Source organism: Nocardioides coralli (genome assembly GCF_019880385.1).
In the GTDB taxonomy this organism is placed as follows: domain Bacteria; phylum Actinomycetota; class Actinomycetes; order Propionibacteriales; family Nocardioidaceae; genus Nocardioides; species Nocardioides coralli.
The window spans coordinates 1,068,278-1,124,195 of record NZ_CP082273.1 but is presented as its reverse complement, the minus strand read 5'-3'; the positions used below and the strand labels follow the sequence as shown (position 1 = coordinate 1,124,195).

Here is a 55,918-nt window from a genome sequence, read left to right as displayed (position 1 = left end):
GTGGCCTGGCTGCTGGCCGTCCGGGTGCTCGGGCTGGAGCAGGGTTTCCTCGCCGCGTGGGCCGCCCTGCTCACCATCCACGCCACCGTCTACCGCACGTTCTGGCGCGGCGCCCAGTCGGTGGTGGCGACGCTGCTCGGGATTGTCCTCTCCTACCTGGCCACGGCGGCCCTGGGCTTCGGCGCGGCCAGCCTCGGCGCGGCGGTGCTGGTGGGGCTGCTGCTCGCCCGGACGCCGCTCATCAAGGAGGAGGGCATCGCGGTGGCCACCACGGCGCTGTTCGTCATCACCTCCGGCGCCGGCACCCAGGAGGCCCTCCTGCTCGACCGGTTCCTCGACACCCTGATCGGTGTCGGCGTCGGCGTCGTGGTCAACGTGCTGCTGCTGCCCCCGCTCGACGACCGGATCGCCGAGCGCGCCCTGGATCGGGCGGTGCTCGACCTGGGGAGGCTGCTGGAACGGATGGCGGCCGAGCTGCGTCACGACATGGCGCGGGAGGGCACCCAGGCGTGGGTCGAGGAGACGCGGGACATCGACGCCCGCCTCGATCGTGCGCAGGAGCACCTGAGCTTCACCCAGGAGAGCCAGTGGGCCAACGTGCGTCGCCGCCGGTCCCGCCGTACGGCCGACGTGGACCAGGAGACCGAGCTGCTCATCCGCCTCGAGGAGGGTGTCGCCCAGGCGCGGGCGATCGCGCGCGTGGTCGACGAGTCCGTGGTCGAGGCCCGCGCCTGGGACGACGGGTTCCGCGACCGGTGGACCGACCTGCTGCGTCGCGTGGGACGCCGGGTCGCCGACCCGTACGCCGAGGTGGAGCAGGTCCGACCCGACCTCGACCGCCTCACCCGCGACCTGTCCGGCGAGGAGCTGCCCAGCCGGCACTGGCCGGTCTACGGCGCGCTGATCACGACCCTGCTCAACATCACGACGATCGTGGACGACGTCGCCTCCCACCGCGACGAGCTGCGACCCCGGCCCTGACACCCGGCCCGGGAACGGAACGGCAGGAGACCCTCACCCGGACTCCCCGGCCAGGACCACTCCGCCGGACTCCGCGTCGTCGACCGGCGGCTGCGCGGGGCGCCCGGTCGGGACGACCGCCACGGCCTGGATGGGGATGCGCAGCCCGACCAGGTCGCCCGGTCGCACGGGGTGACCGGGCGGTACCTCCGTGTGGAGCCGGAGGTCGGGCCGGTCCGGGCCCGACACCTCGACAGCGACGAGGGTGCGGGCGCCTGACGGCGTCGTGGCCGCAACCCGGCCGGTGACGAGGCCCGGCTCCGGCGCCACCAGGTCGACGGACTCGTGGCGCACCACGAGCACCCCGGCTCCCTCCGGCGGGCGCACGTCGGGCGGCAGCGCGACCCGACCGAGCACCGAGTGGTGGGCCCCTCCGCGGACCTCGCCGGGCACCTCGTTCCGGCCGCCCATGATCCGGGCCACGGTCAGGGACGCCGGCCGGCGGTAGAGCAGGTCGACCCCGGCGTGCTGCTCGACCCGCCCACCGTCGAGGACCGCCACCGTGTCCGCGAGCGCTGCGGCCTCGCCGGGGTCGTGGGTGACCAGCACGATGGTGGGCTCCAGCACCGAGCGGACGTGGCGCAGCAGGTCGTGCATCTCCGCACGGAGGGCGACGTCCAGGGCGCTGAAGGGCTCGTCGAGCAGCAGCACCCGGGGCCGGGCGGCGAGTGCCCGTGCCAGGGCCACCCGCTGCTCCTGCCCGCCGGACAGCTCACCGGCCCGGCGCCGGCCGTAGCCGTCGAGCCGCACCAGGTCGAGGTAGTCAGCGGCGCCGCGTCGGGCCTCCCGACGCGAGGCCCCGGCGACCCGGGCCGGGAACGCCACGTTGTCGAGCACGCTCAGGTGGGGGAAGAGCAACGGCCGCTGCAGCATCAGCGCGACCTGGCGCCGCTCCGCCGGCACCGCCAGCACGCTGCGGCCGTCGAGCAGCACGTCACCGGCATCGGGGCGGTCCAGCCCGCTGGCGATCCGCAGCACCGTCGACTTGCCCGAGCCGGAGGGGCCCACCACCGCGGCGCAGGCCCCGGCCCCCACGGTGAGGTCGACCTCGCAGAGCGCGGGCGGCGAGCCGTCACCGTGGTCCCGGGTGATGGCGTGCAGGGACAGCTCGGCGCTCATCTCACTCCTCCTACGCGGCGGCGCAGGAGCCCCACGCCGACCAGCACGAGCACGGGCGGCAGCACCGCTGCCAGGGACAGGACGGCCACCGTCGGCTCGTTGCCGGTGCCGGACGCGGTCGCGGCGACCAGCAGCGGCAGGGTGACCAGGCGCCCGCCGCCGACGAGCAACGTGACCAGGTAGTCGCTCCAGCCGACGAGGAAGGCGAGGAAGGCCGCCCCGGCCAGCCCGGGCGCCAGCAGTGGCCGGCGTACCCGCCAGCGCACGGCCCGGGGCGCCGCCCCCAGGGTGCGCGCCTCGTCCTCGAAGGCGGAGTCGTAGGCGCCGTAGGCGACCCGCATCAGGTAGGTCGTGTAGGGCAGCGCGACCACGACGAGGACCAGCACGATGCCGACCAGCCCGGGGACGCGCAACCGCAGCAGCGTGACGTCGATGCCCAGCACGACGGCGAAGAGCGGCAGGGCGACGGGGAGGAAGAGCAGGACGGAGACCAGCCGCGGCAGCGGCGCCGTGCGCAGGGCGAGCGCCCGGGCGGCGGCCGCCCCGAGCGGGGTCGCGATACCGGCCACGACCAGGCCCAGCAGGACCGAACGGCCGGAGGCGGCCACCCCTCCCTCGGCGAGCGCGAGCTCCAGCCCCCGCCCGCCCCAGTCCTGAGGCAGCCGCGCCGGCGCGTCCCAGGTGTCGGCGACGGCCCACAGCAGCAGCGGCACCAGCGGCAGCAGGAACCACACCGTCAGCGCCATTCCCGCCCCGGCACGCAGCACACGGATCCCACTCATCGCCACACCGCCGTCCGGCGCAGCCACGCCAGGGCGACCAGCACCGACGCCAACGACAGCGTCGTCGTGACCGCAGCGACCGCCATCGCCTCCGGGCGGGCCGAGAGGTCGGTCGAGGTGAAGACCCGGTAGGCCATCACCGGCAGCGGCTCGGGGTAGACCGGCCCCAGCAGCCAGGCGACCTCGTAGGACCCGAGCGTGTAGACGAACGTGATCGCGGACGCGGCGACGAGGGCCGGTGTTGCCAGCGGCAGGGTCACGTGCCGGAACCGCGCCCACCGGTCGGCGCCGAGGACGGCCGCGGTGTCGTGGTAGCCGGCGATCCGGGTGGCCAGCGCCGCCGTGACCACCAGCGCCACGAACGCGGACTCCTTCCAGGCGTACTCCACGACCACGGCGGTCGGCCAGTGACCCGCGACCAGGGCCGGCCACGCGTCGGGGGCGATGCCCAGCCACCGGGCGAGCAGACCGCCGTCCATGAGCAGCAGCCCGACCGACGCCGCACCCACGAGGTGCGGGACCGGGATCGGTGCGCTCCCGATCGCGGCCAGCAGCCGGCGACCACGCGGGGAGGCGACCAGGAGGATCGCTGCGCCCAGGCCGACGCCGGCAGCCACCAGCGTCGACGCGCCGGCGATGACGAGCGACAGCACCGTGGCGTCGAGCAGCTCGTCCGCCGCACCGGCGTACGCCGCCCCCGAGAGGCGCGGCTGCCCCACCAGCGGCATCAGCCCCGCGCTCTGCAGCACCACCGTGACCAGGCCGGTGCCCACGACCAGCACGACCACGAGCACGGCGGGGCCGACCGCCAGGATCCCGCGGAACCGGTCGCCGCGGTCATGGGCCGCTGCCGTCCCGACGCTCACCGGGTCGCGGCCAGGACGTCGCGCCGCCAGCCATCGTCGAGCGGACCCACCCAGTCGGCGGCCAGCTCGGGGTCGGCGCCCCGCGACAGCTCGGCGTAGGGCGGGACCACCGCTGACTCCGGCAGCTCCGCGAAGCGCCGTCGCTCCGGCGGCGACAGCCGCTCCAGGTCGAGCACCGTGAACTGACCCCACGTCGCCGGGTCGGCCTTGGCCGCCTGCTGCTCCGGGGAGAGCGCCAGGTCGGCCACGACCATCGCCCCAGCACTGTCAGCGGTGGTGGCGGGGATCGCGAGGAAGCTCGCGTTGCCGACGGTGCCCTCCTCGAGGGTGAGCACGCGGGTGCTCGGGGGGAAGGTGCCCTGCTCCACCAGCTCGGTGAGCGTTGCCGGGCCATAGGTCATGGTCATGTCGACCTGGCCCTGGGCGAAGAGGCGGTCGAGGGCGGCGACGTCGCGCGGGTAGGTGGCGCCACCGCGCCACAGGGAGGGCGCCAGGTCACGCAACCGCTGCCACAGCTGCGGCGCGAGCTCGTCGTAGGCGGCCTGGTCGTAGGTCGCCGGCACCTGTCCGGGCCCGCCGGCGACGCTGTAGAGGACCTGACGCACGAAGACCGAGCCGGTGAAGTCCGGCGGCGCCGGGTAGGTGAAGCGGCCGGGGTTGTCCTCGGCCCACTGGAGCACTCCCTCGAGGGTCGTCGGCGGGTCCGGCACCCGGCTGGCGTCGTAGACGAGCGTGAACTGCGCCTTGTGCCACGGGGCCTCGCACCCGTCGACCGGGACCCCGAAGTCGGAGAGCAGGAGCGGGTCCTCGGGATCGGTCAGGGCCAGGTTGGGGAGGGCGTCGGTCCACCCGCACAACCAGGCGTCGGCCTGCCGACCGGTGCGGAAGTTGTCGCCGTTGACCCACACCAGGTCCACGTCACCGTCGGTCCGGCCGGCCTGGCGCTCGGCCAGCACCCGGTTCACCGCGTCACCGGTGTCCGCGACCGGCACGCGGCGCAGCGTCACACCGAGCTCCGCAGCAGCGGGGGCGAGGACGTCGTCGACGTAGGCGTTGCCCTGGGGGTCGCCGCCCCACATCCACAGCGAGACCGTCTGCCCTCGAGCCTCCTCCGCGATCGCCGACCACGGCCGGTCGGTGTCGGCGGTGGTCGCGGCCGGTGCCGCGCACGCGGCCAGCACCGGCGCCGCCAGGGCCAGCAGCAGGCTCGCCCGCCGGGGGCGCGGGGGTCGGGGGGTGCGGGAGCGTGAGCGCAGGCGCACGCAGCCTCCTGGTGGTCGACGTGGTGGTTCTCGGCCCCGACCCGCCACGGCCAGGGGGCAGGTTGGACGGTCCGGGAACACGGTGGACCCCTCACCGCCTTCCCATCATGCAGACCGGTTCCACCCCCACCCCCCGAGGAGACACGGCCGTGACCCCCGAGCAGACCGCACGCAGCCGGAGATCGTCCTGGCTGCGGCTCGCGGCGTTCTCGCTCGTGGTCGCGGCCGCGGTCGCCGTGGCCCTCGTCGTGGACCTGCCATCGGCCGACCAGCTCCGCGACCGGGTCGAGTCGGCCGGGTGGGCTGCGCCCGTCCTCTTCGTCGCGGTGTACGTCGCCTCCACGATCGCCCCGGTGCCCAAGCACGTCATCTCCGCCGCCGCCGGGCTCGCCTTCGGGCTGGCCCTCGGCGTCGCGCTGGTCTGGCTCGGCGCCATGATCGGGGCCGTGGCGTCGTTCTGGCTCGGGCGGCTGCTCGGCCGCTCGGCCGTGGAGCGCATCTCCGGGGGGCGGGTCGCCCAGCTCGACGCCCTGCTGTCCCGGCACGGACTGGTGACGGTCCTGCTGCTCCGCCTCGTGGCCGTGGTGCCCTTCACGGCGATCAACTACGCGGCAGGGCTGACCGGGCTGCGCCACCGCGACTACGTGATCGGCACCGGGATCGGCATCCTGCCCGGCACGGCGGCCTTCGTGGCGCTCGGCAGCTACGGCACCTCGCCCACCTCGTGGCCCTTCCTCACCGCCGCGGCCGTGCTGGTCCTGCTCACGGTGCTGGGCACCGTCGCCGCCCGGCGCAACTGGGTCCGCGGGCGCGGGGAGGCTCGCTGATGCTGGATGCCCGTGTGCGGCGGCGGCTCGACCCGGTGCTGGCCGGAGCGGCAGCCGCGATCGACCGGCCGGGAATCACCCCCGACCGACTCACCGCGGCCGGACTGGTGCTGGGCCTCGGGAGCGCGGGGGCCGCCGCCGGCCGGTGGTGGGGAGTCGCCCTGGTGCTGTGGCTGGTCTCGCGGGTGGTCGACGGCCTCGACGGCGCCCTGGCGCGACACCGCGCCGCCAGGACGCCCGGAGGTGCGGATGCGGGAGGCTTCCTCGACATCACGGCGGACTTCGCGGTCTACGGGACGAGCGTGGTCGGCGTCGCGGTCGGCGTGACGGCGGCCTACGACGCGCCCTGGTGGCCGTTCCTGCTCGTCCTGCTCGCCTACTACGTCAACGGCACGGCCTTCCTCGCGTTCTCCTCGATCGCCGAGCGGACCGGCCGCACCCTCGACGACGGCCGCTCGCTGTCCTTCCTGGGCGGCCTCGCCGAGGGCACGGAGACCATCGCCGTGCACGCGTTGTGGCTGCTCCTGCCCTTCTGGGCCTGGCAGCTCGCCGTCGGCTGGGCCGCCGTCGTGCTGGCCAGCGCGGCCCAGCGGACGTGGGCGGGCTACCGCGCGCTGTCCTGACCGGCCGCGGCCGCGGCCCGGGAGCCGACCCACCGGCGGCGGGCCGCGACCAGGGCGCGGGTGACGCGCTCCGGCGCGCCCTGCCGCAGACGCGAGCGCACGTCGGCGACCGCCGCCCGCCACAGACCGTCGTTCCACGTCGGGTAGGGGTGGGTCGTCCCGGCCAGGTCGCGCGTGCGCATCCCGTGGCGTACGGCGAGGGTCAGCTCCCCCACCGTCTCCCCCGCCCTCGGGCCGACCACGGTGGCACCGAGGATCCGTCCTCGCCGGTCCAGGACCATCCGCGTGAAGCCACCGGTCTCGCCCTCGGCCACCGCACGGTCAACCTCGGCGTGCTCCCAGGTGACCACCGACAGGTCATCGGCACGCTCCGCCCGCTCGGTGGCGACGCCCACCGCGGCCACCTCGGGTTGGGTGTAGGTGACCCGCGGGTTGGTGGCGAGGTCGATGCTGCGCCGCAGTCCCAGCACGGCGTTGGAGGCGGCCAGGCTGCCGTGCACCCCGGCGAGGTGGGTGAACTGCGGGTGCCCCGTGACGTCACCGGCGGCCCAGATCCGCGGGTGGGAGGTGCGCAGGTGGTCGTCGACCTCGACGTGACCGCGCTCGTCGGCCCGCACGCCCGCGACCGCCAGCCCGAGGTCGTCGGTGCGTGGCGTCCTGCCGGTGGCGACCAGCAGCCGGTCGAAGGACACGCTGTCGCCGCCCTCGAGGAGCAGGTGGCCCGCGCCCGCGCGCTCGGCCTTCACCTCCTCGACCTTGCTGCCGGTGAGCACCCGCACGCCGTCACGCCCCAGCGCCGCCTCGACCACCCCCGAGGCGGCCGGGTCCTCCGTGGGCACGAGGCGGTCGGCGGCCTCGACCACGACCACCTCGGCGCCCAGTCGCGCGAAGGCCTGTCCGAGCTCGCAGCCGATGGCGCCCCCACCGAGCACCGCAAGTCGCCCCGGGAGCTGCTCGAGGTCCCAGACGGTGTCGCTGGTGAGCGGGTCGCAGGACTCCAGGCCCGGCACCGGCGGCAGCTGTGGGGCAGAGCCGGTGCAGACGAGCGCCTGGTCGAACCGGATCTCACGGTCCCCCACGCGGGCGGTCTGGCTCCCCGTGAAGGTCAGGTCGCCGGTCCACACGGTCACGCCGGCCTCCTCGAGCGCCTCAGGCGAGTCGACGGGGGCGATGGTGCGGATGGCGCCGCGGACGTGCTCCATGACGGCCGCGAAGTCGACCCGCGGCCGGCCGGCGTGCACGCCGTACCGCGCGCCGTCCCGCACCGTCGCCGCCACTCCTGCTGCCGCGAGCAGCGCCTTCGAGGGCACGCACCCGGTCCACAGGCAGTCGCCGCCGGTGCGCTCGCGCTCCACGAGGAGAACCCGCGCGCCGAAGCCGGCGGCGGTCTTGGCGCCGACGATCCCGGCAGTGCCACCGCCGACGACCAGGAGGTCCCAGGGCGCTCCGTGGGCCGGCCTCACCGGGTCCCGTCCCGGGTCAGCCGATCCAGGACCGCGTGCATGCGGGCCACCGACTGCTCGTCGGGCAGGTGCTGCTGCGACCAGCGGTGCAGTGCCCGCCGCAGCGCCTTGTGCTCCACGGTGACCCGGGAGCACTTCTCGCACACCGCGAGGTGCTCCTCGAGCCGCCGCACCTCGGCGGGCGTCAGCGGCGCGGCCGGATCGGCGTCGAGGTAGCGGCCGATGCGTCGGGCGGACCAGTGGCAGGTGATCATGCGGCGCACGGTGCCGATCACGGGGTCCTCCTGGGGGTCGTGGCCTCGCGGATGTGGTCGCGGACCTTGGAGCGGGCCCGGCTCAGCCGGGACATGACGGTGCCGATGGGGATGTCGAGGGCCTCGGCGGTCTCGGCGTAGGAGAGCTCGTCGACGTCGACGAGCAGCAGCACGGTCCGGAACCGTGGGTCGAGGTCCCGCAGCGCGTCGACGAGGTGTTCGTCCATGATCGCGTCGAGGACCTGCTCCTCGGGACCGGGCGGCCGGTGCGCGCCGAACGCGGGACGGGGGTCACCGAGGCTCGCCCAGTCCTCGACGAGGTCGGGCCGTTTGCGGCGCAGCAGGTTGAGGTGCGTCCGGCGCAGGATCGTCAGCAACCACGACCGTGGGTGGCGTCCGTCGAAGCGGTCGACGGCACGGAACGCCCGGATCAGGGTCTCCTGCACGAGGTCCTCGGCGTTGGCCGTGCTGCCCGTCAGGGTGCGGGCCACGCGCAGCAGCACCTGGATCTCGGGCTCGACGTAGCGCGCGAAGGCCGCGGTCGCCCCGTCGGGCGCGGTCGACTCCCCGCTCGTCGGTGGCTGGGCTGGCTGCACGCCGGGTGAACCCGCCGCCCTGCCCGCGGTGTTCCCGGCCCGGTCCGGGTCCGGCCTCGTCGGCGCCGTCACCCGCTCCGCACCTCCACCAGTGGCAGCAGCCGACGCAGGCCGCGGTTCTCCGCCGGGTCGAGCACGGAGTGCTGCACGCAGGCCGGGACGACGCGTCCCTGCTCCGGGTGCGCCATCGCATAGACGCAGGACCGCAGTCGTTCCTGCGTCGCCCGCACCTCGGGATCGGTCGCCACCTCGTTGCGCTCCATCAGCTCCCAGGCGGGCCGGACCTGGGCGGCGTCCATGAACATGTGCATGACGAAGGTCATGGGTCGGACGCTACGCGCGTGCCGCAGCAGGTGGAGTGCGCCGCCGGAGCGGCGGACCGAGCGGCGCACCCAGCCGACGGCGGCGGGGAGCGCGCCGAGGTTGCCGACGGCCACCCGGGCGAGACGGACCAGCAGCACCAGGGGCGGGGTGCCGGACACCCGCACCCCGCCCGCCCGGCGCAGCACCTGGTCGCGGAAGGCGAGGTCGCGGGGATCGTCCTCGTCGAGCAGCGGCACGAAACGGTCGGCGACCAACCAGCCCCACGCGGAGCGGTTGCAGCGCGGGTCCCCCATCTGCAGCGCCCGCCAGGGCAGCGGCCCGCCGGCTCCTCGCTCGATCTCCGCCCACACCGCGTCGGGGTCGATCGACCGGAAGTCCTCCACCCACCGCCGTTCGTCGCCGACGTACGCCGCCGGCTGGAAGGACAGCATGTCGTAGCCCATCGGCACCGTGGTCCGCACCACCTCGGCGACCTGGCCGACGTTGGCGGGCGTGACCGTCATGTTGTGTGCCACGTAGGAGCGCACACCGTGGTCGCGGCGCAGCCCTCTCACCAGCTCGAGGAACCGGCGCCGGTAGGGCTCGAGCGCCCGCTCGTCGCGAGGCCGCGGTATGCCTCGGCGGCCGCGCATCAGCGAGTCCATGTGGGCGGCGAAGGACACGCGGGGCAGGCGCACCTCGCCCTCGTCGTCGAGGACGAGCCGGCGCAGGTAGTCGGCGTCCACGTCGCCGTGGGTCATGCTCATGGGCTCGCGGCCGTGGGCGCGCATGGCCAGCAGGGCCGCCGCGTGGTCGTCGGGGTCGAGCAGCGTGACCTCGCCACCGATCAGCTGCGCATGGCCGTGCGGTGCCCGGTGGGCCTGCAGCCAGGCCATCTGTGCCTCGACCTGGTCGACGGTGTGGGGGCCGTCGACCCGCACCTTGTTGGCGTCCGCCGAGTGGTAGCACGGCTTGCACGTGAGGTTGCAGCGTGGGAAGACACCGTGCGTCCCCTCGCAGCCGACGGCGTGCCGCCCCACGAGCTGGTTCTCGGTGCGAACGACGTCGGGCAGCTCCCGCCAGCGACGCCGCAACGCCGCAGCCATCGCCGGGTCGACCGGCGCCGTCCTGACCCACCACGCGGACATCCGGTCGAACGGGCGCACGGCGGGGCCTCCCGGGGTCGAGGGCGAGGGCTGTGTGGGAACACGGTGGCACGCGGCGGGGATTCCGCGCGGGGAATGGCGCGCCCGCCCGGCCGGGTTGCCCGAGGACACCCGGGTGCGTCACGCGACCGGGGGGACGATGTGCCGACGAGTGAGAGGTGGGACCAGTGAGCTCTTTCGACGTGATCGTGATCGGCCTGGGTCCTGGTGGGGAGCATGTCGCCGGCAGCCTCGCCGACGCGGGGTTGAGCGTGCTCGGCGTGGACCACGGGCTGGTCGGCGGCGAGTGTCCCTACTGGGGCTGCGTGCCCTCGAAGATGATGATCCGGGCGGCCGACGCACTCGCCGAGGCACGCCGCGTGCCCGGGCTGGGCGGTGACACCGGTGCCGTGCGGCCGGACTGGACGACGGTCGCCACCCGCATCCGCGAGGAGGCCACCGACCGCTGGGACGACTCCGTCGCGGTCCAGCGCTTCGAGGACAAGGGCGGCACCTTCGTCCGCGGTACCGGCAGGGTCGTCGGTCAGGGCCGCGTGGAGGTGGACGGGGTGACCTACTCCGCCGGACGTGGCGTCGTGCTGGCGACCGGCACCCAGCCCGCCGTACCACCCATCGAGGGACTCGAGGACGTGCCCTACTGGACCAACCACGAGGCGATCGAGGCCAAGGAGCTGCCGGAGTCGCTGGTGGTCCTCGGTGGCGGCGCGATCGGCTGCGAGCTGGCGCAGGTCTTCGCCCGGTTCGGTGTGGCGGTCACGGTCGTGGAGATGGCACCCCACCTGGTGGCCGGCGACGAGCCCGAGGTCGGGGAGGCGCTGGCGGAGGTGTTCGCCGAGGAGGGCATCCGCGTGCTGACCGGGGCAGAGGTGCAGCGCGCCGGCCGTGACGGCGACCAGGTGGTCCTCACGACCGCGGACGGGACCGTCACCGCCGAGCGGCTGCTGGTGGCCACCGGTCGCCGCGTCGACCTCGCCGGCCTCGGCGTTGCCGCACTCGGCCTCGACGACCAGGCGGGCTCCCTGCCCGTCGACGGCCGTTGCCGCGTCACGGACGGCGTCTGGGGCGTCGGTGACGTCACCGGCGAGGGCGCCTTCACCCACGTCGCGATGTACCAGGCGGAGATCGTCATCGCCGACCTGCTGGGCCGCGACCACCCCGAGGCCGACTACCGCGGGCTCCCCCGGGTCACGTTCACCGACCCCGAGGTCGGTGCCGTCGGGATGACCGAGCAGCAGGCTCGCGACGCGGGGATCACCGTCCGCACCGGCAGCGCGCAGGTGCCGAGCACCGCCCGAGGATGGATCCACAAGGCCGGCAACGAGGGGCTCATCAAGCTGGTCGAGGACACCGAGCGGGGTGTCCTGGTCGGCGCCACCGCGATGTCGCCCGCCGGCGGCGAGGTGCTGGGCGCCCTGGCCGTGGCGGTCTCCGCCCAGGTGCCGACGGCGGCGCTCCGGAGCATGATCTACGCGTACCCGACGTTCCACCGGGGCATCGAGGACGCGCTGCGGGACCTGGGCTGACCCCCAGCTGGTCCCGGGAGAGGAGCACACGATGGGCGACAAGGGAGCCAGGGCCAACGCCGCGGCCGACGATGCCGCCGAGGCACTCGTCGCGGACCTGCAGGAGCTGGGTCCGGTCACGTCGAAGCGCATGTTCGGTGGCCAGGGGGTGTTCTGCGACGGGGTGATGTTCGCCCTCGTCGACACCCGCGGCGACTGCTACCTGCGCGTGGACGACGAGACGCGAGGCGCCTACGAGGCGGCGGGGTCCGCGGCCCACGGCCGGATGCCCTACTGGACGGTGCCGCCCCACGTCCGGGAGGACCCGCCGGTGCTCGTCGACTGGGCCGGTACCGCCCTCGAGGTCGCTCGCCGCGCCAAGAAGTGACTCAGGTCGCCCGTCGGGCGGCGAGCGCGGCCAGGCCGGTGGTGACGGGGACCGCGGCGATCAGGCCGAGGGTGGCGACGGCGCTGCGCACGATCTCCTGGGTGATCACCTGGCTGGTGACCACGCCCGCGAGCGGGGCCTCGCTCGCGACGACCAGGATGAGCAACGGCAGCGAGGCTCCGGCGTACGCCAGGACGATGGTGTTGATGACCGAGGCGATGTGTGATCGGCCAACGCGCGTGCCGGCGCGGTAGAGCTGCCCCAGGCCGTACGCCGGGTTGGCCCGCGCCACCTCGTGCACCGTGGCCGCCTGGGTGATGGCGACGTCGTCCAGCACGCCCAGGGAGCCGATCACGATGCCGGCCAGCAGCAGCCCCTGCATGTTGACGCTGTAGCTGGTGCCGACCGAGGTGGCCAGGTCGTCGGTGAACCCCGTCAGGTGCAGCCCGGCCACCGCGACGGCGGACAGCAGCCCGGTCAGACCCAGGCTGATGAGCGTCCCCATCAGGGCGACCGTCGTGGACATGGTGAAGCCGTGGGTCAGGTAGAGGACGGTCAGCATGATCGCCGCCGACCCGACGAGCGCCACCAGCACCGGCGGCTCGCCCGCGAGGATCGCCGGGACCACGAAGAGCACCAGCACACCGAAGGTGACCGCGAGCCCGGCCAACGCGCTGACCCCCCGCCAGCGACCGAAGGCGATGACCGCGAGTGCGAAGGCAGCCCCCACGACCAGCAGGCCGGTGCTGCGCTGGTGGTCGACGACGGCGTAGACGGGCCCGTCCGGACCCGTGGAGCGGACCACCTGCACGGCGTCACCCTCGGCGATCAGCGGGGCGCCCGGCCCGTTGGGCAGCGGCGCCGTGACGTCCTCGCCCTGGTCCGCGCCTTCGGCGATCCGGACCCGGGTGGTGCCGCACCCGTTCACCTCGTCGTCCAGCTCCTCCGGGCAGGGCTCACGCTCGAGGGCCACGACCTCCCCGTCCAGCTCGGTCGGCGCGTCGGCCGGCACAGGTTGGCTCACGTCCCGATCCGGCCACAACCAGACCATCGCGACCAGCGTCAACACGGCGACGGGGGCGATGAGCAGCACGGCGACGCGGCGCAGCGGACCCCGGTCGGACGTCGCGACGTGGCGCGGGTGGTGCGCTCCCATGCGCTGCTTCCTCACGGGGTCGTGGACCGGGACGGCCTCGGGTGATGGCGTCGGTCGATGCTAGCGGCGCGGTCCCCGGGACCCCGGACCCCCGCTCGAGATTGAGAATGGTTATCGTTAGAACCACCAGCGCTTCCTGCCCCGAAAGGCTCCTCCTCGATGCGATCGTCCACCCGCACCCGACTCCTGCTCCCACTGCTGGCGAGCGTCGTGCTCGGCGCCAGCGCCTGTTCGGCCGGCGCCGACCGCGCGGGCTCCGCCGAGCCGCTCCGGATCGTCGGCCCCTTCGAGGTGCACAGCCTCGACCCGGCGCTGGACGGCGAGGTGTTCACCCGCCTGCAGGTCAGCGAGACCCTCGTGACCAGCGACCTGGAGGGCGAGCTGACGGCCGGGCTCGCCACCACCTGGTCGTCCTCGCGCGGCGACCGGGCCTGGACGTTCACACTCCCCCGTGACGCGACGTTCCACGACGGCACCCCCGTCACCCCTGGCGCCGTCGTCGCGGCCCTCGAGAAGGCCGCGCAGGAGGCGGCAAGCCCGCTCGCAGCGGCCCCGATCCGGCAGATCCGCACCGCGGGAGCGTCGGTCGTCGTGGAGCTGTCACGGCCCTACCTCACGCTGCCAGCCGTGCTGACGCACTACAGCACCGCCATCCTGGCGCCGGCGTCGTACGGCGCGGACGGACACGTCACCGAGGTCATCGGCACCGGGCCCTACCGGGTGACCTCGGCCGAGCTGCCGGCCTCGATCCAGACCACCCGCTTCGACAACTGGCGCGGCGAGGCGCCCGCGGTCGAGGACGTGACCTTCCAGGCCGTGGGACGTCCGGAGTCGCGGGCCCTCATGGCGGTCAGCGACCAGGCCGACGTCGTGTTCGGGCTCGAGCCCGCCGGTCGGGAGCGGGTGTCGGCCTCCGACGACGTGCAGATGGCCTCGAGCCTGCAGCCGCGCACCATCCTGCTCAAGGTCAACGCGGGCCACCCGGTGCTCCGCGACGTCCGGGTCCGCCGGGCGCTCAGCATGGCGCTGGACCGGGAGGCGATGGCCGAGGCGGTGCTCCGCGAGGAGGAGCTGGCCGCCACCCGCCTGCTGCCACCCTCGCTGGCCGGCTGGCAGTCCGACGGCACCGAGGAGCTGACCCACGACGTGGAGCAGGCCGAGAGCCTCCTCGAGGAGGCCGGCTGGACCGAGGGCGCCGACGGCATCCGCGTCCGGGACGGCGAGCCGCTGCGGCTGACCCTGCTCACCTATCCCGACCGCGCCGAGCTGCCGGCCCTCGCCACCGCGATCCAGGCCGCGCTGCGCGAGGTCGGCGTGGAGCTGTCGGTCACCGTGAGCAACTCCAGCGAGATCCCGTCCGGGCAGGCGGACGGCAGCCTCGAGCTCGCCCTCATCGCCAAGCACTTCGCCCTGGTCTCCGACCCGCTCATCGACGTCGCCGACGTCTTCGCCCCCGAGGGCTCCGACTGGGGTGTCATGAGCTGGAGCGACCCTGCCGTCGACCGCGCGGTGGAGGGCCTGCTGGCCGGGGCGACGGGCGCCGAGGCCACCCGGCACCGCGAGACGATCGTGGACACCGCCCAGGAGGAGCTGCCGCTGATCCCCGTGTCCTGGTACCGGATGAACGCCGCGGTCAGCGACCGGGTCGAGGGCTTCCGGATGGACCCGCTGGAGACCAGCTGGCGGCTCACCGACCTCACCTGGTCCTCGTGAGCAGCCGCGCCACCGCCCTCGGGCGGATCCTGGTGCACCGCGCCGCCCAGGGCCTCGGCGTCGCGGTGCTCGTGTCGGTGCTCTGCTTCCTGGTGGTGAGGAACCTGCCCGGAGACGCGGCCTTCCGGATCGCCGCCGGCCGGTACGGCTACGACCTCGTCGACCAGGAGACGGCTGCCGACGTCCGCGCGGAGCTGGGCCTGGACCAGCCGGCCTGGCGCCAGCTCCTGGCCTGGCTCGGCGACCTCGCGCAGCTCGACCTCGGGCGCTCGCTGGTCACCTCGCGCCCCGTGGTCGAGGAGGTGGGCTACTTCCTGCTCGGCACCCTGCAGCTCACCGCCGCCGCGCTGGTGGTGGCGACCCTGCTGGGCGGGACGATCGGCGTCCTGGCCGCGCGCCGGCCCGGTGGCACCCTGGACCGGCTGGCGACCGCCTGGGTGGCCGCCGTGCGCGCCGCGCCCCCCTTCCTCCTCGGCCTGCTGCTGGTGGTGGTCCTGAGCGCGCAGCTGGGTCTGCTGCCGGCGGTCGGGCACGGCGACGCCGCGAGCCTGGTGCTGCCCGCCCTGACCCTGGGCATCGGCCTGTCCGGGCTGGTGGCGCGGGTGACCCGCGACGCCGTCGTGGAGGTGCGCGCGGCGGACTTCGTGAGGTTCGCGCAGACGAAGGGGATGGCCGACCGCTGGGTGCTGCTGCGCCACGTCGTCCGCAACGCCGCCGTGGTGCTGGTCCCCTACCTCGGCATCCAGGCCGTCATCCTCGTGGAGGGCGTGGTGGTCGTGGAGAGCCTCTTCGCCTGGCAGGGACTGGGCCACGCGCTCGTGCACGCCGTCTTCTGGCGTGACGTCCCGGTCCTGCAGGCCAGCGCCCTGGTCCTGGCCCTCCTCATCGTCACCGTCAACACCGTGGTCGACCTGCTCGTGCTCTGGCTCGACCCGCGGCCGCGCCGACTGGAGGCACGCGCATGACCGCCACCCCGCTGCTCGAGGCGACAGCCACCCCCGCGGCGCCTGCACGACGACGGCCCGCGGTCCGCCGGGTGGCGGCGGCCGGCCTGGTGGGCCTGGCCGCGCTCGCCCTGGTCGGGCCGCTCGTCCTCCCGGACCCCACAGCACAGGACCTGGCTCGCTACCTCGAACCACCCAGCCTCGACGAGCCGCTGGGGCGCGACGACTACGGGAGGAGCGTGCTCGCCCGCCTGGCCCACGCGACCCGGCTCTCGCTGCTGCTGGCCGCGGGCTGCGTGGCCACGGCGCTGGTCCTGGGCACGGTCACCGGGATCGCGTCGGCGTGGTTCGGCGGCTGGGTCGACGGCGTGCTGCGGGCCCTCTCGGAGACCCTCGTGGCGATCCCGGGGCTGCTCGTGGTCCTGCTGGTCGCCGCGCTGGCGACGGGAGGCAGCCTGTGGCCGCTCTACCTGGGGCTCGCGCTCGCCCAGTGGGTGGAGTACTTCCGGGTGGTCAGGGCCCGCAGCGGGCTGGTGCTCGGCTCCCCCGCCGTGGAGGCGGCAGGCCTGCTGCGGCTCGGCGCCCCCCACGTCGTACGCCGCCACCTGTGGCCCGACCTGCGTCCGCTGCTGACCACGCTCGCCTCGCTCGGGATGGTCACCTCGGTGCTCGCGATGTCGACTCTCGGCTTCGTCAAGGTCGGCCTGCGGCCCCCGCGGGCGGAGCTCGGCCTGATGATCACCGAGTCGTTCCCGTTCTACGACGTCGCACCCTGGCTGACGCTCGCCCCGATCGGGGTGCTCTTCCTGCTCACGCTCTGCTTCCTGGGCCTGCGCTCGACCGAAGGAGCCCGATGAACCACGCCGTCCTCGCCCGCCACGACTCCCGGCTGGTCGTCCCGCGGGCCGTCGTGCGGCACGGCGACACCGTCCTCGCCGACGCCACCGACCTGCGGATCGCCCCCGGGGAGCCGCTGACCGTCATCGGCGAGAGCGGCTCGGGCAAGTCCGTGCTCGCCCACGCGCTGCTGGGGACCCTGCCGCCCGAGCTCGCGGCGGAGGGCTCGGTCACCATCGGCGACGCCACCTTCGACCTCGCTGACCGCGACGGCCGCCGGCACCTGTGGGGGCGGCGGCTGGCCCTGTTGCCCCAGGAGCCCTCACAGGCGCTCGACCCGACCATGCGGGTCCGTGGTCAGGTCGCCGAGGGCGCCGCCGGGTGGCGGCCCCGCAGCGCGGCCGCCCTCGAGCTCGCCGACCGGAGGCTCGGCCAGCTGGGCCTGGGCGAGGTCGGCGCGTCGTACCCCCACACGCTCTCGGGGGGCATGGCCCAGCGCGTCGCATTCGCCGCCGCCACCATCGGGGGCGCGGAGGTCCTCGTCGTCGACGAGCCCTCGAAGGGCCTCGACCCGGACTCGCTCGACCAGCTCGCCGACCTGCTCCTCGCCCACGTCGCCGCGGGGGGCCTGCTGCTGACGATCACCCACGACCTGCGGCTGGCTCGGCGGCTGGGCGGCCAGGTCGCGGTGATGCGTCGGGCCACGATCGTCGAGACCGGCCCCACCGAGCAGGTGCTCAGCTCGCCGGCCGACCCCTACACCCGTCGACTGCTGGGCACCGAGCCCGCCCGCTGGGCCTTCCCCTGGCTCCGACCCGGCCGCCAGGTCGCACCGACGGGCGAGCCGGTCGTGCTCGCCGACCGGATCAGCAAGGCCTACGGCGCCGTCCGGCTGTTCGAGGACCTCTCGGTCGAGCTGCGGCCGGGCGAACGCCTCGCGCTCACGGGGCCGAGCGGGGTCGGCAAGACCACGCTCGGCAACGCGTTGCTGCGGCTCACCCGGGTCGACAGCGGCACCGTGCGCCACAGCCCGGCCACGGCGAGCGGCCGGCTCCAGAAGCTCTACCAGGACCCGGGGCTCTCCTTCCCGCCTCGCGTTCCGCTCCGGGTCGCGCTGCAGGACGTGGTGCGCCGCCACCGGGTCGACGGCCGGCGTACGGCCGACCTGTTGGAGCGCGTCGACCTGCCCCCCACGATCCTGGGGCGGCGCCCGGGGCAGGTGTCCGGCGGTGAGCTGCAACGGATCGCGGTCGTCCGCGCCATGCTCCCGCAGCCGGCACTGGTCATGGCCGACGAGGCGACCTCACGGCTCGACCTCGCCACCCAGGCCGACACGATGGACCTGCTGATGAGCGAGGTCGACGCCAGCGGGTGCGCGGTGCTGCTGGTCACCCACGACCAGCAGCTGGCCACGGCGGTCGCCGACCGCGACCTCCGGCTGGAGCCACCCCGCGCTGGCTAGGCTGGGGCCCCGGACGAGGAGGTGTCGTGGCCGCTGGCACCAACGGGCAGCGCCCGGGTCGGCCCGCCCCGCGCGAACGGTCGACCCGGCAGTTCCAGGCGGTCCTCCAGGAGCTGGGTGGTGCCGACGACTTCCGCAGCGCCCAGGAGATCCACGCCGCGCTGCGGGGACGTGGCGCCTCCGTGGGGCTCGCGACGGTCTACCGCGCCCTCCAGACGCTGGCCGACGCCGGGCGCGCGGACGTGCTCCGCACCGACACCGGGGAGTCGCTCTACCGCGAGTGCGGCGAGGCCCACCACCACCACCTCGTGTGCCGCAGCTGCGGCCGTGCCGTGGAGATCCGCGGGCCCGCCGTGGAGCGGTGGGCCGACCAGATGGCCGCCGAGCACGGCTACACCGAGGTCAGCCACACCGTGGAGCTCTTCGGCACCTGCACCGACTGCCAGCAGGCCGTCGACCGCACCTGACCACGCTCAGACCCCGGCCGACCGGGAGCGCTCGGGCACGGCGTAGCGGGCCATCCAGCGCCGGTCGATCCGGCGTTTGAGCCGCAGCGCCGACCCGCCGGCCCACCAGAGCCGGCCCCGCACGGCCAGGCCGTGGCCGTCGCCGAGGTCCAGCACCGCGAGCGCCCGCCGCTGCGGACGGTAGACCGGTGCCGGTCCGCCGCGGGCCCGGCTGAGCAGGCTGTCGACCAGCACCGGCGCCTGGCGCACGCCGTGGACGCCGATCTTGGGCAGGGGTCCCGGCAGGAAGTGGGCGCAGTCGCCGACGGCGTGGACGTGGTCGTGCTCCGGGTGCCGCAGCGTCGGGCCCACCGGGACTCCCCGGTGGTCGCCGAGCCCGAGCCGGCCCAGCCAGGGAGGGGCGACCAGGCCCGTGGCCAGCAGCGCCACGTCGTGGGGGACCGTCGAGCCGTCGGCGAGGGTGCTCCGGTCACGGCCGATCGAACGGACCGGGGTCCGCTCCCGCACCTGCACCCCCCGCCGCCTCAGCAGGGACAGCACGTGGCGGCGGGCCCCGCGCGGCAGGTCGGACCCGATGCGGGCTCCCTCGAGGAGGACCAGCGTGCCGACCTCGGGGCGCGAGGCGAGGTGGGCGGCCAGCTCGAGGCCGGTCGACCCGCCCCCGACGACGGTGACCCGCAGTCCGTCGACTGGCGCGCCCGCCAGTCGCGCGGCGAGTCGACCCAGGCCGGCCAGCGGCTTGACCCGCACCACCGAGTCGTCGACCTCCAGCCCTTCCTCGCCGACCACGCTGCCGACGTTGAGGGACACGACGTCGTGGCCGAGGGTGACCCCGTCGTCGGTGGTGGCGGTGCGGAGGTGCGGGTCGAGGGCGGTCAGCAACCCGTGGTGGTGGCGTACGCCGTGCGCGCGGGCCAGCCCGGCGACGTCGATGCTGGCCTGCCGGGCGGGCACCGCGCCGGCCGCCGTGGCCGAGGCCAGGCCGCTGTAGTGGAACGTGTCCGGCGCCAGCAGCGTGACCTCGTAGCCGGCGGCGATCAGCTCGCCCGCCCGGCGTACCACCTCGAGGTGGGCGTGCCCGGCACCCACGAGGAGAAGCCGGGTCGTCGTCACCACCTCATCGTGGCAGGCCGGGGCAGATCAGCCCTCGGCCACCGCCTGCTTGAAGGCCGACGCCGGCTTGAACGCGGGCGCCACGGTCGCGGCGATCTCGAGCGCCTCGCCCGTCTGCGGGTTGCGCCCCGAGCGGGCAGCACGGTGGCGCGGCTCGAAGGTGCCGAAGCCGGACAGGGACACCTTGTCCCCCGCCGCCACAGCACCGACGACGCCGTCGATGACGGCGCCCACGGCCGCCTCCGCCTGGGTCGCGGTCAGCTCGGCCTGGCGGGCGACGTTCTCGACGAGGTCCTTGCGGTTCATGCGGTTGCTCCTAGCTCTCGAGGTACCGGGTCCTGTCGTGACCCGACGGGCAGACTATGCCATAGTGAGAACCGTTCTCGTTGTTGAGCCACCGACGCGACCGAGGACGACCGGGACCGCATCATCCTCGGCGCACCCACCGCCGGACCGAGCGCCGCGCGCTGGTCACCACGAGCCGGGCGTCCACGGAGAACAGGATCGGCAGGGTCACCCCGCCCCGCCAGTGGGGGTTCAGCTCCTCGTAGTGGTCGAGGAGCCGACGCGCCTCGGCCGACCCGGCGAGCGCCTCGCTGTCGGCGACGTTCCCGCCCCGCACGACCCCTTCCACCCGGTCGAACGTGGTCGGGTAGAAGGTCTCCGCGAACGCCACGAGTGCCTCCCGCGCCCAGCCCGGCGCGTCGGGGTCCCTCAGCGACCAGGTGCGCCCCGACGTACGGGTCAGTGAGACATAGCTCTGGGGGTACGCCGTGGTGACGAAGTGCAGGCTCCGCGGCCCGAACCTGCGGAACGCGATGGGGAGCAGCCGCCACGGCGCCAGGATCGTCTTGGGGTGGCCGCGGTAGGCGCGGCGGAAGTAGAAGTACTTGGAGAACATCAGCAGCAGCCGCCGGCGCCCGACCTCCACGGGCAGCATCGCGATGCTGAAGAAGCCCTGGGCGACGTTGTCGGGGTCGACGAAGACGAAGACGAAGCGATCCGGGCCCACCACCGCCGACCGGAACTCCTGCCAGTCCTGCTCCTCGGATCGGGTGAGGGTCAGCATCTCCAGCCGCAGCCGCCAGATCTCACGCAGGCGGTCCTCGCCCAGCTCGTGGCTCGGGACCAGCAGGGCGCGCAGCGGTCGGCTCATGTCGGTGCTCCTGGGGCGGGCGGCGGGTCGGGGATCCGGGTGTTCGGGGCCTCGGGGACGAGGCGGGTCGAGGATCCTAGTCCGCGGTGCAGAGCTCACCGTCACTCGGCACCGTGCCTAGGCTGCGAGCGTGGATCCTGACGTGCTGCTCGTCGGCTGTGGCGACCTCGGCTCGAGGATCGGGCTGCGGCTGGTCGAGCGCGGGCACCACGTGCTCGCGCTGCGTCGCCGCGCGGAGCTCGTGCCCGACCCCCTGCGCGGCCTGTCGGTCGATCTCACCCGCGAGGTGCCGCAGCTCCCGGCGCTCGACCTGCGCTTCCTGGTCGTCGCGCTGACCGCCCGTCCGCGTAGCGAGCGGGCCTACCGGGCGACGTACGTCGAGGGCATGCGGCGCGCCCTCGACGCGCTCGACGCGCTCGACCAGGAGCTGGAGCGCGCCGTCCTGGTCTCCTCCACGGGCGTGCACGGCGACGTCCCGGACGGCACGCTCGTCGACGAGATCCTTCCGCCCTCCCCCGCGGACGGTCCGGCCCGGGTGCTCCTGGAGGCCGAGGAGCTCTTCGCCTCACGGGTCCCCGCCGGCACGGTGGTGCGGTGCTCGGGTCTGTACGGCGGCGACCGGCAACGGCTGGTCGAGCGGGTGCGCGCGGGCGACGTCGGCGACCCTCACCGCTGGACCAACCGGATCCACCGCGACGACGCCGCGGCGGCCGTGGTGCACCTGCTCACCCGATCCGAGTCGCCGGAGCCCGTCTATCTGGCCACCGACGACGAGCCGGCGCTGATGGGCGACGTCGCTGCGCATCTCGCCGAGGTGCTGGGGGTGTCCGCACCACCTTCGGGCGACCGGACCCGGGCATACGGCAAGCAGATCTCGAACGCCCGGCTGCGCGCGACCGGGTGGGTACCGGCGTACCCGACCTACCGCGAGGGGTACGCCGCGTCGCTCACCGACCGGTAACGGCGTCCGTCGAGGCGTGACCGAGACGGCGCATCACGAGGGTCGTCGCGCCGCAGACGGTGGCCGACAGCACCGCACCCCAGGCCAGGTCGATCGGCACCAGCGCGGCCGGGAAGCCCTCGATCACGGCCAGGCTGGTGAGGTCCCACGTGGCGTAGGTGACCAGGCCGAAGAACGCACCCGCCGACACCGCCCACCGCACGCTGTCCCGCGCGAGCGCGGGCAGCACCACGAAATAGACCAGCCCTGCGACAAACAGCGCGTAGAAGAGCACCGCCGCCCCGACGCGCACCGACTCGGCCTGCAGCGGCCCCAGCTGGTCGACGTAGAGGTCGGTCGCCACGACCGTCAGCCACACCAGGTCGACGACGAGGAAGACGACCGCGGCGACGGCGTACGACAGGAGCGCGCGGCGCAGCTGGAAGCCCATGTCGACGAGCCTACGGAGTCGGTGTCCTGGCGACGCCGCGGCGGCCCGTTCACGATGCTGCGTCCCGGACGACGACGAAGGCCCGGACCTGGTGGTCCGGGCCTTCGTCATCTGGTAGCGGGGGCAGGATTTGAACCTGCGACCTCTGGGTTATGAGCCCAGCGAGCTACCGAACTGCTCCACCCCGCGTCGGTGACCAGAACCTTACGGGATGGGTGTGGAGGGGCCAAATCGAGGGGGTCTGGTTGTCAGACCCTGCTGCTTGGGTGGGGACATGGAAGCCGGCGTCGACACCACTCCCACCACGCTGGTGGCGCGGGTGCGCGAGGTGGACGCCGTGCGCCGCGCGGCCGACCTCGAGCTGCTGCAGCTGGCGGCCGCCTGGGCGGACGCCCACCCCGACCTCTCCGCCGCCGACGCCGCCACCTCCGTCGCGACCGGGGCCGTCGACCCGATGACCATCGGCGGGCTGGGCGAGGAGGTCGTCGATTTCGACGACTGGCGCGGCATCCCGACCGTCGCCTGGGACGCCGCAGCCGGGCTGGCGACCGCGCTGGGCCGTTCCACCCCGGCAGCAGACCGCCTGATCCGCCAGGCGCTGACGCTGCGCCACCGGCTGCCGCGCCTCTGGGGCCGCGTGCTCGACGGCTCTGTCGAGTCCTTCCGCGCCCGACGTGTCGCCGACGCCGTCGTCGGGCGCCCCGACGACGTCTGCGCCGACGTCGACGCGCACGTCGCCCGCGTTGTCGACACGGTCGGGATCACCACCCTCGACCGTCTGGTCGAAGAGGCGATGCTCCGCCTCCACCCCGAGGAGGTCGAGCTCGAGCGCCTCGCCCAGCTGGACGCCCGCTTCGTGAAGATCGACGAGCTCTCCATCAACCACACCGGCGTCGCCGACCTGACCGCCCGGGCCGAGTGGGCCGATCTCGCCGCTTTCGACGAGGCCGTCTCCGCGGTGGCGAAGGCGCTCGCCCAGCAGGACGCCGCCGCCGACCTTCCTGCCGACACCCTCGACGTACGCCGCTCACGTGCTCTCGGCGTCCTGGCGGACCCGGCCTCGGCGCTCGCGCTGCTCGAAGCAGGCCCCGCGCCCTCACCGAGGCGTCGTACGCAGCTGGTCCTCCACCTCACGCTCGACGCCATGGCGCGCCACGGCCTGCTCGGTCGCGACGGCCGACTCGACCGGCCGTTGCTCGGCCAGGCGGTGCGTGACTGGTGTGGTCGCCGCGACACCCACCTCACGGTGACGCCAGTCCACGACCTCGAGGAGCACGTCCAGGTCGGCGCCTACGAGATCGAGGGCCGGATGCGCGAGCGCGTCGAGCTGGCCCACCCGACCTGCGTGTTCCCCTGGTGCGCCCTGCCCGCCCGCCGCTGCGACGTCGACCACCGGGTGGCGTGGGGTGACGACGGCGCATCGTGCGACTACAACCTCGCGCCGCTGTGCCGGCGGCACCATCGGCTCAAGACGCACCGGGGCTACCGCTACACGCTGATCGAGCCCGGAACCTGGCTGTGGCGCACGCCCCACGGCCTGCAGCTCCTGCGCGACCGCCACGGCTCCCACGACGTCACCCCGGATCAGCCGCCAGCCGGCCGACCCGGGGCGTCGTGCCTCGTGGCTAGCCCTGGTCGCCCGACTGCTGCCCGTCCGCGAGCCGGACCGCCCGCTCGATGAGGTTCTGCGCCCGCTCCGTCTGCTCGGCTGCCCTGACGAGGTCGCCCTCGCCGTAGGCCTCGTCGGCCGCGTCGAAGGCCGCCTGCGCCTGACGCAGCAGCGAGGCGATCTGCTCCTCCACCGAGCCTTGGGTCGGCGGCTCCGTCGGTTCCTCGCCCGCAGGCTCCTCCGGGTCCGGCGGTGCCGGCTCGTCCACCTGGTCCGGGTCGACGCCGAGCGCGTCGGCCAGGGCCTGCACCAGCGAGGTACCGATGCCGACCCGGTTGCCGTAGGAGACGATCACGAACTGCAGGATCGGGTAGCTCGCCTCCGACAGCTCGCGGACGGCGTACACCGGCTGCACGTACATCAGCCCGTCACCCACCGGAAGCGTCAGCAGGTTGCCGAACGTCGGGTCGATCTCACCGAGGTTGAACGCCTGCAGCTCCCGCCGCACGTCGTCGCTGTTGGCCATCTCGTTGGCGATCAGGCCTGGGCCCGGCGTCTGCTCGTTGGGCAGCTGCAGCACGCTGATCCGCCCGTAGTCCGGGCTGGTCGCGTCGGAGTTCACCGACACGAACGACGCGAGGTTGTTCTTGTTGCGCGGCACGAACACCGACGTCAGCGACCAGACCTCTTCCTCCTCCGAGGTCGGGTCGTCGATGAACAGCCGGTACGGCGGCTGGTAGCTGCCCGAGGCGTACGGGTCCTCCGGGACCTCCCACCGGTCGTTGCCCTGGTAGAAGTCGCCCGCCTCGGTCACGTGGTAGCGCGCGAACTGGTAGCGCTGCGCCTTGAACATGTCCTCGGGGTAGCGCAGGTGCGGGACGATCGCCTCGGGGATCTCCGAGCGGTCCTGCACCACGTCGGGGAACGCGCCCCGCCACGCCTGCAGGATCGGGTCGTCCTCGTCCCAGGCGTAGAGGTTGACCGTGCCGTCGTAGGCGTCGACGGTCGCCTTCACGGCGTTGCGGATGTAGTTGACCTCGTCGGTCGGCAGCGTCCCGAAGGTGGCGTCCTGCGTGAGGGAGTCGTCGATCATCGTGTCGAAGGACTCGCGCTCCGCGTTGGGGTAGCGGTCGGTCGTCGTGTAGCCGTCGAGGATCCACACGATCCGCCCCTCGACCACGGCCGGGTAGGGGTCGGCGTCGACCGTCAACCACGGCGCCACCCGCTCCACCCGCTCACGCGGGGTGCGGTTGTAGAGCACCTTGCTGTTCTCGTGGACGCGCCCCGACAGCAGGAAGTTGGGCTCACCGAACCGCACGGCGTACATCAGCTTGGCGAAGAGGTTGCCCACCGGCACGCCGCCCGCCCCGTCGTAGGTCGTGGTGCGGCTCTCGTCGTCGCTCGCCGACTTGCCGAGGTCGAGCTCCACGGAGGGGGCGTCGTCGCTCGGCTTGCCGACGACCGAGTAGGTGGGGCTCAGCTCGCCGAAGTAGACCCGGTCCTCGTAGCCGTCGGGGAACAGGTTGGTCAACGCGTCCTGGCCCGGCTGCTGGCCCTCGGCCCACGGGATCTCGGCGCTGTCGCTCGCGTCGTCCTCGCCGCGCTGGTTCGCGAACGCGGCGATCACCCCGTTGCCGTGGGTGTAGACCGTGTGCAGGTTGTTCCAGTTCTGGTCGGCCTCCGAGATGCCGGTCTGGTCGAGCTCCCGCACCCCGAGCACCAGGGCCCGGTCGGTGCCGTCGATCTCGTAGTGGTCGACGTCGAGCACGTCGGCGACCGAGTAGTAGGCACGCACCTGCTGCACCTGCTCGAAGGTGCGGTTGACGACCTGCGGGTCGACCAGCGGCACCGAGGCCGTCTCCCCCGCCAGCATCGCCAGCCGCCGCTCCGCGGTCTGCCCCGTGTAGGGCGCGACCTCGATGCCCTCGAGGGCATAGGCCTCCCTCGTCGCGTCGATGTTGACCTCGAGGTACGGCGCCTCCCGGTCCGCCTCGGTCGGCTTGACCCGGAACTGCTGCACGACGGCCGGCCAGATCATCCCGATCAGCACTGCGCTGAGGGCCAGCAGGGCCAGGCCCACCGACGGCAGCAGCCAGGTCCGGCGCCAGGTGTTGAGGAAGAACAGCACCGCGCAGATCACGGCGATCCCCATGAGGATGCTCTTGGCCGGCAGCACGGCGTTCTCGCCCGTGTAGGTCATGCCGGTGATGAGCGACCCCTGGTTGGTCACCAGGTCGAACCGGTCGAGCCAGTAGTCGGCACCCTTCGCGAGCACGAACACCCCGAGCAGCGCGGAGAGCTGCACCTGCGCGGCCCCCGAGAGCCGGTCGGTCTTGGTCTGCAGCTGGATGCCGCCGTAGAGGTAGTGCACGAGCCCGGCCACGAGCAGCGCCACGATCGCGAAGGCCATCACCGAGTCGGTGAGGTAGTGCAGCCAGGGCAGGTCGAAGAGGTAGAAGCCCTTGTCGCGCTCGAAGTAGGGGTCCACGTCGCCGACGTCGACGCTGTTGCGCCACAGCATGTACTCGCGCCACTGCCCCGACGCCGAGGTGCCGGCGAAGAGACCCATCAGCAGCGAGACCCCGACGACCAGCCAGGTCCGGATCGGGGTGACGACCTCGCGGTAGCGGTCCAGCCCGGTCTGCTCGGGCGAGGGCATCCGGAACATCGGTCGGAACCGGTAGGCGAGGTACATGTTGGCGCCCACGAACGCCGCCATCACGGCCCCGAAGACGAGGAACAGACCGATGCGGGTCCAGAGCAGGGTGCTGAACACGCTGCTGAAGCCGATGGAGGCGAACCAGGACCGGTCGGTCCAGAAGGTGGCGAACGTGGTCAGGGCGAAGAAGCCGAGGACCAGCACGACCGCCGTGATGACGAGCGCGCGTGACCGCCGCGGCGGCTCCTGCGTCGGTGGCCGTGTCGGCCGCTGCGGGCTCCCTTCGTCGAACAGGTCGCTCACCGCTCGTCCTCCATCTGCACGTCGTCGTTCTCCAGGGTCGTGGTCAGCAGCTCGAGCAGTCCCGGCACCAGGTCGGTGCCGGTGACCACCGACTGCGCGTCGTCGTGCGCCCTCAGTCGCAGGGCGCAGTACGTCGCACCGGCCCGGGTCGCACCGGCGATGATCCGCACCTCTTGCCGGTCGGGGTGCTCGCGCGCGAACTGCTCCGCCTCGGCGCGGTCGGCGGGGATGTCGTCGACGTCGGGCGGCAGCACCAGTCGCTCCACGACCGCCGCGCACCCGCTGACCCCGTCGGGCCAGCTGATCTGCTCGAGCACGGACTCCAGCGGCCGGTCGGGTGGCAGCTGGTCCTGCTCGACCGGGGTCAGGGAGCCTGCGACCGGCTGGTCACCCAGCCCGGTGCTGGCGGCGAGAGTCGGTTCGCGGTCGAGCAGCCGCGTGGTGTCGACCAGGGCGTAGAGCCGCGCCGGCTGGTCCCAGCCGGAGTCGGCGACGTGGCCCTCGATCTCGAGGACGGCGGCCGCGAGCGCCGGGTCGACGTCGGTCAGGTCATTCACTGGCAACCCCTGTGTCGGTGCAGGACGGCAGGTCGGCGTCGCGGTCAGCCGTCCAGGCCTCCAGCGCCGCCACGGCGTCCCCGATGGTCTCCACGCGCACCAGCCGCATGTCGCCGTGGGGCGACTCAGCCGCGTCGTTGCAGTTGTCGGCGGGCACGAGGAAGAGCTCGGCGTCGTCCTGCCGGGCCCCCGCGATCTTCTGGTCGATCCCTCCGATGGGCCCCACCTCGCCCTCCGGCGTGATGGTCCCGGTGCCGGCGATGTTCTCGCCGTCGGTGAGGGAGCCCTCGGTGAGGGCCTCGTAGATGGCCAGGGAGAACACCAGACCCGCGCTGGGCCCCCCGATGTTGGGATCGACGTCGAGGGAGACGTCGATCGGGAACTCGAAGCTGCTGCGCGAGATGATGCCGACGCGGGGCTGCCCGTCGATCTCCTCCCGGCTGGCGGAGAGGTCGAGCCGCTCCCCGTCGCGCGCCACCCGGAACCGGATCGGTTCGCCCTCGTCGAAGGGCTCGACGGCCGCGGCGACCTCCTCGGGCGAGGACACCCGTTCGTCGTCGATGGTCAGGATGCGGTCACCCACCTCGAAGACACCGTCGGCCGGGCTGTCCTCGACCACCTCGTAGATGACCGGCGCCTCCTCGAAGTCGTAGTCGAGCTCGCGGAGCGCCGCGGCGATGGCGCTGTCCTGGGAGGAGGCCATCTGGAAGGCGCCCTCGGCGTCCTTGGTCTCGTCGGTGTCCTCGGGGGTGTAGATCGCGTCGTAGGGGTAGATGGCGGAGTCCGGGTCGATCCAGGCCCCGAGGAGCTGGAAGAGATTGACCTCGGACTGCGGCGGTGTCACGAGCACGGTGGTCAGCCGCAGCTCACCCTCGTCGCGGTAGGTCTCGGCACCCTCGATCTCCAGGATCGGATCGCTGCTGTCGTCCTCGACGGTGCCCAGCACGTCGACCGTGAGGCCCGGCGAGTAGGTCACGTAGGGCAGCGGCTCACGGAGTGCCAGCAGCCACAGCGCCACCAGCAACGGCACGGCCAACAGGCCGGCGAGGGTGCGCTGCGTCATGCGGCCAAGCCTCTCACCCGGGCGAAGCAGATCGGCGGCGTGGTGCGCTCAGGCGGTACGCCGCGGGTCCTCGGCGGGGGACGGTGCCGTGCGCGAGGGGCGGACCGCGATGCCGGTGCTGCGCTCGCGCGCCGCCAGCGGCCGGGTGGTCCCGGCAGCGGGGTGCTCGCGCTGCATCGCGGCCGCGAGACGGCGTACGGCGACCTCGCGATCCACCTCGCCGCGGCCCTCGCGCCCGAACCACGACACCCAGGCCATGGCGAGGGTGGTGACGACGCCGGCGGGCACCAGCCAGAGCAGGATCTCCACGTCACGAGGGTAGGTCCCGGGCCGGGCGGCACCCTCACGGCGCGCCGACCCACTCCTCGGTGCCGTCCCCGAACCGCTGGTGCTTCCAGATGGGCACCTCGGCCTTCAGGGTGTCGATGAGCGCCCGCGAGGCGTCGAAGGCCTCGCCCCGGTGGGCGGCGGTCGTGGCGACCACCACGGCGATGTCGCCGATCGCCAGCGTGCCGACGCGGTGCACCGCGGCGACCCCGTGCACCTGGTGCTCGCGGGCCACCCGCGCACACACCTCGCGCAGCCGCTCGAGGGCGCTCGGGTGCGCGGAGTAGTCCAGACCGGCCACCGACCTCCCCCCGTCGTGGTCACGCACCCGGCCCACGAAGAGCGTCAGCCCGCCGGCGGCGTCACCCTCGAGCGCGGCCACCACCTCGGCCACGTCGAGCGGTGTCTCCCGCAGGTCCACGAGGCGGACGGCGGGCGGCAGCACGTGATCGGGCACGTCCCGACTCTAACCACTTCCGGCGTAGGCTCGACGCCATGAGCGACGACGCCGACGAGGGCCAGAACCCGTTCAAGGGCACCCCCTTCGAGCAGTTCTTCAGCGGCGCCATGGGTGGTGGTGGCATCCCCGACCTCGGAGCGCTGTTCAGCCAGATCCAGGCCATGATGCAGCCCTACGACGGCCCCCTGAACTGGGACCTCGCGCTCGACATCGCGCGCAAGCAGGTCGCCCAGGGCCAGGACCCCTCGACCACCCAACGCCAGCAGGACCGCGTCGCCGACGCCGTCCGGCTCGCCGACCACTGGCTCGACGAGACCACCGACTTCCCCTCCGGCGTCACCGCCACCGCCGCGTGGAGCCGCGCCGAGTGGATCGTCGGGACGACCGAGGTGTGGAAGGGGCTCGTCGAGCCGATCGCCGCGTCGTCGGTCAACGCCCTCGGGTCCGCCATGCCCGAGCAGGCACAGGCGATGGGGGGCCAGCTCCTCGGCATGCTGCAGCGTGCCGTCGGAGCGATGCTGGCCCAGCAGATCGGGTCCGGGCTCGGCGGCCTGGCCGGGGAGGTCCTCACGGCCTCCGACATCGGCCTGCCCCTCGGCGCCCACGGCAAGGCCGCGCTGGTGCCGGCCAACATCGCCGAGTTCGCCGCGGGCCTGGAGGCGTCCGAGGACGACGTGCTGCTCTACCTCGCGCTGCGCGAAGCGGCCCACCAGCGGCTGTTCGCGCACGTCCCGTGGCTGCGCGACCACCTGATCGGCGCCGTCACCGACTACGCCCACGGTCTCGAGGTCAACACCGCCAACCTCCAGTCCCGCATGGAGGAGCAGCTGCGCGGCATGGACCTCTCCAACCTCGAGTCGCTGCAGCAGCTGACCGAGGGTGGCCTCTTCGACCTCTCCCAGAGCCCCGAGCAGGACGCGGCCCTGCAGCGGCTCGAGGTCACGCTGGCGCTGGTGGAGGGCTGGGTCGACGAGGTCGTCGGCCAGGCGACCGCCGAGCGGATGCCGAGCGCGGGCGCGCTGCAGGAGGCGGTCCGGCGGCGCCGGGCCTCCGGCGGACCGGCCGAGCAGACCTTCGCCTCCCTGGTGGGGCTGGAGCTGCGGCCGCGCCGGCTGCGCGACGCCTCGGTGCTGTGGGGCTCGCTGCGCACCCGGCAGGGCACCGAGGCGCGTGACGGCGTCTGGATGAGCCCCCACCTCCTGCCGACCGCGGCCGACCTCGACGACCCGCTCGGCTTCCGGGAGGGTGCCGACTCCCCCGACCAGCTCAGCGACGAGGACTTCGAGGCCGGTCTGCGTGACCTCCTCGACGGCGGGCCCGGGGACGACCGCCCCCGCGAGTGAGCCTCCACGCCGACGCGCTGACGACCCTGTCGGCGTGGCACCCACCCACGCCTGCACAGGCGGAGCTGCGCGACCGGTACGTCGAGCACCTGCGTGCCCACTCCGACGGCATGGAGCGCGCGTGCTACCCGGACCACCTCACGGCCAGCACGCTGGTGCTCGCCGCCGACGGCAGCCGGGTGCTGCTGACCCTGCACGCCAAGGCGGGCCGGTGGTTCCAGCTCGGGGGCCACTGCGAGTCGGGTGACCGGACGCTGGCGGGGGCCGCGACCCGCGAGGCCGTCGAGGAGTCCGGCGTGGTGGGCCTCGACGTGGACCCGGTGCCGGTGCAGCTGAGCGAGCACGCGGTGCCGTTCTGCGACGAGCGCGGCAACGTCCACCACCTCGACGTCCGGTTCGTCGCCGTCGTCGACGACGCCCTCCTCCCCGTCGTCAGCGACGAGTCGCTGGACGTGCGCTGGTGGCCCGTCGACGCGTTGCCCGACGCGCAGCCGGACCTCGTCGAGCTGGTGGCCCTCGGGGTGGCGCGTGCTCAGTCGACGTCGTCGGGCGGGGGATCGACCTTGGCCGCCGCCGACCAGCCCAGCAGGTAGCCCTTCGCCTTCTCGGCGTGGGGGTAGCGGTCCACCCACGCCCAGAAGGCCGCGTCGTGGCCGGGCTCGAGCAGGTGGGCGAGCTCGTGGACCAGCACGTAGTCGATGACCCACTCGGGCATCCCCTGCAGCCGCGACGACAGCCGGATCGTGCGGTCACCCGGGGTGCAGGAGCCCCAACGCGAGCCCTGGTTGGTCACCCACCGGACCGACTCCGGCGCCGCCATGGCGCCGAGGTAGCGGGAGGAGAGCCGGTTGGCACGGGCCAGGAGCTCCTGGTCGCTCGGGCGGGTGCGGCGCTCGGCGCGCTCGAGCCGCTCGATCATCGACTCCACCCACTCGGCCTCCTCGGCCCGGGTGAGCGTGGCCGGCACCATCACCACGATGCGGTCCCCGTCGCGATAGGCGGAGACCGTACGTCGCCGGCGCTTGGACCGGCGTACCTCGACCTCGGGCCGCACCGTCATGAGGGCAACCTAGCGCCGGCCCATGACAGCAGTCGCTCCCGTGGCCACGTGTTGACGATCCGGTCCGGGTCGATCCCCGCCGCCTCGGCCCGCTCGCAGCCGTAGTCGAGCATGTCGAGCTGCCCCGGCGCGTGGGCGTCGCTGTCGATCGAGAACAGGCAGCCGATGTCGCGGGCGAGCTCGATCAGCCGGGTCGGCGGGTCGCGGCGCTCGGGCCGCGAGTTGATCTCCACCGCCGTGTCGTGCTCGGCGCACGCCTCGAAGACGGCCCGGGCGTCGAAGTCGCTGCCGGGACGGGTACCCCGGTTGCCGGTGACGAGGCGACCCGTGCAGTGGCCGAGCACGTTGACGAAGGGGTTGCCGACCGCGGTGACCATGCGCCGGGTCATCTGGTCCTTCTCCATCCGCAGCTTGGAGTGGACGCTGGCCACGCGCACCTGGAGCTGCGCGAGCATCTCCTCGCTCTGGTCGAGCGAGCCGTCGTCGAGGATGTCGACCTCGATCCCCTTGAGCAGGGTGAAGGAGCCGTCGAGGTGGTCGTTGATGGCGTTCACGACCTCGAGCTGCCGGGCCAGCCGCTCCGCGCTGAGCCCGCGGGCGACCGTGAGCCGGGGTGAGTGGTCGGTGAGCACGAGGTAGTCGTGGCCGACCTCGATGGCACTGAACACCATCTCCTCGATCGGCGACCCGCCGTCGGACCAGTCGGAGTGCGAGTGCAGGTCGCCCCGGAGGGCGGCCCGCAGCTCGCGACCACCCGCGGCCAGCGGGCCCTGGTGCTCACCCTCGAGGCGGGCGAGCCGATCGGGGACCACCCCCCGGACCGCGTCCGCGATCACGGCGCCGGTGCTCGGCCCGATGCCGGGGAGCTCGGTGAGGGTCCCGGCCGCGGCCCGTTCGGCGACCTCCCCCGGCGACAGCGGCAGGATCGTGCGGGCCGCGGTCCGGAAGGCCTCGATGCGCCGGCTCTCCTCCCGGCCCCGCTCCATGAGGAACGCGATCCGCCGCAGTGCGGCCACCGGCCCGTCGTCGTAGGTCTCGCTCACCCGCGCCACGCTTCCTGTCCGAGAACTTTCTGTCCACACCCTGTGCACGTCCATGGTGGCTGGTCAGCGGGGCGGTCCGCGCGCCGCGACCGGCGTCCTCCACACCCCGGTCCCGAGTCCCTCCACCGCCTTGCGTGCCCTACCCACAGGTTCGTCCACAGGCTGTCCACAGGGTTTCGCCCGGGATCCCGGACCCACCGTTGACCCCGCGGGACCCGGGCTCCTAGCGTGGGCGACAGATGAGGCCCCGGGCCCGTCGAGGCGACCTTCGCAAGGGGAAGGCAAGGGTCGTGGAGGCGGGCCAGGGGCCTCTTCTCATGCCCGTTCTCATTCCTGCCGTGCCCGGTCGCGTGGCCGCATCCCACCTCACCGGCCCGTGAACCGCGGCGGCCGCTTCTCGCGGGCCGCGGCGATCCCCTCCTGGAGGTCCTCGGTCGCGAGCGTCACCGGCTGCGCCAGCGCCTCCCACTGCAGGCAGGTCTCCAGGTCGGCGTGGCCGCCGTCGCGCAGCGCGAGCGTCGTGAGCCGGCTCGCGACCGGCGCGGTCGCGGCCACCTCGCGCGCGGTCGCGAGCACGTCGTCGAGGAACGTCGTCGGCTCCAGGACCCGCGAGACCAGACCCATCCGGTACGCCTCGTCAGCCTCCACCACGCGGCCGGTCAGCAGCAGGTCACGGGCGTGGGCGCTGCCGACCGCCTCCGGCAGCAGGTAGGTGCCGGCCATCCCGGGATGCATGCCGAGCCGGACGAAGGGTGCCCCGAGGCGGGCGCCCGAGGCCGCGTAGCGCAGGTCGCAGGCCAACGCGAGGCAGAGACCGGCGCCGATCGCCGCGCCGTTGACCGCGGCGATGGTGGGCACCTCGAGCCGCCGGACCGAGAGCCAGGCCCGGTAGAACGGCAGCATCCGGTCGCGCAGCCGGTCGACGCCGGCATCGGGCTCGCTGGCGATCCACGAGGTGTCGCCCCCGGAGCAGAAGGCACTGCCGGCCCCGGTGACCACGACCGCCCGCACGGTCCGGTCCTCGGAGAGCTCGTCGATCGCAGCCACCCAGGACTCAGTCATCTGGTCCGACATCGCGTTGCGCTGGTCGGGGTTGTCGAGGGTCAGCAGGACGACGCCGTCAGAGGGGCGCTCGACGCGGAGGTGCGGGTAGTCAGGCATGGCTCGCAGGGTAGTGACCGGCCCCCGACAGCCCGGCGACGGCTCCCACCCCCTGTGAGCGCGAAATCACGCTCAGGGCGAGCCTCACCCACGCTCAGCGCTGCGTGTCGTAGGGTCGAGACCGGTTCTGGGGCCTCGGCCACGGAACCTCCGGCGGGCTTCCCCACCCGATCCCGCCGCGACGACCGAACAACGAAACAGCAAGGAGGCCGTCATGGCGGAGACCTGGAGCGGCGAGTTCTACTGCGTCAAGTGCAAGGAGAAGCGCGAGGCGGAGGGTGAGGTCAAGGTCAACGACAAGGGCACCCGCATGGCCAAGGCCGTGTGCCCCGTCTGCGGCACCAACCTCAACCGCATCCTCGGCAAGGCCTGAGAGCCGGCCGACCCACAACGTTGCGGCGGCACCCGCCCGGTGAGTCCGGGCGGGTGCCGCCGCTGTCGTCGTGGGCTGTGGACGAGCCGCCCGAGGCGCCGTCCCGCCGTGGCAGGGTGACGCGATGCCGGCACCACTCCTCCCCCGTGTCCGCCTCCGTCCCGGGATCCGCGTCGCCGCCCGGGGGCCCGGCTCCCTGCAGGTCGGCGCCCACCACGACCAGAGGTTGCTGCTCGCCGACACCCCCGACGTACGCCGGCTGCTGGCCCTGCTGCGACACGGTGTCGACCCCGGCGGCCTCCCGCCGCGTGACCGCAGCCTGTGTGCCGAGCTCTCGGAGGCCGGTCTGCTGACCAGCCCCGACGAGGACACCGTCCGCGAGCGCGCCCGGGCCGCAGCCCAGGTCCGGCTCGACTGCCCGGCCCCGGTGCGACCGGTCCTCGGCCGCCTGCTGGCCGCGGCCGGGTTGCCGGAGGCGGGGCCGGGGCGACTGGGGACCGTGCTGCTGGTCGTCTCGTGGGGTGCCGAGCCGGACCGCGAACGCCTCGCGGAGTCGGTGCGCGCGGACGTCCCCCACCTGCTGCTCACCGCCGTGGCCGGTCGGCTGCGGCTGGGCCCGTGCGTCGTCCCGGGACTGACCGCGTGCCTGCGTTGCGTCGACGAGCACCTCGCGGACGTCGACCCGCGCCACCCGCTGGTCGTCGAGCAGCACCGCACACCCGACGCGGAGGACCGGGTGCCCACGGCGGACCTGCAGCTGGCGCTCGCCTGGGCGGTCCGCGACCTCGTGAGCCTGGTGGAGGGCGACCGGCCGGCGACCTGGTCGACGACGGTGGAGCTGCTGCGGGACGGCGCGGTCATCCGCAGCTGGCGGCGCCATCCCCGCTGCGGCTGCGCCTGGGGTGACCGGCTGGCGGGCTGAGGACTACCACCACTCGCTGTCGAGCTTGCTCTCCATGGCCCGGAGGTTGGCCCGGGAGCATTCCTCGCAGAAGGTGCGGCGCCGACCGTTCTCGACCGCCACCGTCCACGTCAGGGTCTTCGCCTCGTCCGGTTCCTGACGCCCGCAGAAGTCACAGGTGGTCACGTCTCGACCCTACTCCGCCGGGACACAGCAGGAGCCGGGTACGACGTGGTCGTCGTACCCGGCTCCTGTCTCTTCGCACCCAGCGATCAGGGGTGGAGGGCCCGGAAGGGCCGCCTGCCTCAGAGCGCTCGGGCGAGGGCGAGGCGTGCCTGCTGCGCGGCCTGCTCGGCCTTGCGGCTGATGCGGCGGGCCCGGGCCAGCTGGTGGCCACGCCGCTGCTGCTGCGCCTCTCCCAGGCGCGCGGACATCTGTGCCCGCGCGAGGTCTTCGTGCATGAGTTCCATCTCGTTGCTCCGGATCGTCGTGTTGGTCATGTGGTCTTGGTTGCTGCTCTCTGGTGGAGGGACGGTGGTCACGCGGCGTTCTTGCGCGGACGGCCTCGAGGCCGCTTCCGCGGGATCACCACGCCCTGGGCGAAGAGCTCGCCGCCCCACACCCCCCACGGCTCCTGGCGCTGCAACGCGCCGGAGAGGCAGAGGTCGCGCACGGGGCAGTCCGTGCACAGGAGCTTGGCGAACTCCACGTCCGCGGGAGACTCCGCGAACCACAGCTCCGGGTTGTTCACCCGGCACGGCAGCCGCTCCTGGTCCACCTGCGCGGCGGCGTCGTGCAGGCCGCCGAGCGTGGCATCGGTCGTCCCATCAGTGCGGTCGAGAACGCTGATGGTCAATCTGGTCACCTCCTCCTGACTCTGATCGCTGGGTGCTGCGGAAACAGAAAGGCCGCGGATCCCGGGTTCGGGTTCCGCGGCCTGGAGGCGCCGATGCTGAGGTCAGGTCATCAGATCGGTGGACTCCAGGCAGTGGTACCCGGGACGGCGTCCTGCGCGAGGGTCGCGCCGGCCACGTGGCGATCGCGAACGATGTCGCCGAACGTGACGCCGTCGACGCCCCACTCCGTGGCGGCGAGCATGCTCGCGCCCATGCCGAAGGTGGCGCCGGACGCAGGCAGGACGAAGCCGGACGGGATCTGGGTCGTCGTCGGGAGCTTGATGCTGATCACTGATGCCACCTCCTCACGGTGAGTCGTGCGCGGGTCGTGCCAAGACCTGGATGCGCGTGTCGTGTGCGTTCCCGAGAACGGTAGCGGGTCGGTCTTGTCATGGGCAATCTATTTATTGGCTCATTTCACGAGACCTCTAGACCACCCTCGATCGCGGCGCGATCGGCCCCGTTCCCCGGCGCCCGGGGACCGCTCAACCGAGCAGGCCGAGCAGGTCCTCTCCGTAGCGGTCGAGCTTGGAGCGACCCACCCCGCTGATGCGGAGCAGCGCCTGCTCGTCGGCGGGTCGGTGCTCGGCGATCAGCTGCAGCGTGGCGTCGGTGAAGACCACGAACGCCGGCACGCCGTCGTCGGTCGCCCGCTCGCGCCGCCAGGAGCGCAGTCGCTCGTAGAGCTCCTCGTCGTAGGAGGCCGGGCAGTCGGCGCACCGGCCGAGCTTCTTCTGCGCTGCCGTGGCCAGCGGTGAGCCGCACTCACGGCAGTGGACGGCCCGGCGGCGCGAGGCCGGGGGCCGCGGTTGCTGCTCCTCGGGGAGGAGCGGGCGCAGGAACGGCGAGGGCTGGCGGGACTGGCGGCCGCCGGGGTTGCGCGCCCGGCTCCAGGAGACCCCGAGGTGCCGCCGCGCCCGCGTCATGCCGACGTAGAGGAGCCGACGCTCCTCCTCGAGCTCGGCGGGGCTCTCGGCATAGGTGATGGGCAGGGTGCCGTCCTGGATCCCCGTCAGCAGCACCGCGTCCCACTCCAGCCCCTTGGCGGCGTGCAGGGTGGTCAGGGTGACCCCGTCGGCCACCGGGGCGTGCTGCTCGGCGGCCCGACGGTCGAGCTCGTCGACGAACCCGCCCAGGTCGCCGCCCGAGCGGGCGAACTCGACGGCCTGGTCGACCAGCGCCTGCCACGACTCCCAGCGGTCGCGCACCTGGCCGCGGGAGCCGGGGGCCTCGGCGGTCCAGCCGAGGCCGGCCAGGGTGGCCCGGACCGTCTCGACCAGGTCGCCGGGCTGGGCGCCGGAGCGCGCGGTCCCGCGGAGCAGGGTCACGGCCTGCTTCACCTCGGGTCGGTCGAAGAACCGGGCCGCGCCCCGGACGACGTAGGGGACGGCCTTGGCCGCCAGCGCCTCCTCGTGGTTCTCCGACTGGGCGTTGATCCGGAAGAGGACGGCGATCTCGCCGTAGGGCGTCCCGGCGTCGGCCAGCCGACGGACCCGCTCGGCCACCGCCTCCGCCTCGGCCACCTCGTCGGGGTGACCGGAGAGCTCCACGGCCGGGCCGGCCGGCTGCTGCGCCACGAGCTCCACGCCCTTGCTCGCCGTGCCGTCGAGCAGCGTGTTGGCGGCGGCGACCACCTCGGGCGTCGAGCGGTAGTTGCGGACCAGCTCGATGGAGGTGGTGGCGGGGTACTTGGCGGGGAAGTCACGGAGGAAGTCGGCGCGGGCACCGGCGAAGGAGTAGATCGTCTGGGACGGGTCGCCGACCACGCAGAGCTCGTCGCGCCCCCCCAGCCACAGGTCGAGCAGCGCCGACTGCAACGGCGAGACGTCCTGGAACTCGTCGACGACGAAGCGTTTGTACTGGCGGCGGACGTGGGCGGCGACGCGCTCGTCGTCGGCGAGCATCCCGGCGGTGAAGAGCAGCACGTCCTCCATGTCCATGCGGCCCTGGCTGCGCTTGCCGTCCTCGTAGGCCGAGAAGACCTGGCCGACGGCCTCCGCGGACTGCCCGCTGACCGAGCGGCCACGCGCGGAGGCGATCCGGGGGTAGTCGTCGGGGTGGACGTTGCTCACCTTGGCCCACTCGACCTCGGAGGCGATGTCGCGCAGCAGCGCCTGGTCGGCGTCGACCCGGCACCGGCGGGCCGCTGAGGCGAGCAGGGCGAGCTTGGACTCGGTCAGCGTGGGGAGCTCGGTGCCGTGCACCAGCGGCCAGAAGTAGCGCAGCTGGCGCAGCGCCGCGGAGTGGAAGGTGCGGGCCTGGACGCCGCTCGCGCCGAGCGCCCGCAGCCGCGTCCGCATCTCCCCCGCGGCCCGGGTGGTGAAGGTGACCGCCAGCACCTCGGTCGGCTCGTAGACACCGGTCGCGACCCCGTAGGCGATCCGGTGGGTGATCGCCCGCGTCTTGCCGGTGCCGGCACCGGCCAGCACCCGCACCGGTCCACGCAGGGTCTCGGCGACCCGGCGCTGCTCGGGGTCGAGCGCCTCCAGCAGGGCGTCGGCGTGGGGCATCGGCGGGAACAACTCCGGGACGGATGGGGTTGACTAAGGCAAGGCCCCAACCCTAGACGCGACCGGAGACACACCCCCCATGACCTTCACCATGTTCACGACCCCCTGGTGCGGCTACTGCCACCGCCTGAAGGGCCAGCTGGATCGCGAGGGCATTCCGTTTGAGATCGTCGACATCGAGCGCGAGCCGGACGCCGCCCTCACCGTCGAGCAGGCCAACGGTGGCAATCAGACCGTGCCGACGCTGCTGTTCGCGGACGGGTCCACCCAGACCAACCCGTCGCTGGCCCAGGTCAAGGACAAGCTGGCGGCCCTGGCCTCCTGAGGCTCACCAGCCCTCGCCGGGCAGCGGTCCGCCGAACCAGTGGGCCACGAGCGAGGAGGAGATCGACACCCCGCGCGGGACATGGATCAGGCCCCGTTCGGCCTCGTCCCGGAACTGCTCGCGCGTGAACCAGCGCGCCGACTCGATCTCGGCACCGTCGACGTCGATCTGCTTGGACTCGGCACGGGCGACGAAGCCGAGCATCAGGCTCGCCGGCAGCGGCCACGGCTGGTTGCCGAACCAGGTGACCTCCCCGACGGGGATCCCGACCTCCTCCATCACCTCCCGGCGTACGGCGTCCTCGAGGGTCTCGCCCGGCTCGCAGAAGCCCGCCAACGTGGACCAGCGTCCCTCCGGCCAGCTGGGCTGCCGGCCCAGCAGGATCGAGGCGTCGTCGTGCACGACCGCCATGATCACCGCGGGGTCCGTGCGGGGGAACTGCGGCCGGTCGCACCCCGTGCACCGCAGCTCGTGCCCGGCGGCGCGCGGCTCCAGCCCCGCGCCGCAGCGCGGGCAGAACCGCGTGGAGTGGTGCCACTCGGCCAGCCCGACGGCGTGGAAGAGCAGCGGCGCCAGGTCGGTCCGGTCGGGCAGCATCGGCAGCAGTGCCCGCAGCGGCAGCCAGTCCTCGCGGGCACCGGGCGCCGCCTCGGGTGCCACGAGCGTCGCGAAGTAGGTGACCCCTGCCTCGGAGCCGAGCAGCACCCGGACGCCGTCGGCCGGCGCCTCGGACGTCGGGACGAACGGCACGTCGCCGTCGACGGGCCGGACCCGCGTGCCGGAGACGACCAGAACCCGGGAGGCGGGGTCGGCCCAGCGCTCGTCGAGCCAGGCCCGGTCGGTCCGCTGGTTGCCCAGCCGGTTGTGGGCGTGCCGCGAGAGCGCCACGTGGGGCAGGATCCGCCGTTGGTCGGGCTGGGTCACGACGATGAGGCTAGTCCGCGGACCCGGCGGTACGTTCACCCCCGTGAGCACGCACATCGCAGCCGAGCCCGGCGAGATCGCCCCCACCGTCCTGATGCCCGGCGACCCGATGCGCGCCCGGTGGATCGCCGAGACGTTCCTCGACGGGGCACAGTGCTACAGCGAGGTGCGCGGCATGTACGGCTACACCGGGACCTGGCAGGGCCGTCCGGTGTCGGTCCAGGGCTCCGGCATGGGCCAGCCGTCCCTGGCCATCTACGCCAACGAGCTGTTCCGGGAGTACGACGTGCAGTCGATCATCCGGGTGGGCTCCTGTGGCGCGCTCACGCAGAAGCTCGCGATCCGCGACCTGGTGATCGCCTCCGGCGCCTGCACCGACTCCGCGATGAACCGGATCGCGTTCGAGGGCCTCGACTACGCCCCCGTCGCCGACTTCGCGCTGCTCCGCGAGGCCGCGGCCGCCGCTCCCGAGGCACACGTCGGCCTGATCTTCTCCAGCGACTCCTTCTACGCTGCTCGCCCGGAGCTGGTCTCACGGATGGTCGACTACGGCGTGCTCGCGGTCGAGATGGAGGCGAGCGCGCTCTACACGCTCGCCGCGAAGTACGACCGGCGGGCACTGGCGATCTGCACCGTGTCCGACCACATCGTCACCGGCGAGGAGACCAGCGCCCAGGAGCGGGAGCAGACCTTCAGCCGGATGGTCGAGGTCGCCCTCACCGCGGCGGCGCAGGCGGGCTGACCAGCCGCTCCAGCTCCTCACGTCCCGGCAGGTCGGGCGGCTCGACCAGCGCGCCGTGGCGGACGTAGAAGAACCCGGCGCGCACCCGATCCAGGGGCGTCCCGGTGAGCTCGGCCCAGGCGAGGCGGTAGATCGCCAGCTGCAACGGGTCGGCGGACTGCTGCCGACTCGTCTTCCAGTCGACCACGAGGTAGCCGGGCTGCCCGTCCACCTGCTCGGCGTAGACCGCGTCGATCCGCCCGCGCACCACCTGTCCACCCAGCACGAGGGCGAAGGCCGCCTCGACGCGGTGGGGTGGGCGGTCGGCGAAGGGCCCCTTCTCGAAGGCCTCGACCACCTCGGCGAGGTCGTCGGGGCCGTCGATCCCGACGTCGGCGCGGCCGGGGAGCTCGTCGGGGTCGATGAGGTCCTGCTGCCCGAACCGGGCCTCGACCCAGGCGTGGAAGCGGGTGCCGAACCGGGCTGCCGGCGCGGGCGGCCGCGGCATCGGACGGCGCAGGTCGCGCGCGAACCCGTCGGGGTCGTCGCGCAACCGTGCCAGCGCGGTGGCCGAGAGGCTCGCCGGGAGCGGCACGTCGACGGTGTCGCCCCCCTCGGCGCGGGCCTCGGCCAGCAGCCGCTCGAGCTCCTCGTCCCACTCCCCCACCCGCGAGGCCTCCGCCAGGTCGAGCTCGGGATCCTCGAGCCGGCCCGCCAGCGCGTCGGCGACCAGCTCGCTCGCCGAGAGCCGACGCAGCGCCTCCGCCGTGTGGTCGGTCACCGGCCACGGCACCTCCCGGACCGTGGCGTGGAGCGGGTTGGGCGTGCCCGGGGGCGGCTTGTCGAGCCAGGCGACGGGCTTCTCGCCCCAGGCGGCGAGCTGGTCGCGCACCACCTGCTGGAAGGGCGAAGGGCCCAGGGGTGTCTTGCGGGTGTCCGTCCACAGGTAGGAGGACACGTGGAGCTCGTGGCGGGCCCGGGTGAAGGCGACGTAGCCGAGCCGCAGCTCCTCGGTGAACTCGTGGGCCTTGCAGTCCGCCTTGTAGGCGGCGATCGCGTCCTTGTCGTGCCCGCCCAGGGCGGGCAGGTCGCGCCGATCGCCCCGCAGCGGCGTGGGCAGCAGCTCGACCCGGGTCGGCCAGAGCCCCCGGCTCGTGGTGTGGGGGAACTTCTCCTCGCAGACCCCGGCGAGGAACACCACGTCCCACTCCAGACCCTTGGCGCGGTGGACCGTCAGCAGCTTGACGGAGTCGGCCGCCGACGGGGTCGCCACGTCGAGGCCCTCGCCGTCGAGCTCGGCATCGAGCCAAGCCAGCAGGGCCGGCAACGTCACCGCTCCGTCGATGGCCTGGAACTCCGCCACGGCTTTGACGAAGAGGTCGAGGTTCTCGCGCCGGGCGCGGGCGGCCTCGCTCACCGAGGCCGCCAGCTCCACGTCGATGCCGCAGACATCGATGATGCGACGCACCAGCTCCAGCAGCGGCTCCGCCGCGTGTCCACGCAGGTGGCGGAGCTCGGCCGCGAGCAGCGCGAACCGCTCGCGGGCCACGGTCGAGTAGGGGAGGTCGCCCGGGTCGGCGAGCGCGTCTGACAGCGCGGTGACCTCGGTGGGCTCGGCACCGGTCACCGCGTGGGCGAGCTCCTCGGCGAGCGTGCCACCGGTGGCCCTGCCCTGCCGCGCATCGGCCAGCTCGCGCGCCCGACGGCCCAGCAGGGCCAGGTCGCGCGGACCGATGGCCCAGCGTGGCCCGGTCAGGAGGGCGAGCAGCTCGCTGTTGGCGGTGAGGTCGTGGACCAGCGTCAGGGTGGCGAGCACCTCGGCGACCTCCGGGAGCCGGAGCAGACCCTTGAGGCCCACGATCTCGACGGGTACGTCGGCGGCGGTGAGCGCGTCGAAGACGTCGGCGGCATGGGCGTTGTCGCGCACGAGCACCCCGATCTCGCGCCACGACCCGGCCCGGCCCTCGCCATGGGCGAGCCGGACCTGGTCGGTGAGCCACGCGAGCTCCTCGGCGTAGGACTCGTGGACGACGGTCTGCACCACGCCGGCCTCGGCGCCGCCGGGCTCGAGCGGCCGCACCTGCTCGAACTGTTCGTGGAGCGGCGCCGCCAGCCGGTTGGCGACCTCGAGGATCCGGGCGTCGCTACGACGGTTGACCGTCAGCGGGTGGACCGTGACCGCGCTGCCCGGGGCAGGCGGGAAGTCCTCCGCGAAGCGCAGGATGTTGGAGACCGAGGCCCCACGCCAGCCGTAGATCGCCTGGTTGGGGTCGCCGACGGCGGTGACCGCGTGGCCGAGACCCGCGTCGGGGTCGGGGCCGCTGAAGAGCCGGCTGAGCATCAGCGCCTGCGCGACCGAGGTGTCCTGGTACTCGTCGAGCAGCACCACGCGGTGGATGTCGCGCTCCAGGACGCCGACGCCGGGGTGGGCCTCGGCCAGCCGGGCGGCCAGGGAGATCTGGTCGGAGAAGTCCATGAGCCCGAGCCGCTGCTTGAGCCGGCGGTAGTCCTCGACCAGCCCCAGCGCCTCGCCGCGCCGCGTGAACGCCGAGCGGACGTCGCGGAGCAGGGCGCCGGACAGCTCCGCCTCGAAGCGCGGCAGGGCCTGGGCGTCGAAGTCGCGCAGCTCCGCCGGCTCGCGCAGGTGCTCCGCCAGGGCGCCGTCGAGCTTGAGCAGGTAGTCGATGACGTGGGGCGGGCTGTCGGAGAGCTCGCGGACCTCGCCGGTGTGCTGCTCGATCACCCGGGCGGCGAGCTGGTAGCGGGCCGCGTCGGCGATCACCCGGGTCTCGGGCTCGTGACCGATCCGGAGACCGTGCTCGGTGAGCAGCGAGGCGGCGTAGGCGTTGTAGGTCGCCACCACCGGTTCGAGGACCTCCTCCTCGCCGTCGCCCACCGAACCCCGGCCGAAGCCGGCGTCGTCGAGGGCCTCCCGGATGCGGGTGCGCAGCTCGGCGGCGGCCTTGGTGGTGAAGGTCAGACCGAGCACCTGGTCGGGCCGGACCTGACCGGTGACCACGAGGTGGACGACACGCGCTGCCATCAGCGAGGTCTTGCCGGACCCCGCGCCCGCGATGACCACCCCCGGCTCGAGCGGCGCGCTGATGGCCGCCCACTGCTGGTCACTGACCTGGTAGGGGGTGCCCATGACCTCCTGGAGCTCGGCCGGCGTCCGGATCTCGCGCGTGGTCACGACAGCACCGTGCCGGAGGTCTGGGCAGGGCAGAACCGCTCGAACGCGCAGTAGCTGCACTGGGGGCCCGGGCGGGCGGGGAACTCCTCGTCGCGCAGCCGGCCGACGGCCTCGCTCAGCTGCCGCTCGATGGGGCGCACCCCGTCCTCGTCGGGCACCTGGGGCGCCTGCTGCTGCACGCGCATCCCCGAGGTCGCGAGCTGCTGCCGCAGGTGCCACAGCTCGGCACCACCCGGCACGTCGTGGCCGGGCACCGCGCCGTGCTCGACCGCGAGCTGGTAGAGGCCGAGCTGGGGGTGGACGCGCAGCTCCTCCTTGGTCGGCGCGGTCTTGCCGGTCTTGAGGTCCACGACCACCACCCGGCCCTCGGTGTCGAGCTCGATCCGGTCGGCGTAGCCGTGGAGGAGCACCCGCTGGCCGTCGGCGAGCTCGACCTCTGCCCGGAGCGGCTGCTCGGTGCCGACCAGCTCGCGCGCCTCGGCGCTGCGGTGTCGGGACAGGAACCCCACCAGCGCCTCGCGGACCTTGCTCCGCTCCGACTCCGCCGACCACGGCGTGCGGAACGGGATCTGGGACCACACCGTGTCGACCTGGGCCATCAGCTCCTCGACGACCGACTCGGAGGTACGGCCGGCGAGCTCGACCTCGCCGCGACCGATGCGGTCGGCCAGCGCGTGCACGACGTTGCCGAAGCCCTGCGCCTGACCAGCGGGCCGCTCGCCCCCGCCCTCGCGCTCCAGGAACCACTTGGCCGGGCACTGGTCGACGCTGGTCAGGGTGCTGGCCGAGATCACCACCGGCTGGTCGAGGGGTCGCAACGGCTCGTCGCCGACGCTCCAGGCGCGGGTGCCCCACCAGGAGGCCGGGTCGGCCCACGGCACGCGCACCTCGCCTGCGCGGTGGGCAGCGGTGAGCCGCGCCAGCCGGAGTGCGGCCGCCCGACGCAGCGGTTCGGGCTGGTCGGGGTCGGCGACCGTACGTCGCAGCTCGGCGACCAGGCCGGGCAGCGAGAGCGGCCGCCGAGGTCGTCCCGGCACGTGGCTGATCCGGCGCCCGGGCTCGTCGGGGAAGAGCTCCTCGAGGAAGCGCGAGGGCTGCTCGCCCTCGTCGTCGGTCGAGCGCACCGCCGTCACCACGAGGCGGCGGGTGGCGCGGGTGACGGCGACGTAGAACAGGCGTCGCTCGTCGGCCAGGAGCTCGCGGGCGGTGGTGGGAGGCACCAGCCCCGAGACACCGATCCGGTCGGCGCGCAGCAGGGTCGCGCGTCGGCGCAGGTCTGGCCAGGCGTCCTCCTGGACGTGGGCCACGACCACGAGGGGCCACTCGAGGCCCTTGGCCCGGTGTGCGGTCAGCAGCCGCACCGCGTGGTCCCGCACACCGGTCTCGGCGAGGGTGTCGCCCGGGATCTGCTGGGCGCGCAGGGTGTCCAGGAACGCTCCGGCCGAGGTGTGCTCCCGCTGCTCCTCGGCCCGGACGGCCGCGTCGAAGAGGGCCACGACGGCATCGAGGTCGCGGTGGGCGAGCCGGGCGGCCAGCCCACCCCTCTCGGTCGTGTCGCGCAGCCGCTGGGGCCACGTGGTGCCGGCCCACAGGTGCCACAGCAGCTCCTCGACCGTGGCTCCCGCGGCACGGAGCTCGCGGGCCCCGGCGAGCAGCTCGGCGATCGCCAGCGCCTTGCGCTCCCCCGGCGTCGGGTCGGTGACCGCGGCCAGCACCCGGGGGTCGAGCACCGCGTCGCGGAGCAGGTCGGGCGACCTCCGAGGAGGCCGGCCCTCCGCGGTGGCCCGCTCACGGTCGCGCGCCCGCAGCCGTCGGGCCACCGACCGGACGTCGGTGGCGTCCATGCCCGCCAGCGGGGTGGCGAGCAGCTCGGAGACCCGCTGCGGCCCGACGAAGGAGGGGTCCGCCGGGTCCGCCACCTCGGCGTCGACGACCAGCGCGAGCGCCGCGAGCAGTGGTTGCACCGCCGGTTCGCGCACGAGCGGCGTGTCGTCGGCGGCGACGTCGACCGGCACGCCGGCGGCGACCAGGGCCCGCCGCAGGCCGGGGATGGTCGCACGCCCGGAGCGCACCAGCACGGCCATGTCGGACCACGGCACGCCGTCCTCGAGGTGGGCGCGGCGCAGCAGGTCGGCGAGGTGCTCGGCCTCCGCGCGGTCGGTGTCGAAGGTCAGCAGGTCGACCTCGCCGGGTTCGGACACCTCCGAGACCGGCTCGAGGAAACGGTTGAGGGCGCTGGCGGGCACCGCGCCCGGGAGCGGCAACCGTGCCGACACGCCCCGGGCGGCCCGCAGGATGCGCGGCCCGAACCGGCGGGTCGTGCCGAGCACCACGGTGGGCGCCGGCTCGCCGGCCACGGTCCGGAACCGGTCGGGGAACTCGAGGATCCCGCGGACCTCGGCGCCGCGGAAGGCGTAGATGGCCTGGTGGGGGTCGCCCACGACGGTGAGGTCGCGACCGTCGCCCGCCAGGGCGCGCAGCAGCGCCACCTGGGCGGGGTCGGTGTCCTGGTACTCGTCGACGAACACGTGGCGCAGCTGGGCCCGCAGCGCGTCGCGGACCGGCTGCTCGGGGTCCTGGAGCATGCGCACCGCGGTGGCGATGAGGCTGGGGTAGTCGAGGTGGTTCTGGCTGGCCGCCACCGCGTCGTACTGCTCCATGAAGGCCGCCGCCGCGACGAACTCCGGGACCTGCTCCTCCTCACCGAGCCGCCGCAACGCCTCGGAGCCGAGCCCCTTCTCCTGGGCTCGCGCGAGCACCTGCGCCACCTCGCCGGCGAAGCCGCGGGTCCCGATCGCGCCACGGATCGACTCGGGCCAGACGATCGACTCCGCCTCCCGCGTGAGGATCTGCTGGAGCACGACGTCCTGCTCGGGGGCCGACAGCAGCCGCAGCGGCCCGTCGTAGAGCTCCGGCGGCGACCACTGGCGGATCAGGCCGTAGGCGAAGGAGTGGAACGTCGCTCCCAGCGTGGAGGAGACGGTGCGACCGACGCGCGCGATCACGCGGTCGCGCAGCTGCTCGGCGGCCTTGCGGGAGAAGGTGAGGGCCAGCACCGACGCGGGGTCGGCGCCGTCCTCGATGCGGCGCGCGATGGCCTCGACGAGCGTGGTGGTCTTGCCGGTGCCGGGCCCGGCGAGGACGAGGAGCGGCCCGCCGGCGTGGTCGACGACGGCCTGCTGGTGCTCGTCGAGCACCGGCGTCGTCGCGGTCGCGCGGTCGGCGACCAGGCGGTACGTCGTCATGGCCTCACCCCATCATGGGGCACCGACACCGGCCGGGTGGTGGGCGACATGCGGCGCGGGTACGTTGGCCGGCAAGTGACAGCGCAGGGACCGCGAAGGGAGACGAGAGATGTCCGAGGCCACCGACTCCGTGATCATGCTCAACCGTGCCCTCGACCAGATGGGCGACCTCATCGCCGCGGTCCACGAGGACCAGCTCGGGCGACCGACCCCCTGCTCGGGCTGGGCGGTGGGCCAGCTGGTGGCCCACGTGCTGGCCGGTCCGCGCCGCTTCCTCGAGATGGCCGAGGGCGGTGAGCCCGACTTCTCGACCAACCCGGCCCCGCCCGAGCACGGCTGGGCGGAGACCTTCCGGGAGTCGGCCGACGACCTCATCCACCACTGGCACCAAGAGGGCGAGGACGCCTCGCCCGAGGCGGTGGACTGGCAGACCGCCGAGTTCGCGCTCCACGGCTACGACCTCGCCAAGGCCCTCGGTCGCCGGACCGACCGGCTCGATCCCGAGGTGGCAGAGCGGGGCTACGCCTACATGTCGCGGGTCCTGACACCGGACAACCGGGGCCAGGCCTTCGCCGCCGAGCAGCAGGCTCCCGCCGACGCCGACCCCTACGAACGGCTGGCGGCCTTCGCCGGGCGCGAGGTCGCCTGAGCCCCGGCGCTCAGCCCACGTCGACGATGGCAGCCACCGGGCCGCCACCCTCGGGCCCCTGGTGGGCCGCCGACACCGACACGAACACCGCCGGGTCACCCGTGACCGCCGCGGTGACCCCGCCGACGCACGCCTTGATCTGGCGGTGCCAGTGGACGTCGGAGTCGTCGAGCATCGCGTTGCGACGTCCGCGCACCTCCCCGTCCTGGGAGGCCTCGCACTTCAGGAACACGTTGACCAGCCGGCCGTCGAGGTCGGAGGTGTGGGGCCGCTCGGGCAGCTCGAGGCCCGCGTCGCGGATCGCGGCCCAGATGCCGTCCTGGTCCAGCGCGTCCTCCATCACCGCGTGCCCGATCCGGTAGCGACCGCCCACGCCGGTGGCGTTGCCGACCACGACCACCTGCGCGCGGTCGAGCTCGACGCCCGAGGAGCACGACGCCACCGCGGAGTAGAGCGACCGGTCGTGCATGACGTCCTCGTCGCGGGGCATGTCGATCTCGCCGAGGGCGACGGCGATGCCGAGCGCCGTGCAGCCGTTGGAGAGGTCCATCGACTCGTGCGTGTGCTCGGTCCAGACCGTCTTGCCGCGGCTCTTGGCGTCGCGGATGGTGTGGATGGTCAGCAGCGGGGTCTTGGTCTGGACGTAGTGGACGTCGGCCGGGTCGTCGATCCCGGCCCGCTCCATCGCCACCCTGACCGCGTCGGCGACCTTGCTCACCATCGCGGTCCGGCCGATGTCCTCGGGCAGCAGCTGCTCGCTCATGGCGAAGCCCGCCGTCAGCCGCATCTCCTGCTTGGAGGGGTCGTCGTCGGCCACGTCGGTCGTCGCGAAGATCGTCGCGTGGGGGCTGATCACGCCGTCGGTGCCGCCCGACCACACGATCGGGATCTCCGCGACCGCCTCGGGGTCGGCGCCCTGCTCGACGAGGGCCTCGCGGAACGCGCGGTCGGCGATGATCCGGGTGTAGTCGTTGACCCCACCGTTCCCCTCGGTCTTGCCGATGATCGCGATGACGCGGTCCGCGGCCATCACCCCGTCCTCGATGAGCCGCGTCAGCTCGGAGGCGTCCGCGACCGAGTGGATGGGGACCTTGCGGACTTCGATGGCGCTGGGCATGGGTGCTTTCCTCTCGGTTGGGCGTTCAGTCGGGGACGACGAGGGTCCCGGCGCGGCCCTCGACCGCGTCGAGGATCCGGTCGAGACGGGTGATGGCGGCGTGGCGCCCGCCCTGCTCCACGAAGCGGCAGGCGGCCTCCACCTTGGGGCCCATCGAGCCGCTGCCGAAGTGACCCTCCCGCAGGTGGTCGCGCATCGCCGACACACTCACCCGGCCGAGCTCCTCGGCGTCGGGCTGACCGAAGCGGAGCACGGCGTGCGGCACGTCGGTGGCGATGACGAGCACCTCGGCGTCCACGGTCGCCGCGAGCAGGGCGGCGGCGAGGTCCTTGTCGATGACCGCCTCGACACCCCGCAGCCCACCGTCCTCGCGCACGACGGGGACGCCGCCACCGCCGGCGGCGACCACGACGTACCGCGCGTCGACGAGGCAGCGGATGGCGCCGGCGTCGAGGATCTCCAGGGGCTCCGGGGAGGCGACCACCCGGCGCCAGCCGCGCTCGCCGCGGTCCTCCCAGACCTGCCCGTGCTCCATCAGGGGCCGGGCCTCGTCCTCGGGGAGGTAGCGACCGATCGGCTTGGTGGGGGCGCTCAGCCCGGCGTCGTCGGCCGCGACCCGGGTCCGGGTCACCACGGTGGCCGTCGGGCGCTCGATGCCCCGGCCGGAGAGCTCGTTGTCGAGCGCGTTCATCAGGGTGAACCCGAGGGTGGCCTGGGTCTGCACCCCGCACCAGTCGAGCGGGACGGGTGGCACCACGGCCGCGGCGATCTCGTTCTTGACCAGCAGGTTGCCCACCTGCGGGCCGTTGCCGTGGGTCAGCACCACGTCAGCGCCGGCGGCGATCAGCTCGGCGACGGCCCGCATCGCGACCGCCGCGGCGGCCTGCTGGTCCTCGACGCGGACGCGACCCTCGTCGTTGGCCATGGCGTTGCCGCCCAGTGCCAGCAGCACCCTCATGGCTCGAACCTAGTGAGTGCCGCCCCCGGGCGACGACAGCAACTCCTTCCAAGCGCACCGACGTCCGCTGGCAGGTGTTGCCAAGGCCGTCGTGCTCAGCCCTTGGGCTGCTCCTCCGGGTCGAAGCGGGGGTCCGCCAGGAAGTACTGGGCCACCAGACCGGGGTCGCGTCGCCGCGGGCGAGCGGGCGTGGGCACCATGCGGCCCTCCACCGCGTCCCAGAACAGGTCGGCAGCGTGCATCACCTTGCGCGCGACCAGCCCCGGGAACCCGGTGTGCGGGACGTACGGATGCGGCCGCGTCGGCGCCGACGGCTCGGCGTGGTGCAGCTGCGCGGCCACGGCGTCGAGCTCGGCGTGGTCGAGGACCAGGCCCAGCCGCCGCGCGAGCTCGAGCTCCTGCTCCCGGTGATCGGCCAGCGCTGCCCGGACGTCGCCCCACACCTCGTCCCAGCGGAACCCGGTCTCGTAGACCGATCCATAGGCACGGGCCTTCACGTGGGCCAGCACCACCTCGAGGTGGCGGGCGGCGTCCAGGTAGTCGTGGGTGGCCCGGTGGGCGTCCTCCAGCTCCTGGTGGGCCAGGGGGAGCAGGACCGCGTCGACGGCGCCGAGGTGGCGGCTCGCGGTCGCGAGGAAGGTGTCGATCTCCTCGTAGTCCTTGCGCGGCTCCTCGAGCGTGGCGACACCGGCGCTCGCCCGCTCGAGGCGGCCCGCGAGATCGTCGTGGGTGTGCTGGATGCTGCGCTGCAGCGGGTCGGCCGTGGGCATGGGCCTCACCTCGTCGGTTCCGGGCCTCTGTCCATCGTGCGTCGCGCCGGGTCGCCCTTCAAGGAGCACGCTGCCCGCAGCGGGGTCGGCGGCCCGCCCAGCAGCAGCGAAATCGGCCCGGTCCCGACCGGCAGGCCGTGCTGGTCGTAGTAGGCGAACATCGCGAGCAGCCACGTGCGACGACGTGCGTCCAGCCCGGCTCCCTCGCCGGCGGCCCACGCCTCGGGGGTCAGCACCTCGACCGGGGCGCCCACCACCCCCGCGACCTCCGCCACGCTGGCCCGGAAGGAGGCGAGCTCGTAGGTCGCGCCCTCGTGCCCCTCCCCCAGCAGGACCGCAGCGGCGGCCTCCCCGACGTCGGGGAGGTGTGCGAAGCCGAACGGCACGTCGGCCCGGTAGGGGACGCGGACCGGGCTGCCGTCCAGCGGCAGGTTCTGCACGTAGGCACCCGGCTGCAGCACCGTCCAGCCCAGCCCCGACCGGCGGACCAGGTCCTCCGCCTCGGCCTTGGCGAGGTGGTGGGGCATCGCGGGTGCGTGCGGAGCGGCGACCGAGTGGTAGACCACCCGCTCGATCCCGGCCGCGTGCGCCGCCTCGAGCACCGCGGCGACGTACGCCGGCTCGTCGGGGTGCAGGTTGGGCGCCACCAGGTAGAGCCGGTCGGCCGGTGCCAGCGCGCGGGCGAGGGCGTCCCAGTCGTCGCGGCCGGTGGGGAACGACGCGGCCCCGCGGTGCGTGAGCGCCGCACGGACCACCCGGCCGGTCTTGCCGGAGCCCCCGACCACGGCGACCGTGGTGGTCACGGCCCGGTCGCCACGCTGCGGTGGTGGAGCTCCCGCATCTCGGCCTCCAGCTCGGCCGCGGGTCCGTCGACGGGCACACCGGGCGCCACCTCGCCGATCGGCAGCGGCCGGACCGCCCCGGGTGGCAGCCCCCACTCCTCGCGCCAGGCGCTGAGCCGTGCGGCCGACACGGCATAGACGACGCGACCGAGGCCCACCCAGCCGTGGGCCGCCGCGCACATCGGGCAGTGCTCGCCCGAGGTGTAGACGGTCGCCGCCGCGCGCTCGGCGGGAGCGAGGTGGGCGGCGGACCACCGGGCGATCGCGAGCTCGGGGTGGCGGGTGTGGTCGCCGCCCTTGACCCGGTTGCGGTCCTCGAACCGGACCTCGCCGGCGGCGTCGACCAGGACCGACCCGAAGGGCTCGTCGCCGTCGTCGAGGGCCTCACGGGCCAGCGCGACGCACCGGCGCAGGTGCGCGAGGTCGGTGTCGTCGAGCGCCACGTCAGACCCGGTCCACGTCGGCGTACGCCGCCCCGTCGGCCAGCCGGGCGTAGCCCGGGCCCCGGTCGAAGAAGGGCGCGTCGGCCTCGACGGTACGGCCGGCCCGCTCCGCCTCGGTGGCGGTGGCGTCGTGCGCCAGGTCGTCACCCTCGACCGATCCGGTGAGCACCACGCCGTAGTCGCGCAGCGCCGCCTCCGGCGAGACCTTGCGCCACACGACGTCGCGCACCACCAGCTCCGGTTCACGGCGCAGCGGGTCGCCCCAGCCGCCGCCGCCGGTGGTGCGGATCCGGATCACCTCACCGGCCTTCACCGGCTCGGCGTCGGCCAGGGCGTCCACGTCGCGCTCGTGGGGTCCGCCGGGGTCGACGGTGACCTGGAACGGTGCGCCGGCGCGGCCACCCCTCACCCCCCAGCACGCGAGGATCGAGCGGTCGGCGATCGACATGAAGTGGGCGTCCTTGAGCATCCGGATGTGCTTCTCGTAGCCGAGACCGCCGCGGAACTCCCCGGCGCCGCCCGAGTCGACCGCGAGCGACAGCGACTCGACGAGGAAGGGGAAGCGGGACTCGGTGAACTCGCTGGGGAGGTTCCGGGAGTCGGGCACGACGTGGATGGTGTCCTCGCCGTCGGCGTAGTAGCGGCCACCGGAGCCGCCCCCGAGCACCTCGCGCATCAGGTAGGGGCGGCCCTCGCGGTCCTCGCCGTAGACGCCGGTGTAGCGGATGGTCTCCTGGTCGGCCGGCATCCGCCCGTCGACCGCCTTCGCCACGACCCCGGCCAGCACACCGAGCAGCCGCAGGATCACGAAGGTCCGGGCGTTGGTCGGCGCCGGGAAGACGGGCGTGAGCAGGGTGCCCGGCTCGGGGAACCGCATCTCGATGAGGGGCACGACCCCCTCGTTGACGTCGAGCTCGGCCATCCGCTCCGGGGTGTCGGCGAGGTTGCGCAGGATGGGTGCCAGCCACTTCTTGAGGAAGACCCCGTCGCTGTAGTCGCCGCAGTGGTTGATCGGTCCTTTCGCCTGCGGGCCGGTGCCGTCGAAGTCGAGCACCAGCCGTTCGCCGTCGGGGTCGTCGGGGGCGGTGCGGGTCAGGGTGATCCGCTGCGCGTGCAGCCGCGGCTCGTCCACGCCGTCGTGCTCGGCGTAGTCCTCCCACGTCCAGGTGCCGACAGGGATCTTGGCCAGGATCTCCCGCCGGTAGGTCTCGGTGGTGCGCGACAGGATGGCGTCGAAGCACGACTCGACCGCCGCCACGCCGTACCGGTCGAACATCTCCCCCAGCCGCCGGGCGCCCATGAGGCAGGCCGAGCACTCGGCGTCGAGGTCGGCGGCCAGCGACTCCGGCATCCGGGAGTTGCGGGTCATGATCGCCAGCGCGCTCCGGTTGGGGCGGCCCTGGTCCCACAACCGGATGGGGGGGACCATCAGGCCCTCCTCGAAGACGCTGGTGGCCTGGCTCGGCATCGAGCCGGGCACCGCGCCGCCGATGTCGTCGTGGTGGCCGAAGGCCTGGACGAAGGCGACGACCGCCCGCTCCCCCGCGGGGCCGGCGAACACCGGCACCGTGACGCACAGGTCCGGCAGGTGGCCGATGCCGCCCTCGGAGCGGTAGACGTCGTTGTGGAAGAAGACGTCACCCTCCCGCATCTCCGCGATCGGGAAGTCGCGCGCCACCGGGTGGACGAGGGCGGAGTACGAGCGGCCGGTGAGCTTGCGCAGGAGGCGGTCGTGGATACCCGCGCGGAAGTCGTGGGCGTCCCGGATCATCGGGCTGCGCGAGGTGCGGGCGATGGCGGTCTCGACCTCCATCTCGACGCTGGCCAGCGTGCCCTGCACGATCTCGGTCAGGACCGGGTCGGCGCCGGCACCGGCGTCGTCGGTGAGGTGGCCGTAGGGGAACTGGGTCGGGACCCTGCGGGATCGGTTGCTCACGGCTCGTTCCTCTCCTCGCGGGTGACGATGAGGTTGCGGTAGTCGTCGACCCGGACCGCGAACCCGGGGTGGACCGGGACCGTGGAGCCGTACTCCTCGATGATGACCGGGCCGGTCAGCGTCGTCCCTGCGGCCAGGTCGGGGCGCCAGACGACCGGGGTGTCGACGTACCCGTCGGCGGCCTCGAAGCAGACCGCGCGGCGCCGCTCGCCGCGCACCTCGGCGGGCGGCGACGCCTCCGCCTTCCGGATCTCGGGTCGCTGGATGGGGCCGATGCCCGAGACCCGCAGGTTGACCCACTCGACGTGCTGGCTGTCGTCGTGGGCGAAGTCGTAGCCGTAGAGGCCGCGGTGCTCGGCGTGGAAGGCCTCCACCACGGCGGCGGCGGTGCGGTCGTCGAACTCGCCGGTCGGCACCGGCACCCGGACCTCGAAGGCCTGCCCGAAGTAGCGCAGGTCGGCGGTCCGGTCGAAGCGGTGCTCCTCCTCGGGGAACCCCTCGGTCCGCAGCGCGGCGGCGGCCCGCGACTCCAGGTCGGCGTAGACCCGCGCGACCTCGGCGACCTCGAGCGTCTCGGCGAGGCTGACATGGGTCTGGACGTAGTCGTTCTTGACGTCGACGGTGAGCAGGCCGAACGCCGACACGTTGCCCGGGTCCGGCGGTACCAGCACGGTGGGGATGCCGAGGATGTCCATGAGCCGGCACAGCAGCAGCGATCCGGACCCGCCGAAGGTGGCGAGCGCGAAGTCGCGGACGTCGAGCCCCCGCTTGACCGTCACCTGGCGCAGGGCGTTGGCCTGGTTCCAGGCCGAGATCTCCAGCACGCCCACCGCGGCCGCCTCCGGGCTCAGCCCGAGCCGGTCGGCCAGCTCCTCGACCCCCCGGCGCGCGGCCTCGGTGTCGAGCGGGATCTCACCCCCGAGCAGGTGGGGCGGGATCCTCCCCAGGACCACGTGGGCGTCCGTGATCGTCACGTCGGTGCCGCCCTTCGCGTAGCAGAGCGGCCCGGGGTCGGCGCCCGCCGACTGGGGTCCGACCTTCAGGGTGCCCTCCGGCGAGAGGTGGGCGATCGACCCGCCGCCCGCCCCGACGGTGACGACGTCGATCATGGGGATCTTCGACGGGTAGACCCCGACGCTGCCCTCCGTGGTCAGGGTGGGCTCGCCGTCGATGACGATTGAGACGTCGGTGGAGGTTCCGCCACCGTCGCTGGTGAGCACCTTGTCGAAGCCCGCGACCTTCGCGATCAGCGCGGCGCCCAGCGCGCCGGCCGCCGGGCCGGAGAGCACGGTGGTGATGGGCTGGTGGACCACCTCCTCCGCGCTGAGCACGCCGCCGTTGGACTTCATGACGTAGAACGGGATCGGCCGCTGCCCGTCCTGCTGGTGCTCGGCGGCGAGCCGTTCGGTGATGTTGGTGACGTACGCCGCGAGCCGCGGCTTCACCGCGGCGTCCACCAGCGTGGTCATCGCCCGTTCGTACTCGCGGTACTCGCGCAGCACCTCGCTGCTGATGGAGACCACAGCCTCGGGGTGCTCCTCGGCGATGACCTCCCGCATCCGCAGCTCGTGGTCGGGGTTGGCGTAGGCGTGCAGGAAGCAGACACCGAGGGTGGTGATGCCGCGGTCGCGGAACCAGCGGGCCACCTCGCGCGCACCGTCCTCGTCGAAGGGCCGCACCTCCTCGCCGGTGAAGTCGAGGCGGCCCTCGACGCCGCGCACCAGGTCGCGAGGGACGATGCGGTCCGGCTTCACCCAGAAGTAGGAGTTGCCGTAGCCGTCGGGCACCGACTGCCGCGCGATCTCCAGCATCGCCTCGTAGCCCGTGGTCGTGACGTAACCGAGCCGGTCGACCTTGCCCTCCAGCAGCTGGTTGGTGGCGACCGTGGTGCCGTGGCAGACCGCGCTGATCGACCCGCCGCCGGCAGCGAGGAGGTCGAGCACCTTCTCGATGCCCGCCAGGAAGCCGTCAGCGGGGTTGGCCGGGGTGGAGGGTGTCTTCGTGGTGACCACCTCACCCGTGGTCTCGTCGACCGCGACCACGTCGGTGAAGGTGCCTCCGGTGTCGATGCCGATCCGGATCCGCTGCGCCATGCCGACGATTCAACCGTTCGGCGCGCC

55 protein-coding genes and 1 tRNA gene (1 of these 56 only partly in view) are annotated in these 55,918 nt (G+C 73.7%); 19 read left to right on the top strand and 37 right to left on the bottom strand.

The window, feature by feature from the left end; translation table 11 throughout:
- Positions 1-981, top strand: partial view of an FUSC family protein gene (locus K6T13_RS05485; protein ID WP_222897515.1) — the 3' portion only. The gene continues 99 nt to the left of window position 1, outside the view; only the last 981 of its 1,080 coding nucleotides appear in the window; its start codon lies off the left edge, out of view; its stop codon occupies positions 979-981.
- A 33-nt stretch (positions 982-1,014) separates the two neighbouring features.
- Here the strand turns inward: K6T13_RS05485 and K6T13_RS05480 are convergent, their stop codons facing one another.
- From K6T13_RS05480 to K6T13_RS05465, 4 genes are read right to left on the bottom strand one after another with little or no spacing between them, the layout of a single operon-like run.
- Positions 1,015-2,139, bottom strand: coding sequence for an ABC transporter ATP-binding protein (locus K6T13_RS05480; protein ID WP_222897514.1), 1,125 nt, complete (start codon positions 2,137-2,139; stop codon positions 1,015-1,017).
- Positions 2,136-2,921, bottom strand: a complete 786-nt coding sequence (locus K6T13_RS05475; protein WP_222897513.1) for an ABC transporter permease — start codon at positions 2,919-2,921, stop codon at positions 2,136-2,138. Before K6T13_RS05475 ends, K6T13_RS05480 begins: the two co-directional genes overlap by 4 nt.
- Positions 2,918-3,787: an ABC transporter permease gene (locus tag K6T13_RS05470; RefSeq protein WP_222897512.1), complete on the bottom strand. Its 870-nt coding sequence runs from the start codon at positions 3,785-3,787 to the stop codon at positions 2,918-2,920. Before K6T13_RS05470 ends, K6T13_RS05475 begins: the two co-directional genes overlap by 4 nt.
- Positions 3,784-5,049, bottom strand: coding sequence for an ABC transporter substrate-binding protein (locus tag K6T13_RS05465; RefSeq protein WP_222897511.1), 1,266 nt, complete (start codon positions 5,047-5,049; stop codon positions 3,784-3,786). The genes K6T13_RS05470 and K6T13_RS05465 overlap by 4 nt, the downstream gene beginning before the upstream one ends.
- Positions 5,050-5,198: 149 nt before the next feature.
- On the opposite strand from K6T13_RS05465, the gene K6T13_RS05460 reads away from it, so the two are divergent.
- A complete protein-coding gene (locus K6T13_RS05460) occupies positions 5,199-5,876 on the top strand; it encodes a TVP38/TMEM64 family protein (protein ID WP_222897510.1) in 678 nt (225 codons plus the stop codon).
- A complete protein-coding gene (locus K6T13_RS05455) occupies positions 5,876-6,499 on the top strand; it encodes a CDP-alcohol phosphatidyltransferase family protein (RefSeq protein ID WP_222897509.1) in 624 nt (207 codons plus the stop codon). Before K6T13_RS05460 ends, K6T13_RS05455 begins: the two co-directional genes overlap by 1 nt.
- Here the strand turns inward: K6T13_RS05455 and K6T13_RS05450 are convergent.
- The 4 genes from K6T13_RS05450 to K6T13_RS05435 all read right to left on the bottom strand — a co-directional run bounded on the left by K6T13_RS05450 (position 6,481) and on the right by K6T13_RS05435 (position 10,281).
- Positions 6,481-7,962, bottom strand: coding sequence for a dihydrolipoyl dehydrogenase family protein (locus K6T13_RS05450; protein WP_222897508.1), 1,482 nt, complete (start codon positions 7,960-7,962; stop codon positions 6,481-6,483). The two genes, K6T13_RS05455 and K6T13_RS05450, sit on opposite strands and share 19 nt — an antisense overlap.
- A complete protein-coding gene (locus K6T13_RS05445; protein ID WP_222897507.1) occupies positions 7,959-8,237 on the bottom strand; it encodes a zf-HC2 domain-containing protein in 279 nt (92 codons plus the stop codon). The genes K6T13_RS05450 and K6T13_RS05445 overlap by 4 nt, the downstream gene beginning before the upstream one ends.
- Positions 8,234-8,812, bottom strand: coding sequence for an RNA polymerase sigma factor (locus tag K6T13_RS05440; RefSeq protein ID WP_222897506.1), 579 nt, complete (start codon positions 8,810-8,812; stop codon positions 8,234-8,236). Before K6T13_RS05440 ends, K6T13_RS05445 begins: the two co-directional genes overlap by 4 nt.
- Before the next feature lie 68 nt (positions 8,813-8,880).
- Complete coding sequence (locus K6T13_RS05435) at positions 8,881-10,281, bottom strand: radical SAM domain-containing protein (RefSeq protein WP_222897505.1); 1,401 nt, start codon at positions 10,279-10,281, stop codon at positions 8,881-8,883.
- Positions 10,282-10,448: 167 nt separating this feature from the next.
- Between K6T13_RS05435 and K6T13_RS05430 the strand changes: the two genes are divergently transcribed.
- Entirely contained in the window at positions 10,449-11,804 is a 1,356-nt protein-coding gene (locus K6T13_RS05430; RefSeq protein ID WP_249423950.1) for a dihydrolipoyl dehydrogenase family protein, read from the top strand.
- A 31-nt stretch (positions 11,805-11,835) separates the two neighbouring features.
- A complete protein-coding gene (locus K6T13_RS05425; protein WP_222897504.1) occupies positions 11,836-12,171 on the top strand; it encodes a TfoX/Sxy family protein in 336 nt (111 codons plus the stop codon).
- A gap of 1 nt (position 12,172) precedes the next feature.
- On the opposite strand, the gene K6T13_RS05420 is transcribed toward K6T13_RS05425, so the two are convergent.
- Positions 12,173-13,327 (bottom strand): YibE/F family protein, encoded by a 1,155-nt coding sequence (locus K6T13_RS05420; RefSeq protein WP_222897503.1) that lies wholly within the window; start codon positions 13,325-13,327, stop codon positions 12,173-12,175.
- A gap of 159 nt (positions 13,328-13,486) precedes the next feature.
- On the opposite strand from K6T13_RS05420, the gene K6T13_RS05415 reads away from it, so the two are divergent.
- From K6T13_RS05415 to K6T13_RS05395, 5 genes are read left to right on the top strand one after another with little or no spacing between them, the layout of a single operon-like run.
- Positions 13,487-15,040, top strand: coding sequence for an ABC transporter substrate-binding protein (locus K6T13_RS05415; protein ID WP_222897502.1), 1,554 nt, complete (start codon positions 13,487-13,489; stop codon positions 15,038-15,040).
- Positions 15,037-16,005, top strand: a complete 969-nt coding sequence (locus tag K6T13_RS05410; RefSeq protein WP_222897501.1) for an ABC transporter permease — start codon at positions 15,037-15,039, stop codon at positions 16,003-16,005. Before K6T13_RS05415 ends, K6T13_RS05410 begins: the two co-directional genes overlap by 4 nt.
- The gene (locus tag K6T13_RS05405) at positions 16,002-16,841 is read left to right on the top strand and encodes an ABC transporter permease (RefSeq protein ID WP_222897500.1); all 840 of its coding nucleotides are present in this window, start codon (positions 16,002-16,004) and stop codon (positions 16,839-16,841) included. Before K6T13_RS05410 ends, K6T13_RS05405 begins: the two co-directional genes overlap by 4 nt.
- Positions 16,838-18,283, top strand: coding sequence for an ABC transporter ATP-binding protein (locus K6T13_RS05400; RefSeq protein WP_222897499.1), 1,446 nt, complete (start codon positions 16,838-16,840; stop codon positions 18,281-18,283). The genes K6T13_RS05405 and K6T13_RS05400 overlap by 4 nt, the downstream gene beginning before the upstream one ends.
- A gap of 26 nt (positions 18,284-18,309) precedes the next feature.
- Entirely contained in the window at positions 18,310-18,750 is a 441-nt protein-coding gene (locus K6T13_RS05395) for a Fur family transcriptional regulator (RefSeq protein ID WP_222897498.1), read from the top strand.
- Positions 18,751-18,756: 6 nt separating this feature from the next.
- Here the strand turns inward: K6T13_RS05395 and K6T13_RS05390 are convergent, their stop codons facing one another.
- The 3 genes from K6T13_RS05390 to K6T13_RS05380 all read right to left on the bottom strand — a co-directional run bounded on the left by K6T13_RS05390 (position 18,757) and on the right by K6T13_RS05380 (position 21,019).
- The gene (locus K6T13_RS05390) at positions 18,757-19,863 is read right to left on the bottom strand and encodes an NAD(P)/FAD-dependent oxidoreductase (protein ID WP_222897497.1); all 1,107 of its coding nucleotides are present in this window, start codon (positions 19,861-19,863) and stop codon (positions 18,757-18,759) included.
- A gap of 27 nt (positions 19,864-19,890) precedes the next feature.
- Complete coding sequence (locus K6T13_RS05385; RefSeq protein WP_222897496.1) at positions 19,891-20,169, bottom strand: HU family DNA-binding protein; 279 nt, start codon at positions 20,167-20,169, stop codon at positions 19,891-19,893.
- 121 nt (positions 20,170-20,290) lie between these two features.
- Entirely contained in the window at positions 20,291-21,019 is a 729-nt protein-coding gene (locus K6T13_RS05380) for a hypothetical protein (RefSeq protein WP_222897495.1), read from the bottom strand.
- Positions 21,020-21,149: 130 nt separating this feature from the next.
- Between K6T13_RS05380 and K6T13_RS05375 the strand changes: the two genes are divergently transcribed.
- Complete coding sequence (locus tag K6T13_RS05375) at positions 21,150-21,980, top strand: Rossmann-fold NAD(P)-binding domain-containing protein (protein WP_222897494.1); 831 nt, start codon at positions 21,150-21,152, stop codon at positions 21,978-21,980.
- On the opposite strand, the gene K6T13_RS05370 is transcribed toward K6T13_RS05375, so the two are convergent.
- On the bottom strand, positions 21,967-22,410 hold the full coding sequence (locus K6T13_RS05370; protein ID WP_222897493.1) for a DUF2177 family protein: 444 nt from the start codon (positions 22,408-22,410) through the stop codon (positions 21,967-21,969). The two genes, K6T13_RS05375 and K6T13_RS05370, sit on opposite strands and share 14 nt — an antisense overlap.
- Positions 22,411-22,522: 112 nt before the next feature.
- Positions 22,523-22,599, bottom strand: a tRNA-Met gene (locus K6T13_RS05365).
- 85 nt (positions 22,600-22,684) lie between these two features.
- Here K6T13_RS05365 and K6T13_RS05360 point away from each other — a divergent pair.
- On the top strand, positions 22,685-24,091 hold the full coding sequence (locus tag K6T13_RS05360) for an HNH endonuclease signature motif containing protein (RefSeq protein ID WP_222897492.1): 1,407 nt from the start codon (positions 22,685-22,687) through the stop codon (positions 24,089-24,091).
- On the opposite strand, the gene K6T13_RS05355 is transcribed toward K6T13_RS05360, so the two are convergent.
- The 5 genes from K6T13_RS05355 to K6T13_RS05335 are packed head-to-tail and all read right to left on the bottom strand — an operon-like array spanning position 24,036 to position 29,385.
- Positions 24,036-26,981, bottom strand: coding sequence for a UPF0182 family membrane protein (locus K6T13_RS05355; protein ID WP_222897491.1), 2,946 nt, complete (start codon positions 26,979-26,981; stop codon positions 24,036-24,038). The genes K6T13_RS05360 and K6T13_RS05355 overlap by 56 nt on opposite strands.
- Positions 26,978-27,538, bottom strand: coding sequence for a PPA1309 family protein (locus K6T13_RS05350; protein ID WP_249423949.1), 561 nt, complete (start codon positions 27,536-27,538; stop codon positions 26,978-26,980). The genes K6T13_RS05355 and K6T13_RS05350 overlap by 4 nt, the downstream gene beginning before the upstream one ends.
- Positions 27,531-28,601, bottom strand: coding sequence for a YlbL family protein (locus tag K6T13_RS05345; RefSeq protein WP_222897490.1), 1,071 nt, complete (start codon positions 28,599-28,601; stop codon positions 27,531-27,533). Before K6T13_RS05345 ends, K6T13_RS05350 begins: the two co-directional genes overlap by 8 nt.
- Before the next feature lie 48 nt (positions 28,602-28,649).
- Positions 28,650-28,910, bottom strand: coding sequence for a hypothetical protein (locus K6T13_RS05340; protein WP_222897489.1), 261 nt, complete (start codon positions 28,908-28,910; stop codon positions 28,650-28,652).
- A 34-nt stretch (positions 28,911-28,944) separates the two neighbouring features.
- Complete coding sequence (locus tag K6T13_RS05335; RefSeq protein WP_249423948.1) at positions 28,945-29,385, bottom strand: molybdenum cofactor biosynthesis protein MoaE; 441 nt, start codon at positions 29,383-29,385, stop codon at positions 28,945-28,947.
- A gap of 38 nt (positions 29,386-29,423) precedes the next feature.
- On the opposite strand from K6T13_RS05335, the gene K6T13_RS05330 reads away from it, so the two are divergent.
- Positions 29,424-30,731: a zinc-dependent metalloprotease gene (locus K6T13_RS05330; protein ID WP_222897488.1), complete on the top strand. Its 1,308-nt coding sequence runs from the start codon at positions 29,424-29,426 to the stop codon at positions 30,729-30,731.
- Positions 30,728-31,324 (top strand): NUDIX hydrolase, encoded by a 597-nt coding sequence (locus K6T13_RS05325; protein WP_222897487.1) that lies wholly within the window; start codon positions 30,728-30,730, stop codon positions 31,322-31,324. The genes K6T13_RS05330 and K6T13_RS05325 overlap by 4 nt, the downstream gene beginning before the upstream one ends.
- Here the strand turns inward: K6T13_RS05325 and K6T13_RS05320 are convergent.
- From K6T13_RS05320 to K6T13_RS05310, 3 genes are all read right to left on the bottom strand, one after another.
- Positions 31,264-31,791, bottom strand: coding sequence for a M48 metallopeptidase family protein (locus K6T13_RS05320; protein WP_222897486.1), 528 nt, complete (start codon positions 31,789-31,791; stop codon positions 31,264-31,266). The two genes, K6T13_RS05325 and K6T13_RS05320, sit on opposite strands and share 61 nt — an antisense overlap.
- Positions 31,788-32,834, bottom strand: a complete 1,047-nt coding sequence (locus tag K6T13_RS05315) for a PHP domain-containing protein (RefSeq protein WP_249423947.1) — start codon at positions 32,832-32,834, stop codon at positions 31,788-31,790. The genes K6T13_RS05320 and K6T13_RS05315 overlap by 4 nt, the downstream gene beginning before the upstream one ends.
- 366 nt (positions 32,835-33,200) lie before the next feature.
- Complete coding sequence (locus tag K6T13_RS05310) at positions 33,201-33,995, bottom strand: enoyl-CoA hydratase/isomerase family protein (RefSeq protein ID WP_222897484.1); 795 nt, start codon at positions 33,993-33,995, stop codon at positions 33,201-33,203.
- Between the two features lie 214 nt (positions 33,996-34,209).
- Here K6T13_RS05310 and K6T13_RS05305 point away from each other — a divergent pair, with 214 nt between their 5' ends.
- A complete protein-coding gene (locus K6T13_RS05305) occupies positions 34,210-34,368 on the top strand; it encodes a DUF5679 domain-containing protein (RefSeq protein ID WP_011754982.1) in 159 nt (52 codons plus the stop codon).
- 124 nt (positions 34,369-34,492) lie between these two features.
- Entirely contained in the window at positions 34,493-35,290 is a 798-nt protein-coding gene (locus tag K6T13_RS05300; protein ID WP_222897483.1) for a hypothetical protein, read from the top strand.
- A 3-nt stretch (positions 35,291-35,293) separates the two neighbouring features.
- On the opposite strand, the gene K6T13_RS05295 is transcribed toward K6T13_RS05300, so the two are convergent.
- The 5 genes from K6T13_RS05295 to K6T13_RS05275 form a co-directional block, all read right to left on the bottom strand.
- Positions 35,294-35,455 carry a hypothetical protein gene (locus K6T13_RS05295; protein ID WP_222897482.1) on the bottom strand — a complete coding sequence of 54 codons (162 nt, stop codon included), beginning with the start codon at positions 35,453-35,455 and terminating at the stop codon, positions 35,294-35,296.
- 119 nt (positions 35,456-35,574) lie between these two features.
- A complete protein-coding gene (locus K6T13_RS05290) occupies positions 35,575-35,811 on the bottom strand; it encodes a hypothetical protein (protein WP_488153852.1) in 237 nt (78 codons plus the stop codon).
- On the bottom strand, positions 35,808-36,125 hold the full coding sequence (locus K6T13_RS05285) for a WhiB family transcriptional regulator (RefSeq protein WP_222897480.1): 318 nt from the start codon (positions 36,123-36,125) through the stop codon (positions 35,808-35,810). Before K6T13_RS05285 ends, K6T13_RS05290 begins: the two co-directional genes overlap by 4 nt.
- A gap of 110 nt (positions 36,126-36,235) precedes the next feature.
- On the bottom strand, positions 36,236-36,466 hold the full coding sequence (locus K6T13_RS05280) for a hypothetical protein (protein WP_222897479.1): 231 nt from the start codon (positions 36,464-36,466) through the stop codon (positions 36,236-36,238).
- A gap of 184 nt (positions 36,467-36,650) precedes the next feature.
- Positions 36,651-38,675, bottom strand: a complete 2,025-nt coding sequence (locus K6T13_RS05275) for an ATP-dependent DNA helicase UvrD2 (protein WP_222897478.1) — start codon at positions 38,673-38,675, stop codon at positions 36,651-36,653.
- Positions 38,676-38,754: 79 nt separating this feature from the next.
- Between K6T13_RS05275 and K6T13_RS05270 the strand changes: the two genes are divergently transcribed.
- Positions 38,755-39,000 (top strand): mycoredoxin, encoded by a 246-nt coding sequence (locus tag K6T13_RS05270; RefSeq protein ID WP_222897477.1) that lies wholly within the window; start codon positions 38,755-38,757, stop codon positions 38,998-39,000.
- Positions 39,001-39,003: 3 nt separating this feature from the next.
- Here the strand turns inward: K6T13_RS05270 and nudC are convergent, their stop codons facing one another.
- On the bottom strand, positions 39,004-39,924 hold the full coding sequence (gene nudC, locus K6T13_RS05265; protein ID WP_249423946.1) for an NAD(+) diphosphatase: 921 nt from the start codon (positions 39,922-39,924) through the stop codon (positions 39,004-39,006).
- A 43-nt stretch (positions 39,925-39,967) separates the two neighbouring features.
- Here nudC and deoD point away from each other — a divergent pair, with 43 nt between their 5' ends.
- Positions 39,968-40,666, top strand: coding sequence for a purine-nucleoside phosphorylase (gene deoD, locus K6T13_RS05260; RefSeq protein ID WP_222897475.1), 699 nt, complete (start codon positions 39,968-39,970; stop codon positions 40,664-40,666).
- Here deoD and K6T13_RS05255 read toward each other — a convergent pair.
- Both K6T13_RS05255 and K6T13_RS05250 read right to left on the bottom strand, forming a co-directional pair.
- Entirely contained in the window at positions 40,641-43,838 is a 3,198-nt protein-coding gene (locus K6T13_RS05255; protein ID WP_249423945.1) for an ATP-dependent DNA helicase, read from the bottom strand. The genes deoD and K6T13_RS05255 overlap by 26 nt on opposite strands.
- Positions 43,835-47,083, bottom strand: coding sequence for an ATP-dependent helicase (locus K6T13_RS05250; protein ID WP_222897474.1), 3,249 nt, complete (start codon positions 47,081-47,083; stop codon positions 43,835-43,837). The genes K6T13_RS05255 and K6T13_RS05250 overlap by 4 nt, the downstream gene beginning before the upstream one ends.
- A 109-nt stretch (positions 47,084-47,192) precedes the next feature.
- Between K6T13_RS05250 and K6T13_RS05245 the strand changes: the two genes are divergently transcribed.
- Entirely contained in the window at positions 47,193-47,732 is a 540-nt protein-coding gene (locus K6T13_RS05245) for a TIGR03086 family metal-binding protein (protein WP_222897473.1), read from the top strand.
- A gap of 10 nt (positions 47,733-47,742) precedes the next feature.
- On the opposite strand, the gene bar is transcribed toward K6T13_RS05245, so the two are convergent.
- The 7 genes from bar to K6T13_RS05210 form a co-directional block, all read right to left on the bottom strand.
- Complete coding sequence (bar, locus tag K6T13_RS05240; RefSeq protein WP_222897472.1) at positions 47,743-48,849, bottom strand: barbiturase; 1,107 nt, start codon at positions 48,847-48,849, stop codon at positions 47,743-47,745.
- Between the two features lie 25 nt (positions 48,850-48,874).
- Positions 48,875-49,807, bottom strand: a complete 933-nt coding sequence (locus K6T13_RS05235; RefSeq protein ID WP_222897471.1) for a carbamate kinase — start codon at positions 49,805-49,807, stop codon at positions 48,875-48,877.
- Between the two features lie 95 nt (positions 49,808-49,902).
- The gene (locus tag K6T13_RS05230) at positions 49,903-50,577 is read right to left on the bottom strand and encodes a hypothetical protein (RefSeq protein ID WP_222897470.1); all 675 of its coding nucleotides are present in this window, start codon (positions 50,575-50,577) and stop codon (positions 49,903-49,905) included.
- Positions 50,578-50,582: 5 nt separating this feature from the next.
- Positions 50,583-51,380 (bottom strand): SDR family oxidoreductase, encoded by a 798-nt coding sequence (locus K6T13_RS05225; RefSeq protein ID WP_222897469.1) that lies wholly within the window; start codon positions 51,378-51,380, stop codon positions 50,583-50,585.
- Positions 51,377-51,862: a nucleoside deaminase gene (locus K6T13_RS05220; protein WP_222897468.1), complete on the bottom strand. Its 486-nt coding sequence runs from the start codon at positions 51,860-51,862 to the stop codon at positions 51,377-51,379. Before K6T13_RS05220 ends, K6T13_RS05225 begins: the two co-directional genes overlap by 4 nt.
- Before the next feature lies 1 nt (position 51,863).
- A complete protein-coding gene (locus K6T13_RS05215) occupies positions 51,864-53,798 on the bottom strand; it encodes a hydantoinase B/oxoprolinase family protein (protein WP_222897467.1) in 1,935 nt (644 codons plus the stop codon).
- Complete coding sequence (locus K6T13_RS05210) at positions 53,795-55,891, bottom strand: hydantoinase/oxoprolinase family protein (protein ID WP_222897466.1); 2,097 nt, start codon at positions 55,889-55,891, stop codon at positions 53,795-53,797. Before K6T13_RS05210 ends, K6T13_RS05215 begins: the two co-directional genes overlap by 4 nt.
- Positions 55,892-55,918: the final 27 nt, after the last annotated feature.

Coding starts and splice junctions, on each gene's coding strand:
- K6T13_RS05475 (WP_222897513.1), bottom strand. CDS start 2,921: ATGAGTGGGATCCGTGTGCTGCGTGCCGGGGCGGGAATGGCGCTGACG.
- K6T13_RS05305 (WP_011754982.1), top strand. CDS start 34,210: ATGGCGGAGACCTGGAGCGGCGAGTTCTACTGCGTCAAGTGCAAGGAG.
- K6T13_RS05405 (WP_222897500.1), top strand. CDS start 16,002: ATGACCGCCACCCCGCTGCTCGAGGCGACAGCCACCCCCGCGGCGCCT.
- K6T13_RS05360 (WP_222897492.1), top strand. CDS start 22,685: ATGGAAGCCGGCGTCGACACCACTCCCACCACGCTGGTGGCGCGGGTG.
- K6T13_RS05210 (WP_222897466.1), bottom strand. CDS start 55,891: ATGGCGCAGCGGATCCGGATCGGCATCGACACCGGAGGCACCTTCACC.
- K6T13_RS05270 (WP_222897477.1), top strand. CDS start 38,755: ATGACCTTCACCATGTTCACGACCCCCTGGTGCGGCTACTGCCACCGC.
- K6T13_RS05380 (WP_222897495.1), bottom strand. CDS start 21,019: ATGAGCCGACCGCTGCGCGCCCTGCTGGTCCCGAGCCACGAGCTGGGC.
- K6T13_RS05370 (WP_222897493.1), bottom strand. CDS start 22,410: ATGGGCTTCCAGCTGCGCCGCGCGCTCCTGTCGTACGCCGTCGCCGCG.
- K6T13_RS05330 (WP_222897488.1), top strand. CDS start 29,424: ATGAGCGACGACGCCGACGAGGGCCAGAACCCGTTCAAGGGCACCCCC.
- K6T13_RS05345 (WP_222897490.1), bottom strand. CDS start 28,601: ATGACGCAGCGCACCCTCGCCGGCCTGTTGGCCGTGCCGTTGCTGGTG.
- K6T13_RS05245 (WP_222897473.1), top strand. CDS start 47,193: ATGTCCGAGGCCACCGACTCCGTGATCATGCTCAACCGTGCCCTCGAC.
- K6T13_RS05250 (WP_222897474.1), bottom strand. CDS start 47,083: ATGACGACGTACCGCCTGGTCGCCGACCGCGCGACCGCGACGACGCCG.
- K6T13_RS05320 (WP_222897486.1), bottom strand. CDS start 31,791: ATGACGGTGCGGCCCGAGGTCGAGGTACGCCGGTCCAAGCGCCGGCGA.
- K6T13_RS05230 (WP_222897470.1), bottom strand. CDS start 50,577: ATGCCCACGGCCGACCCGCTGCAGCGCAGCATCCAGCACACCCACGAC.
- K6T13_RS05300 (WP_222897483.1), top strand. CDS start 34,493: ATGCCGGCACCACTCCTCCCCCGTGTCCGCCTCCGTCCCGGGATCCGC.
- K6T13_RS05425 (WP_222897504.1), top strand. CDS start 11,836: ATGGGCGACAAGGGAGCCAGGGCCAACGCCGCGGCCGACGATGCCGCC.
- bar (WP_222897472.1), bottom strand. CDS start 48,849: ATGCCCAGCGCCATCGAAGTCCGCAAGGTCCCCATCCACTCGGTCGCG.
- K6T13_RS05275 (WP_222897478.1), bottom strand. CDS start 38,675: ATGCCCCACGCCGACGCCCTGCTGGAGGCGCTCGACCCCGAGCAGCGC.
- K6T13_RS05415 (WP_222897502.1), top strand. CDS start 13,487: ATGCGATCGTCCACCCGCACCCGACTCCTGCTCCCACTGCTGGCGAGC.
- K6T13_RS05385 (WP_222897496.1), bottom strand. CDS start 20,169: ATGAACCGCAAGGACCTCGTCGAGAACGTCGCCCGCCAGGCCGAGCTG.
- K6T13_RS05400 (WP_222897499.1), top strand. CDS start 16,838: ATGAACCACGCCGTCCTCGCCCGCCACGACTCCCGGCTGGTCGTCCCG.
- K6T13_RS05235 (WP_222897471.1), bottom strand. CDS start 49,807: ATGAGGGTGCTGCTGGCACTGGGCGGCAACGCCATGGCCAACGACGAG.
- K6T13_RS05480 (WP_222897514.1), bottom strand. CDS start 2,139: ATGAGCGCCGAGCTGTCCCTGCACGCCATCACCCGGGACCACGGTGAC.
- K6T13_RS05455 (WP_222897509.1), top strand. CDS start 5,876: ATGCTGGATGCCCGTGTGCGGCGGCGGCTCGACCCGGTGCTGGCCGGA.
- K6T13_RS05310 (WP_222897484.1), bottom strand. CDS start 33,995: ATGCCTGACTACCCGCACCTCCGCGTCGAGCGCCCCTCTGACGGCGTC.
- K6T13_RS05420 (WP_222897503.1), bottom strand. CDS start 13,327: ATGGGAGCGCACCACCCGCGCCACGTCGCGACGTCCGACCGGGGTCCG.